The organism is Pedobacter chitinilyticus (assembly GCF_003313385.1).
Classification (GTDB): Bacteria; Bacteroidota; Bacteroidia; order Sphingobacteriales; family Sphingobacteriaceae; genus Pedobacter; species Pedobacter chitinilyticus.
In genome coordinates, this window is record NZ_QMHN01000001.1 from 1,568,616 (window position 1) to 1,626,286 (window position 57,671).

Here is a 57,671-nt window from a genome sequence, read left to right on the forward strand (position 1 = left end):
TGGTACCAATGCTACGGCAACTGGTCTTACAGCAGGAACCTATACCGTCACTGTAACGGACTTCAACGGATGTCAAACCACAAGAGCATTCACCATTAACCAGCCCGCAGCGGCGCTCGGAGCAACTATTTCCAAAACAGATGTTTCCTGCAATGGTGGCGGTAACGGAACAGCAACAGTGGCAGTAACTGGAGGAACGACTTCGTACACTTATTCTTGGGCACCTTCGGGAGGCAACAATGCCACTGCAACGGGCCTCAGTGCTGGAACCTACACGGTGACCGTAACCGATGCCAATGCCTGCCAGATCACCAGAACGGTCACCGTCAACCAGCCTGCAGCGGCGCTCGGAGCAACTATTTCCAAAACCGATGTTTCCTGCAATGGTGGCGGTAACGGAACAGCAACAGTGGCAGTAACTGGAGGAACGACTTCGTACACTTATTCTTGGGCACCTTCGGGAGGCAACAATGCCACTGCAACGGGCCTAAGTGCGGGAACCTACACGGTGACCATAATGGATGCCAATGCCTGCCAAATCACCAGGACAGTCACCGTTAACCAGCCTGCAGCGGCGCTCTCACTAGCCTATGGAGGCAGTAGCTCCATTACCAAGGATGCAGCTTTCAGCTATACCTTTGCCGCTACGGGAGGAACACCTGGATATACTTACAGCACAACAGGAACAAGGCCTAACGGACTAAACCTTTCCAATAGCGGTGTACTCTCGGGTACTCCTACGGCTACGGGAACGTTTATTTTCAACGTGATTGCAACAGATGTCAACTCATGCACAAGGAGCATCCCGGTAAGCATTACCGTGGCGGATCCATTACCTGTAACGCTTACAGGCTTCACGACCAAGCCCGTTTCTGGGGGTGTGGAAGTTTCATGGAACACCGTTTCAGAGACCAATTCCTCACATTTCGAACTGATGCACGCAACGGAGAACGGAAAGTTCAGCCTCATCAGCAGACAGGAGGCCATGGGGAATTCGGGTACTGGCAAACGCTATTCGTTCCTGCACAGACAACCCGCTAATGGCAACAATTATTACCAATTGCTCCAGCTGGATAAAAATGGCGACAGCAAAGACTACGGTGTGAAAACGGTATACTTTACCTCCGTGACCAAGGACGGCGTATCGCTCTATCCCAACCCAGCAGCTCATACGGTAACCGTGACTTTTGCGACCAAGACCTATAGCCAGCTACAGGTAACGGACATGCTCGGCAAGGTGGTCAGAAGCCAAAAGATCGGTTCGGCAGATACCGAACAGCGAATAAGCGTTGAAACACTACCTACGGGAACCTACACCATCATCCTAACGGCTGAGGGAAAAAGGAGCGTGCACAAGCTCATCAAACTGTAACTGTTCAAGCAATACAAAAATCCCCCTTAGCAACAAACTGAGGGGGATTTTTTACTTCTATCTTTTAAGGAATTGAACTGGACCGATAGACTATTAGGACCTCTATTATAATTTAAAAGTATTCTATTCGGCTTTTTGCCATTGTTGTGCATATACTAAGGAATCAACATAGGCGTAAAATTTAGCTAATGCAGGAGATCCCTGATTTCCGTAATCATAAATTTTCTTAGTATTATTTCCATTGTAGCGTATTTCTAAATCAGTTGCGGGCAAATCCGTAACGCGATTGTCTCCATATCTATCTTTTAAATCTGGAAAATCCAAACGATTAAGTTCAGTGGCTAAATTTTGTAGTTGTGCCGAACTTAAACGAGCGGTATATTTACCTTTTAAATCATTTTTAAGAAAGTTTCTAGCATCCAAATAGGCTTTACCCTCTTTTGTTATTTCAAGCTTATACATGGGACAAGTACCAAAACATGGAGACTTATTCACAATCAAATTTTCAATTTCGTATCGAAGTGATGAACTTGTAGTTTTTCGATAGCTTTGACAAGATACAAATAGCAGAAATACCGCTATTATTCCAAGATATTTTTTCATAGTGATATAATTTATAGTTAAACAAATATACATTTATTTCTATTTTACGCTAACGTAAACCATTACCTTCTTCAAATTCCAATAAAGTATCATGTAAACTTTTTTCGTTTCGATAAACATCATCATACATAGCCTGCTTATTCTTGGCTAGTTTCATGAGCTCGTCTTGGGCTCTGTCTCTCTCGGCGCCATTGGTAGTAGAAATCACTTTTTGTTGTGCTATTTCTTTTTTGGCATACATATGCAACGCTTTTAAACTGTCGTAATAGTTAATTGCTTCATTTTGAAGTTCAATCGCTTTTTCTAAATCTGCTGTATCTAAATTTTTAAGGGCATGCAACACAGCGTCAAACTCCCGCTCTTGCTCATTCACCACATTTAAGGCACGATCAAAATCATCCGCAATTAAATAGTTGAGTTTACGAGATTCAGAACCCTTTTTGCCAATGAGCATTTGAGTAACCTTACGTTCCTGAACATCTAAGATGTGTTTAAATTCCATTGCTTTTTTATTCATGCATGAACTTAAAAACAGCACCAAACCTGCAAAAAACACTTTTAGCCTTTTAGATAAAGTCATATCACTAAAACAAAGCCCAACCAAATAGGTTTGTTAGTATTACGTTAAGAAGGAATTAAAAATGACCTATGAGGCATTCCGCTTACATATACCTCTTCAATGCCTCCCAAAGAATTGGGTCGTATTCATAAACGTCCGGTCTGAATTGCACATTGCCTTTCCCATCTGCCCATGCCGTATAATAAGCGATGAATACACCAATACTCTTACGAGGAGAATACCAAGTAGGTTTTAATTGGAAAACATTCAAAGTATCCGCTTTTTTGGCCAGTTTCTTTTTAAAGATTTCGTTTTTGGTGGTATCCACAGGAGGCAAATCCACATCCATACGTAATTTATCGTACTGATATTTGTCTTTTACCATCAGCTCTGCAAATTTCAAAGGCTGTTCAATACGCACACAACCGTGGCTAATGGCACGATTGGCCAATTTAAACCCATACTTATTGTTGGTATCATGCAAGTAGATACTCGAACTATTATCAAACACAAACTTGAACTTGCCCAGCGCATTGCCCTCTCCAGAACCCTGCTTAAATTTAAATGGAAGCTTTTCACGGGGATATTTGTTCCAATCAATGGTATCAGGATCGGCCACTAATTTGTCTTTGTAGTAAACTTTGATGTTATTATTTGAAAGATAGAAAGGGTCTTTTCTTGCCATCCAATAAATTTCACTTTTAGCAATACTCACGGGGATATTCCAAATAGGGTTTACCTGTATGGCATTAAAAACACTAAATAACTGAGGGGTTTCGTGGTTTTTAGGCTTATCATCCAGCTTGCCCGATTTCAAAAAGACTTTCATCTTTTCGGCATAAGTTGCCTCACGCTTACCCCCTACGCAAACATTCATATGTGCCAGGGTGTCGGCTTTCCTAAACCAAGTGAGTGTAAAATCTGGAATGTTTACCACTACCAATTCTTCCGTTTGTAGCGGTAAGCGCCAGCGCATACGCTCCATATTCATCTTAATGGCTTTTATTTGTGGTGTTTCATCGGTGCCTAAGCTATCACGATAATGGGCTAATGCTCGTTTAAGTGCTAAATAAGCATCCGTAGAAGGCTGTGCCTTTTTTAATTTAGACACTAAATCGTCGGTATTCAATACCGAATCCATCTTTAAACTATCAGGCCGTTGTATCTGAATATAAAAGCGATTAAAGAAGTTTCTAGGATTGATACTGCCATACCCCATAAAATTGGTGTATTTATTTAAGGCATAGGCAGCATTTAACTCAAGGTTGGCCACTAATTCGTAAACCTCTTCAATGGTTTTAAATTGATTTCTGTTAAGTACCTGCAATTCTTTTTCGTAAGCGGTATAGTTAAAAATCTCTGGATTAAAACCATCAAGCCTACTATTCGACAAATAGTTTTTTAAACTGTCCAACTGTCCATTCACATAAAAACGGGTAACCAGTTGAGGCAGGTATTCATTCTTCTCGTAAAAAGCAGAAATGACTTTAGGATTCAAAAAAACTTTGCGCTGCTCCTCTAATTTTGCTTTAAAGATGGGCTTATATACAGCCGTATCAAATTTATTGTATAGCTTATTATTAAAATGTTCAGTCAACACTACAGCAATCTCTGGCTTCTCTTTAAACCAGCTACAAGCACTTAAAACACAACAAAAAAGAGATAGAAGTAGCGTTTTTTTCAAACTCAGAAAGGGATTAGTTAACATTAATTATTCTTAGATAGGTAGATAATACAAATAAAATGCCATTATTTTTTGCATTGTATACTAAACTAGTATATATTTGCCGTACATTCCTGCAAAATTAAGGAAAAGAAAGTTAGTATAATGATTCAATTTTTAAACCATCACGTACATTACCACCATCGCCATTGCGGCGATATGTAATGTGATGTTCTGTACTTCAGAGCGGTTTAAAATAGATTTTATATTTCTTATCCTTTAATTTTAGTAAGTGAAAACTCTTAAAATAGCTATCCAAAAATCGGGTAGATTAAACGAAAAATCAGTAGAAATTCTTAAAAATTGTGGTTTATCATTCGAAAACTACAAAAGCTCGTTAATTTCAACAGTAACCAACTTCCCTTTAGAAATCTTATTCCTAAGAGATGATGATATTCCTGAATATGTACAGGATGGCATTGCCGATTTGGGTATTGTGGGCGAAAACGTAATTGTTGAAACAGGAGCCGACGTTTCTTACCTACAAAAACTAGGCTTTGGCAAATGCTCTCTAAAAATTGCCGTTAAAAATGATAGCGATATCAACAGCGTAGCGCAATTAGATGGCAAGGTGATCGCTACATCCTACCCTGTAATTTTAGAAAAATTCTTAAAAGCCAACCAAGTTGAAGCCCAAATCAGAAACATATCAGGTTCAGTGGAAATTGGTCCAGGCTTGGGATTAAGCGATGCCATTTTCGACATCGTATCAACTGGCGGCACTTTAAAAAACAATGGTCTTAGACCTTTCACCAGTGTGATGGATTCGCAAGCGGCATTAGTATGTACACCAGGTTTAGAATTCAATACCGAAGTATTAGAACTGGTTCAAAGAATCCAATCGGTACTTAGGGCTAGGACTACTAAATATGTAGTGCTTAACGTGGAGAAGAAAAACCTTAAGGCAGTAGTTGAATTGTTGCCAGGTGTGAAAAGTCCAACCGTAGTTCCTTTGTTTGAGGAAGATTGGGTAGCCGTTCATTCGGTAATTGACGAGCAAGATTTTTGGGTAAAGATCAATAGCCTAAAAGCCGCAGGCGCACAAGGTATCGTGGTCATGCCAATCGAGAAAATCATTACTTAGAACTAATTATTACTATTAGATTATGTGCAGAACAAGGCGTCATTTCGACCGCAGCGAAGTCCCGAATATTTGCGGGAGAGAAATCTTTGGAAATGCAATTTTCGTTTCAAAGTTTAAAGATTTCTCGGCTACGCTCGAAATGACGGACGACTTAAGAAACTACATATATTCAGACAAAAAACAGCTCAAAATATTTAATTTTTACTATTAACTATTAGTTAATTTAAAATTTTAAAACATTGAAAATCTATAACTTTAAAGATTTAACTCAACAAGAACTAAAGAAATTATGCTCCCGCAGCATTTCTGATGATAATTTAGTTAAATCGAGGACAGAGGAAATCATCAACAACGTAAAAAGCAATGGCGACAATGCCTTGCTCAGTTACGCACAGCAGTTCGACAACATTGAACTTTCTTCTCTCTTTATCGACAAAAATGAACTGGCCAAAATTGCGAAACAGATTCCTTCATCGGTTAAAAGTGCCATCGATACCGCCTACCAAAACATCCACACCTTTCATGCCTCGCAACTTAAACAGGAGGATAAAGTGGAAACCATGCCAGGCGTAACTTGCTGGCGTGAGGCAAGGGCAATTGAACGGGTGGGCTTATACATCCCAGGAGGTACCGCCGTACTACCCAGCACTTTCTTAATGTTGGGTATCCCAGCTAAAATTGCTGGCTGTAAAGAAATCGTGGTTTGCTCTCCACCCCAACAAGATGGAAAAGTGAATTGCTACATTGCTTACGTAGCTACCTTACTCAACATCGAAAAGGTTTACCTTGTTGGCGGAGCACAAGCAGTCGCAGCTATGGCCTACGGCACCGAAAGCATCCCCCAAGTTTACAAGATATTTGGCCCAGGAAACCGTTATGTGACCGAAGCCAAAAAGCAAGTACAAAACAGCGTAGCCATTGACATGCCCGCAGGTCCATCGGAGGTTTTGGTACTCGCGGATGATACTGCCATTCCGTCATACGTAGCCGCAGACCTATTAGCACAAGCAGAACATGGAACTGATAGTCAGTCAATTTTAACAGTTACCTCAAATGATACTGCAAATAAAATTATCCAAGAAGTAGAAACGCAATTGCTAGCCTTACCTAGAAAGGACATCGCCACAGCGGCCATCGCCAATTCCTACGTGATGTTGGTCGATGACCTATCGCAAGGGATGGAATTTAGTAACCTCTACGCTCCCGAACACTTGATATTGGCCACAGAAAAACACGAAGTACTTATCCCGTTAATTAGCAATGCAGGTTCGGTATTCTTAGGCAATTTAACTCCTGAAAGCGCAGGTGATTATGCTTCTGGTACTAACCATACTTTACCAACAAGTGCTTTTGCTAAAGCTTATTCTGGCGTTTCTATTGATACTTTCATTAAGAAAATCACGTTTCAACATCTATCTGTCAATGGATTAAAAAACATTAGCAATACGGTTGAAATACTTGCAGAAGCCGAAGGCCTACAGGCGCACAAGAATGCAGTGAGCATTAGACTAAAAGAATTAAGTTAAAGGTTACAAGTTATGAGATAATTCCCTCACAACACTTAACCCGCAACACGCAACAAAAAATAAAAAAATGGACGTAAGAGACCTACAACGAGAAAATATAAAAAACCTTAGCCCCTACTCTACCGCTAGGGACGAATTTAAGGGGCAAGCAAGTGTTTACTTAGATGCCAACGAGAATAGCTTTGGCTCGCCACTGCCTGCCGACTATAACCGTTACCCAGACCCATTGCAATTGGATTTAAAAGATGCCATTAGCAAAATCAAAGGTGTGCCTATTGAAAACACCTTTTTGGGCAACGGTAGCGACGAGGCGATTGATTTACTTTTCAGAGCTTTTTGTAATCCTGGAAAAGACAACGTAATTATCCTGCCCCCTACCTACGGCATGTACGAAGTCTCTGCAAACATCAACGATGTTGAAGTGAGAAAAGTGAACCTCACTCCCGATTTTCAACTGGACCTGGAGAACATTGCAGAAACGATTGATGCTAACACCAAAATCATTTTCATTTGCTCACCTAACAACCCTACGGGAAATTCTTTAAACAGAGGCGATATAGAGACGATTCTAGCCAACTTCAAGGGATTGGTAGTGATAGATGAGGCTTACATCAATTTCGCCAAACAGAAGACCTTTATTCAAGAATTGACAGAATATGCCAATTTGGTCATCCTGCAAACTTTTTCAAAAGCTTGGGGTTTGGCAGCTTTGCGTTTGGGCATGGCATTTTCTTCCACCCATGTGATCGACATCCTGAACAAAGTAAAACCGCCTTACAACATCAATCAAGCTACACAAGATTTAGCTTTGGCAGCTTTACAGAACATCCAACAGGTGAACGAATGGATTAAGATTACGGTAAACGAACGCGAGAGGCTAGCCAATGCGTTAAGCAGACTAGAAAAAGTGAGAAAAGTTTACCCATCTGACGCTAATTTCATTTTAGTGCAAATTGACCACGCACACTGGACTTACCACCAATTGGTAGACCAAGGCATTATTGTGAGAGACCGCTCCAAAGTAGTGCTTTGCGACGATTGCCTACGCATTACCATTGGCACTACCGAAGAAAACAACCAACTTTTAACCGCACTAGAAAAACTATAATGACCAAAATTTTATTTATCGACCGCGACGGTACGCTCAATATTGAACCTGATGATGAGCAAGTAGACAGTTTTGCAAAACTGAAATTTTACCCAAGAGCTTTATACTACCTATCGAAAATTGCCAAAGAACTGGACTACAAATTAGTGATGGTGACTAATCAGGATGGCTTGGGCACTTCTTCTCATCCAGAAGAAAATTTTTGGCCTATACAAAACTTTATTGTAGATACTTATGCTGCCGAGGGTGTAGTATTTGATGAGATTGTAATTGATAAAACTTTTGCGAAAGAAAATGCGCCAACCCGTAAACCAGGCACTGCCCTACTGACCAAATATTTTGGAGAAGGGTACGATTTGCCCAACTCGTTTGTGATTGGCGATAGGCTTAACGACATTGTATTAGCAAAGAATTTAGGGGCTAAAGGAATTTACATCCGCAACAACGATGGCTTAGGTTCGGCAGAGAATTTGGATAAATACGAAACGTTAAGTGACATCATTGCTTTAGAAACCAAAAATTGGGAAGACATTTATACCTTTCTTCGTGGTGGTGCCAGAACGGTTAAGCACGAACGCAAAACCAACGAAACGGACATCAACATCAAGCTAGATTTAGATGGCACAGGTAAAGCCAAGATTGAAACGGGTTTAAATTTCTTTGACCATATGCTAGACCAAATTGCTCGTCACGGAGGGATGGATTTAGAGATTATTGCCAAAGGCGATTTACATATTGACGAACACCATACTGTAGAGGATACAGGCATTGCCTTAGGTGAAGCTTTTGCAAAAGCCATTGGCAATAAATTAGGCATTGAGCGTTACGGTTTTTGCTTACCCATGGACGATTGCTTAGCACAAGTAGCCATTGATTTTGGTGGCAGAAATTGGATTGTTTGGGATGCCGAATTTAAGCGTGAACGTGTAGGTGATGTTCCTACGGAGATGTTCTTCCACTTCTTTAAATCGTTTAGCGATGCAGCGAAATGCAATTTGAACGTGAAAGCCGAAGGGGAAAACGAACACCATAAAATTGAGGCCATTTTTAAAGCTTTTGCCAAGGCAATTAAAATGGCGGTTAAACGTGATGCAGAAAAAATGGTCTTACCGAGTACGAAGGGAGTCTTATAGGGACTAGGAATTAGTGGTTAGTGATTAGTGACGAGTATCAAGCCCCGTCATTTCGATGAGGCACGAAGAGAAATCTAACTTCCTACAATATCGTTAGATTTCTCACTTCACTCCGTTACGTATCGAAATGACGGAAGTAGTGTCGTCATTGCGAGAAGGTACAGCCTGTCCCGACTTTTCGGGAAAGCAATCTTAAAGTGTAAAGCAGGCTGCAGATGAATAGTAGAACTGAAATAAGTTAATTAAACCCGATAGCAGCGGAAAGTTTGTGATAGTTACTTCCCACTAAATAACATAAATCAAATGAGATTCCTCGTTCCTCGGAATGACAAATAGCATAAAACTTACAGCGGATAGCGGGACTACAGCAACCATGAAATACTGACATTCGTTTTCAAAAACTGAAAAAAATGAACGAAAACACAACCTCAAATAACACCATTGGCATTGTAAATTACGGTGCTGGCAATATTTTTTCGCTAACGGCAGCGTTAGATAGGCAAGGAATTAGTTACGGCATGGTGAATAATGAAGCTGATTTGGAAAAGTATAGCCATATCATTATCCCTGGAGTGGGCCATGCGGGTGCCGCCATGCAAAAACTGCAACAAACGGGATTGGTTGAAGCCATTAAAGCTTTAACAAAACCTGTACTAGGCATTTGCGTGGGTATGCAACTGCTTACCGACCACTCAGAAGAGGGCAATGCGGATTTGATTGGTATAGTCCCTATCAAAACTAAACTGTTCGACAAAGCGCTAGGCATTAAGATACCGCACATGGGTTGGAACAATGTTAATTTTACAAACAATTCGCTGTTTACCAATGTTAAACCTCTTGCACAATTTTACTTTGTTCATTCTTATTTTATTGAATATAACCCTATTTTTGACATCGCTTCGGTAACTTATGGCAACAAGTTTTCGGCAGCTATACAAAAAAACAACTTCTTCGGCGTTCAATTCCATCCAGAGAAATCTGGCGAAGCTGGGGAGCAGTTATTAAAGAACTTTTCAATGATTAGATAATTGGCTAATGTGATAAATTTGATGATTAGCTAATGCTTATAACTTCCAACTTAAAACTTAACTGAAAAAAGATGTATATCATTCCTGCAATTGATATTTTAGATGGCAAGGTAGTCCGCCTACGTGAAGGTGACTATAACCAAAAAACTGAATATAACGTTTCTATCGAAGATATGATTGAGCAGTACCAATCAAACGGTACAGATTTTATTCATATTATAGACCTAAATGGCGCCAAAGGCGATTTTAGCAATCAAAAAGCCTTGTTCGAGATTATTAAAAAAACGGACATGAAGGTGCAATATGGCGGCGGTATTCGTACCATTGAGCAAGTAACCAATTTGCTAGATGCAGGTATCCATCGCGTAATTGTGGGTACACAGGCCATCAGCAACCCTGATTTTCTTCCTCAACTCAGCGAAGCTTTTGCCAAAAAGGATGACTATGCCAACCGTATCGTTATTGCTATTGACGTATTGGACGAAGTAATTAAATACTCGGGATGGATGGAAAGTTCGCCAATTAAACTGATGGACTATGTGGACAAGTGTTTAGCATTAGGCTTTTTCCGCTTTTTATGTACCGACATTAATAAAGATGGCAAGCTTGGTGGTGCGGCAGTAGAGCTCTACAAAAAATTGCTTGACCACTCACCTATGATTAAACTCATTGCTTCGGGTGGTGTAAGTTCTATGGCTGACATCGAAGAGTTAGCGCAATTACCGATTAGAAGTGTGGTAGTTGGTAAAGCAATTTACGAAAACCGCATCTCCATTGAAGAAGTTAAGAATTGGAATTTGCAGCAATTAAGCTCTATATAGATTAAAAGATAATAGTAGTTGGTATTTAGATAGGACACGTGCTTTCTAAATACTAACTACTAAATACTGAAGTCCCCTATGCTTTCAAAACGCATTATCCCCTGCCTGGATGTAAAAGATGGGCGAACTGTAAAAGGTGTAAACTTTGTTGATTTGCGTGATGCGGGTGACCCTGTGGAACTGGCCGCTCAATATGCACAGCAAGGTGCTGACGAACTGGTATTCCTGGACATTACCGCTACTCATGAACGTCGTAAAACGATGATTGAGATGGTAAAATCTGTGGCTAGACAATTGAACATTCCCTTTACCATTGGCGGTGGCATCACCGAAATTGCAGATGCAGAAGCATTACTGAATGCAGGTGCAGATAAAATCAGCATCAATTCTGCAGCGGTGCGAAATCCGAAACTGATTGAGGAATTGGCAAAGGCTTTCGGTGTGCAGTTTGTAGTGGTTGCTGTTGACACTAAACATGTGGATGGCAAAAACTGGGTGCACCTAAATGGCGGACGCTTGATGACCGAACTGCAAACGGAAACATGGATCAAGCAAGCTGAACAACTAGGTGCTGGCGAAATATTGTTGACTTCAATGGACCACGATGGCACCAAAGCAGGCTTTGATTGTAATTTACTGAAAAAAGTAAACGAAAGTATTAACATCCCAATTATTGCTTCAGGTGGTGCAGGGAGCATGGCGCATTTTACAGAGGTTTTCCAAAAAACAAACGTTGATGCAGCATTAGCAGCTTCGGTGTTTCACTATGGAGAGATTTTAATACCAGATTTAAAACAGGAATTAAGCAGACATCAGATACCAGTAAGGATATAACCTTTTCGTCATTTCGACGAAGAATGAGGAGAATTGAAAATCAACGAAGTTAAATCTAGCAATTGTATGTTGTTAGATTTCTCACATACGTTCGAAATGACGGAAAAACAAATACATCTCGTCATTGCGAGGCACGAAGCAATCTTAATGCGTATAGAGATTGCTTCGTGCCTCGCAATGACGACCGAACAAAGAATAAAATGAGCAACATTAACTCCAGTCAAATAGATTTTACCAAAACAGACGGCTTAGTTCCCGTAGTAGTGCAAGACAACCAAACCTTGGAAGTACTGATGCTGGGCTACATGAATGCCGAAGCTTTTGAAAAAACACAACAGGAAGGCAAAGTCACCTTCTTCTCTCGCTCCAAAAGCCGTTTATGGACCAAGGGCGAAGAAAGTGGTAATTTCTTATTCGTTCAATCTATTGCAATAGATTGTGACAACGACACAATATTGATTAAAGCTAATCCTGTTGGTCCAACTTGCCATACAGGCTCTCGTAGTTGTTTTAAAACTGATTTCAATCAAAACTTTATCTTCGAATTAGAAAACATTATTAACGATAGGTACGAAAATCCTGTAGAGGGTTCCTATATCAATAAGATGCGAAGTAAAGGGTTAAATAAAATAGCTCAAAAAGTTGGCGAGGAAGGTGTTGAAACAGTAATTGCTGCCTTGGCCGAAACCAAAGAGGATTTAGTTAACGAAGCTTCGGATTTGGTATTCCACTTAATGTTTTTACTCAAAGAGAAGGGTTTAAGTATTAAGGACATTGCAGAGAATTTGGAGAAGAGACATAAATAGTACTCAAAAGGAAAATCCAGCTTACTGTATCGCTGTCTATTAGATTTCTCGACTTCGTTTCTCTCCGCTCAAAGTGACGAGATAGGGCAAACTTCGTAGGTTTTGAAAACCTACGAGGTTTTTAACTACGCAATTATCGACATTGCGAAAAGCGTCGAAATAACGACTGAGCATACTTAAGAAACTCCTCTACTTGCCTTTAACCTTAACAGAAATCCCTCATAAAGCAGGATATTCAATCCGATAAGGCTCATGCCATAAAAGACATCTTCAAAAGGAATGGTCTTTATGCGTAATCCGATGATTTCATTGCTATTGTACCATACAATGGGTGCCTCTAAACCTGTGCCTGTCAACACACCATTCACAATCAAAAACGGAATAATCATGATGAGGTAGGTGAAATAGAATTGTCCCAGCCAATTGGGTTTCTTTATAAACGCCAAGTACGAGATCAACAGCACAAACACTACAAAATTCATCATGGGGTACATTTTGTGATAGAAGCAAAACAACATTACCACGCCAAAAAGCATTAAAATAAACGAAATTGCTTTAGTAGAATAACTTCTTAGTGCCTGTTCCTTCCAAACACCAAAACAGTGATAGGAGAATAAACAAGCATAAGGAATGCATAGGAAAAAAAGAATTTCCTCGATAGGTAATCCCCAGATGAAAACGCCAAGCACATAGTCTGGATTAAAGCCCCACACCCCTTTTTCGGTAAACCAAACATCCCAAACTAAAAACAAAACCGTAGTGATGATATTGGCGGGCAAAAAAGCCTTCACGTTTTTCCAAAACATCAATTTCGGATGAAAAGAGCATAAAAACGGCACTAAGACCGAAAACAAATTGACCAGCAAGTACGTATAATGCTTCATGATTTTTGTTGCTGCATTTTTTGATACTGATAGGCTTCCCTAAAATATTTAAAAGGCACCCAAAGCATTCCAAAACATTCACCATCGTGTTTGCCCAAATGTTTATGATGCATTTTATGAGCTCTTCTGATGGCTTTTAAATAGATATTATTTGTATTTCTAAACCACTTAAATCGTTGATGGATAAAAATATCATGTACCAAGAAATAGCAAAAACCATAGAGTGTAATGCCACTCGCAATGCCAATGGCGATGATATTTCCATAGATAGAACCCCATAAAAACAATAAGATTCCTGGCGTGGCAAAAATCAAGAAAAAGAAGTCGTTTTTCTCAAAAACCTGGCCATCATCTTTTTTATGGTGGTCTTTATGTAGGCTCCACAACCAGCCGTGCATCAAATATTTGTGTGCCAGCCAAGCCACACATTCCATTGCTACAAAAGCCAATACCACACAAACAACTATCGTTAAAACCATTTTATTTCGATTTAAAGATGGTAAGTATCTGTTCAGTTCTATAATCAAAAATTTGTGCCAACTTTTTACGTACAATTAGCTTATTGGCTAGCTGACCCAACCAACCAAAAGAAATAGCATAGGTAACCTTGTCTTTCATCAACACGGCACCATTCTTTTCTTCGAAAGTATGTTCATGGTGCCAATAAGCATAAGGCCCTTTCTGTTGTTCGTCTACAAACGAAAAAGGTGCATTTACAGCGCTAATTTGACTCAACCACTTTAATGGAATACCTGCCAATGGCCTCACTACATATTCTATCATCAGTCCGTTATGAATATGTTCAGGTAAATCTTTCGTCACTACCTTAAATTCCATTTCAACGGGTGTAATTTTAGCTAGGTTACTCGGGTTACTGAAGAAATCCCATGCTTCTACTACTGAAATTGGCAAAACAGTTTCCCTATATAATTCGTACTTCTTCATTTATTTATTCAACAAACGATCTAATATCCCTTTATTCAACACTTCGGCTAAAATAATTTTAAACCAAGGCGTATATTTTACTGGATGAGCTTCAACATCCTCCCTTAAAGCGTCTACAGTCATATATTTCCACTCACTTACTTCATTTTCATCTGGTTGCGGTATTCCCGAAAATCTACCCAAAAACACATGGTCAAACTCATGCTCAAACAATCCTCCACCTACATCGGCTTTATAAATGAAACTATAAATCCAATTCGTATCGCAAGCAATTCCCATTTCTTCCTTCAATCGCCTACTTACAGCATCTTGCAAGGTTTCTCCTGCCCTTGGGTGACTGCAACAAGTATTCGTCCACATACCACCGCAATGATATTTATCCAATGCACGTTGTTGAAGCAACACTTCATTTTCATCATTCAATAAAAAAACAGAAAAAGCCCGATGTAGTTTTGCTTCTCTATGAGCCTGCATCTTCTCCATCAAACCAATCTCTCTATCTTCAGTATCTACTAATATTACTTCTTCCATTTACTTGGCGATGGTCGTTAATTGCTGTTTTTCTTCAGGGGTTAATTTTTGTTGTTTCATAAACGAAACAATGGTTTTAGCCAATTGTTCATCTATTTCATCGTTCGTCAAGCTCCTTAAAATTAACTTTTTATCGGCTTCAATATGACGATTATAGCCTAATATGGACGGTGCAGACATCTGTGTAGCATACCTCAAAAATACCAACTCCACATTTCCATTATCTTTTGAAATAGCCGTATTGAGCATCTTTTTACCAGCATTAAAGTAACTCAGCTTGGTAAACGGATTAAAAACATGCTTGGCCATCACCATTTTAGTAGCACCTTTATAACCTAATACAAAAGCGCTCTGCTCTTGCTTTTCTAAAATAGAAAGCAGGTTTTGTGCTGTTTGTTTGCTTTCTACAGCCCTAGCATACATTAACCTGATGTTTTGCTTGGAAGATTCTGTAAACAGCAAAAGAAAGGAAGAGATAAATAGAACGATTGGTTTAACCCACATGAGCTGACAATTTCCCAGAAGTTTGCGGCACAAAAAATGTATTTAACATAAGTAATGCCTTTTGGAAATCGGGCACTCTTACTCTTTTCTCCATAATGTGCTTGGCAGGAATCTCCTGTATTTTTCTAAATAATGATTTATAATAAATATAGGCCAAATATACGCCCTTTTTTGCACACGGTGGTAGTTTTGCAATACCTACCAAGGCTTCGTCAAATTCAGCCTTTATCTCTTGTTCTATTAGCGATTTATCCTCTTCCGTAAAGCAATCGAAGTTCATATTTGGGAAATACATCCTACCCAATTCCAAATGGTCTGCTTTGATATCTCTCAAAAAGTTCACTTTCTGAAATGCAGATCCTAATTTCATTGCCGCATGCCTTAGGGAATTATATTCATTAGCATCCCCATTGCAAAACACCTTTAAACACATTAAACCTACCACTTCAGCCGATCCAAAAATATATTTTTCATACAATTGCTTGGTATAAACTTGCTTCTCCAAATCCATTTCCATACTATCTAAAAATGCTTCGATTAATTCAATATCTATCTGATATTGATGTACGGCTTGCTGAAAACTATTAATGATTGGATTTAAACTGATCTTACTGTCCAAGGAAGCGTAAGTTTCGGTTTTTAATTGCGCTAAAAGGCCTTTTCTATCATAACCATGAAAAGAGTCTACTACTTCATCGGCCAATCTCACAAAACCATAAATGGCAAAAATAGCAGGTCTGATGCTAGGCGATAGAAATTTAATGCCAAGTGAAAAAGAGGTACTATACTTTTGCGTGGTAATTTGGCTACATTTTGCCGAAACTTGATCAAACAATGCTTTCATCTACTTATTTTTGGTGTTTTACAATATAATTGGCTACTATTTGTCCAGAAATAATGGCTGGTGGAACACCAGGGCCAGGTACAGTTAGTTGACCTGTATAATATAAGTTACTTATTTTTTTACTTTTGATAGATGGCTTTAATATTGCTGTTTGCTTCAAAGTATTAGCTAATCCGTAAGCATTACCTTTAAAAGCATTGTAATCTTTCACAAAATCGGTGTAAGCATAAGTAGTTTTTGTAATAATGTTTTCACGGAATTTCTCACCGCAGAAATCCTCCAATCGATCAACCAGTTCTTCGAAATACCTCGCCCTAATTTCTTCTGTGTCCTTTAACCCAGGAGCCACGGGAATGAGCATAAACAAATTTTCCATACCTTCTGGTGCCACCGAAGGATCTGTTTTTGAAGGACAGCAAACATAATAAAGTGGATTTTCAGGCCATTCAAGCGTTTCGTAAATAGCTTCAGCATGTTTTTCAAAATCCGTTTCGAAAAAAAGGTTATGATGTTGTAGCTTGGGCAGTTTTTTATTTACACCAACATAATACAACAAACATGAAGGTGCCATTACACGCTTCTCCCAATAACTTTCTGTATAGTTTCTAGAAGATTTTGGCAGCAGCTCCTGCTCAATATGATGATAATCGCCTGCTCCTACAACCATATCAGCTGGCATTTCAGCATTTGAAGTAATCACCTTCTTTACTCGATGATCGGATACTTCAATGGAAGTTACTGTAGTTTCGGTTTTAAATTCCACTCCTTTTTCTAAAGCCAACAAGTACATGGCTTCCGCAAGCTTTCCAAATCCGCCCATGGGGTACCAAGTACCTAACTTAATATCGGCATAGTTCATCATACTATACAAAGCAGGTATATTTTTAGGAACAGCACCAAGAAACAATACAGGAAATTCCAATAGTTGCAATAATTTGGATGATTTAAAATAGCGCCGCACATGTTTTGAAAAAGATTGCAACAAGTCTAGTTTAGATGCCGCTTTCATTACTTTAACATCCATAAATTCGAGAATACTCAAGCCTGGCTTATGCACAAACTCGTTAATTCCCACTTTATATTTATATTCAGCTTCTGCCAAAAATTTATCTAATTGCATACCGCTGCCTGGTTCAATTTCTTCAAAGGCGTGCTTTAACGCTTCGTAGTTAGCAGGTACAGAAAGTACATCATCTTTACCATAAATCACCTGATAAGATGGATCAAGGCGTTTGAGTTCGAAATAATCTGATATAGATTTACCAAACTGATTGAAAAACCCCTCCATCACATCTGGCATCCAATACCAGCTAGGTCCCATATCAAAGGTAAATCCATCTTTTTCAAAAACTCTAGCTCTCCCCCCTACCTCTTTATTCTTTTCTACAATTGTAACCTTATAGCCCTTATCAGCTAAAGTAATAGCGGCACTTAAACCAGCAAAGCCGGCACCGATAACAATTACATGTGGGGGATTTTTAAGCATCATCATTAATTAAACAAACATAGCTTTATTTTGTTTAATTTTTTAATTTAAAAGTTAAACAAAATAAAAATCACAATATTGTTTCACAGATGATGGGTGTTTTTTATAAACAGAAGGATGGTTTGTATAGTTTTAAAACTCCACTAACAACTGTTTTAAGCTTGCAAGAAGTTGGAAATTAGCAGGCAGTTCTGGCGCTTGCTCCGCAATGTTAGCACTGGCAATATACAGTTTTTTGTTGGCTGGAATCACCTCTAATTTAGAGATAAATAATTGAATATCACCAATAGTCATCGGATTGGAAACATTGCAAACAAAGATGTCAGGGTTACTTACCTCCACGATTTTAGGCAGGTCCGACAGTGGAACTGCTTGCCCCAAATAAATTGTTTGATAACCTTTATTTTTGATCAGATAACTAAAAAAGAGCAGGCCAAGTTCGTGAAGCTCATTTTCAGGTAAAAAAAGTAATACTTTTTTCGAAGATGAATGAACCGTAGTGTTAATGCTATCTATAGCTGAAATGAGTTTTTGCCGCACCATATTACTTATAAAATGCTCTTGGGCAGGATTGATGGAATCAATTTGCCACATAATTCCTATACGGCTAAAAAACGGAAAGATAATTCTGTTAATCGTGTCTTCGAAACCAAGCCTGGCTACCGCTTTAAAAAAAGCTTGTTGAAACAATGTTTCATCCAGATCAATCATACTTAGCATTAAACCATCAAAAAGATCATCGTCACCGCTTCTAGTAAAACTTAAATCTTTTACCTTATCCGTGATTTCACGATGACTCATTCTGGCGATGTGAGATATTTTGATGCCATTTCGGTTGAGCACATTGATATTAAGCAATAACTTAAGGTGTTCATTCCCGTAATAACGAATATTGGTATGGGTTCTTAGTGGTGTGATGATTTGATAGCGTTTTTCCCACATTCTCAACGTAGCCGCTCTAATACCCGAGAGTATTTCGAGATCCTTAATTGAATATTTAGCGACGACACCCATAGCAGCACTACACTTTGTTTAACTTAACAGACTACAAATCTAAACAAAAATTGTTTTATCGATCATTCCCAAAAGATTGTCAAAAATCACACCATGATACAGCTTTTGCGCAGATAAGCTTACTTTTGTTTTATGTTGAAACACCTGCGCACTTTTACTGGACATCAAAATCCTATCTACGCCTTAACAAAAGCCGATGAAGAGGGTATTTTTTATACTGCTGGAAATGATAAGGGTGTGGTGGAATGGTCACTCAGCAAAATGGCCTTTCAATCGGTCAAATTACCTGTACAGAGTTCCGTGTATTCCCTTCATATTAATCAAAATCAATTGTTCATTGCGGAAAGAAGCGGTGCTTTTTCTGTCTTCGACCTGCAAAAACAAACGGTCACGGCTAGAATAAATGCTCACGCCAAGCCTATTTTTGGGATGGCAGGCATTGCAAGAAAAAATGAATTATTAACCAGTAGTGAGGATGGTACCGTAGCAATATGGTCTTTAGAGAATTTTGAGGAGCTTTATCGTTTACCTATTTCATACGATACCGTGAGATGCATTGCTGTTTCGCCCAATGAAAAAGAAATTGCATTTGGTTGTAAAGACAGCTCGATTCACATTTATAATGCGGATGATTATAGTTTAAAGGCAATGTTAAAGGAACATACTTTAGGCATTACTTCATTAGCCTACCATCCCACTGGGAAGTATTTGATTTCTGGCAGCAGGGATGCACAGCTTAAAATCTGGGATGGTTCCACCTACCAGCTCAGCAATAGTATTCCAGCGCATATGTTTGGTATTTACGACATTGCATTTCATCCCACCTTAGCTTACTTTGTTACCGCAAGCCAAGACAAGAGCATTAAACTTTGGGACGCGGAAAATTTTAAGCTTTACAAAATCATTAGCATCGAAAAAATGGGCATTGGACATACCCACTCTATCAATAAAGTTGCTTGGAGCCACAATGGCAACAAATTAATTTCCATAGGCGACGATAAGAAGGTAATGGTTTGGGAACTGGAAGCCTAAACTCCGTTAGCCCATTAAGGCGAAATATCATTCTTTATCGACGTATATGATTAAAGATTTCCATTCCTCCACTGATAGGCCCAAAAGGTTTGCCCTTTTTCCAGAAACAAATTCATCAATTCATTAAAGGCTGGCATTCCTGTTTCGGCATTTACAAAACCTACCAAACTCTCCTTGGTTTTAGGGTTTGCAATAAAAAAACACCTAAAGCCAGGGTTGGAACCAGTATGCCACAACCATGTTCCTTTTTCATTGATTTGCTGTCTCATTCCCAAAGCGCAGGGTACATACTGATCTTCGTCGTGCTTAACATTGAATTCCTTTTGTGCTTCATTAGCTTTACTAATCATTAACTGATGGGTTTTAGATTTTAGCCCTTGCCCCTTAACTAATGCTTTTTGAACAAATTTGGTGTAGTCAACAGCATTGGTGTACATCGTATAAGCTCCATTGGTATAATCCCATTTAATCAGCGACCTTGCACTATCTAATTTATAGTGCCCGTAGGCAAAATCTTTGAACGTTAGGTCATTCCATTGCATATCTGACCACGTCATACCAAAAGGTTCAAAAACTTCTTCTTTTACTAGCTGTTTAAGGGGCTTACCCGTCACTTTCTCCATCGCCAATTGAAGGTAATAAAATGCTTCGCCAGAATAGCTATATCGCGTACCAGGAGAATATTGGGTATGCAAGGGAGTATTTCTCCAAGCGTGTGTACCTACTGGTCCTTCCCAATTTAACAAACCACTCCTATGGGTAAGCACCATGCGTGCCGTAATTCGCTTTCCCAACGTATCGTCATTTAACCGGTTGTACTTAAAATAGGCACATAAGGGTTTATCTAAAGCAATCAACCCCTTATCGTACAATTTAAAAAAAGTATAAGCAGTAATGACCTTGGTTAATGAAGCGGCCTGAAAAATAGTATTTTCAGAAATCAAGGCTGCAGAATCAGTATGCTTTCGACCAAAAACATAGCCCATTTGCTTTCCATTTTTAACATGAACTGCCTGCATGGCGGGAAGTTTCAAGCGTTTGGCAATTTCAACAAATTCTTGTTGCTGGCCCCACAATGATCCTACGGTCATTAATAAGCTGGCAGTTAATAGAATCCTCTGTTTCATATTAACCAAGGTATAAAAAATTGGAAAAATAACGAGACTTTTCCACCTACCTATCATCTCTTTATTTGAAAACCTTTTATAGCAAACCAAATCGCTTTCCAAAGCGGTAAGTTAAGCTAAACTCGTAAGTATTATTGTTGAACGTTCTGGTTAAAGGCTTGCTACCGGCGGCAAATTGGTAGCCAAAGCCAATATTCAAATTCTTGATGAACAGGCTAGCCAAAGCAGCTATTTCTCCTTCCGTTCCAATATTTGCACCCAAACCAAAGGTTTTCTTTACATAAACCATTGCTGAAACATCTGCTTGAACGTCCAGATTCTTTGCGTAGCTCACCAAAGTTGCTGGCTTTAAGTCAAAATCTGCCCCCAAAGGCAATACCGCTCCTGCAGTAAAATGATACAAGGTACTGGCATCATAATTTAATGAGCTTGAACCTAAACCTAATTTGGAAAAAGTTAAACGAGGCAGCGAAAAACCTGCGTAAAATTTATCGGGACGATAATACATGACGCTTGCCGAAAGCATGCCTTCTGTTTCGCTTAAATCGTTATTAAACAAAGGATCTGACGACGACAGTTGCGAAAAGTTCCCTTGATAGTAACTTACACCAGCGCCTACCGAAACCGCTAAATAATCTTTTCCAGAAAGTTGGACTTGCTTACCTACAAAAGCCAAGGCTTCGCCCAATTTCTCTACGGATACATTCTCATGTCGGATATTTAAACCCACCCTTAGGTCAGATTTTCCGATGGGCATACTTGCCGCCAAACGATAAGCGGTAGGCGCTCCTTCCAAATCAACCCATTGGTAGCGTCCAATTAAGCTCACTTGCGCCTCTTTATACAGAAAACTGCCAGCCGTATTTACTGGAATTACCGAAGTGCCGTATTGACTATAGTTGGTATTTTGTTGGGCCTTAACGGTTAATTGAACAAAACAAAAGCCCAGTATCGTAAAAATATATCTAATCTTCATTTCCTTAAGTCTTGAAATTGATGGCATTAGTTTTTAATAAATAGATAGCCTTTCTTTTGCACCCATTGGCCATTTTGCTTGAATTCGATGGAATAGTAATAGGTACCATCGGGCAACTTGTCGCCACCATTGCTTTTCCCAGCAAAAACAACCGTATCATTGTTGTAGCCTTTTTGCTCATAAACTTTCGCACCACCCCTGTTCACTATTTTCACTTGGTTTTCGGGATAGGCTTTGATGCCTTCAATTACAAATACGTCGTTAATGCCATCTCCATTGGGCGATAGGGCCTGTGTAACTAATATTTGGGTATTTCCCGCCGTATGAATCACTACTTCTCGCTCAATATTGGTAGCGGGCAAATAAAACTCGTTACCAGCTTGCGAAGCCGTAATTTTGATGGTTCCTAAGCCCTTTACCTGCAATTTGTTATCAGTAGTAATGATACCCACACTAGGTTCATTGGCCGAAAAAACAACAGGAAGTCCAAAAGAACTGGTGGCCGTTAAAGCCACCACACCTGCATAACGGCTAATGGGCGTAGGTTGATTAAAAGTAAGGGTTTGAGGAGCTTTGTCGATGGTAAAACTAACTTCTACAGGTGTAGCAGGGTTGTAATCGGCGTTACCTGTTTGCGTAGCTCTGATGGTAGCCAAGCCTGTATTGGTAATGGTTACGGTTGAGCCACTAATGGTAATATTATTGGTTAAGGCCTGATAAGCTACTGGAAGTCCTGAACTGGCCGTAGCATTTAAAGCGAAAGGGATTTCTCCATAAACTTTATTACCAATGGCTGGAAAAGTAATGGATTGCCTTGGGTCGTTCCATTTGGCATACAAAGTAGTATTTCCCGTGACTACATCTGTCGCAAAATTCCATAGGTTGGTTAGAGCAGCTTCTTTGTACCACCCCCCAAAAATTACGTCAGTTTTGGTAGGCTCGGTTGGTGCGGCAAAGGTACTATTATAATTTACCTGCACTGGGCTTACGGCTGTTCCTCCATTACTCTCGAAAGTTACGGCATAGGTAATTGGGTTCCATTTGGCGTACAACGTCATGGGTGCGGTCACCACATCTGTCGTAAAGTTCCAAGGTGTATTCAATGTCGCGTCTTTATACCAGCCACCAAAAGTGTAACCCGTGCGAGTTGGTTGAGCTGGTTGAGCGATAGTTTGATTTGGATTGGCATAGATTTCAGAAACAGCAGAACCGCCATTGGTATTAAAGGTCACAAACAAGGGCAATATCGATTCATCGTACACATTGATATCATCAAAATAAATTTGAAGAATATTAGTGGTCGTAATGTTCGAATGGAAGCCTAATCTAAATTGGTTCAAAGGAATTGTTGGGCCAAAGGCAGCTTGGTTACTATATACTTTGGTAGTTCCTACCCACAAATCCCATTTATCATTCTCTACACTTACATTGGTACCATCTGGTGCTTGATAAACAATTGGATTATCTGAATTATTAACCACAAAGGTAATTTGTTGTTCGCCAGAGAATAGCTGCGTGGATGATTCGGGTGCTTTTGTTTGTCCATTTAGGGCCGACATGATGTTTACCGAAAATGAATTTCCAGAGATAGAAATACCGAATTTACTATGCGCATTACCTGCTCCAGCCACGTTATCAGGCAAATTGGCGCTGTTTTCAAAACCATTGCCCACAAAGAAGTGTCCTTGGTTAGTGATGGTTGTAGAAGGATTAACAGCATTAGTTACTTCCATCTTAAATTTAATGATGGCAACCTTTGGTGTCGTAGCAAAGTTGACATTCCTTACCGCTTGCGCAGAGCCTGTTCCATTTTTATTAATCTTTAACCTCCCGTTATCAATCACAAAAGGTGAAGAGCCAAAGGCACTGAAGAAGGTAAATTGTCCTGAATTTGGAGTGCTTGCATTCACATAGCTCGATAAAGTAGCGGAACTGCTAAAATTCTGCGAAAAGACCTGTGCAAAGCTGTTGCCGATGCCCACCCATAAAAACAGTAATATTAAGTATGTTATTTTCTTCATCTTTAAATGCTTTTATGGTTCAACATTAATTTCAATTTGCTTAACCACTTCCTTACGTCCATACACGCTGCTATTTGCAATGACAAATGTGGCGAGGTATTTCCCTGGAGTTTTATAAACATATTGGTAAGAAGCCGATTCTGGGTCTGATACGATTTTGATTGGATTTGGTTTATCAAGTCCTAAATTCACCTGCTCCGATTTGTGCAATGGTGCACTAATAGCCCAACCTTCTTTAAAAGTATCATTGGCAAATGTACCCGACCATAAAATACGCGTAGAGTTAACGTTTGGCACAGGAGATACCGTAACGCCATCAAAACCTTCGCCTAACACCAATTTAAAAGCACAGTCTACAAAGTCGTAAACTACGCCCGACAAACTTGGATCTTGTGTAACCACCCCTTGTATTTTAAATTCTGCAACTTGAAATTGGGTACGTTGCGAATTAGCTTGTGTGGTGAAAAACCAACCAAAATACACGGGTTTGCCATCAGCTGGAAACAAATTAGAAATTTCTATATCTCCCGAATTGGAAAAAGTAGCACTTGTACCTACAATAGGTGGAATGGTAAACTGATCGGTAATGTCTACCCAAGTAGCCGCTCTAATAGATGCTCGGTCATACACCCCGTTAAAATCTGTGGAGTATTTAAGGCGGGCACAGTCTGTGTTGTTCCCTGCGTATTTCGCTGACCTAAAGCTTAAAACGTTATTCGATTGATAAATTCTCTCTTTGTTATGGAAAGCATAATCCATTCCTGTTTCACCCGAGTAAAAAGAGATGAAATCGGCATTGCCATCAAAATTAAAGACAACAATGTCCCCAGCCTTGACGGTGTTTTTTGCAACCGTAATTTGCAAAGTTGGTTCTTCAACCTGGTATTCTTTGGTACATCCAAAGGTTAAAAAAGCCAAAAATATTCCTAATTTATACTTAGCAGTCTTCATATCCTTAAACATTTACCAGCCAACATTTTGTGTAAGTTTTCTATTTACGCCCATTTCATAGGTTGGAATTGGCCAAACGGCATCGCGAGGCATGGCATTTCCGTAATACGACCTTGCGCTCACTAAGTAGGAAGAAGTTCCTGCAGGTACTTGCCCCAAAATAAATTTCATGTTGTTATAGAAATCGCCCCAGCGTACCAAATCATTCTTCCTTAAGGCTTCAAAGCATAGCTCTCTTGCCCGCTCCTCTTTAATTTCTGCCTTAAAGTCATCATATAAAAGACCGTTTAAGTCTACTTGCGCATTTGGTGATTTAACAGGCAAACCTGCGCCTCTGCGTCTTACTTGGTTAATGGCTTCGTTTGCTTCGGTGCTTGGTCCATGTGCTGATTCGTTAATGGCTTCAGCATACATCAACAACACATCCGAATAGCGCAAAAGCGGAAAGTTTTGTGGTGTACTAGTGGTACTTTTTGGCAACAGCGTTTCGCTTTCCCTTCTAAATTTGCCACAATAGCGTTGGAATGGGGTTCCGCCAGTATAAAAAGTTTTTACGCGAGGAGTACCAGTGTAGTAATAATTGGCAATAGCCCAGTCTCTTCTTAAATCTGTACTCTCATATATTTCATACAACCAAGCACTTGGTCTAATGGCGCCAATGGAATAACCGATGTTAGTATCATCTGCTGGATAACTGATCCCATTATTACGGCCAACCGAACCTCCAGTATTCACATAAATACCAGTGCCATTTCCCCAGAAATCAACTTCAAAAATGCTTTCTTTGGTATCGAACTTATCGGTAGCCAAATTCACAAAAACCTGTTGATAGGAAGCATTCAAATCATGCTGCCCTGTCTCCATTACCTTTTTTGCCCAAGTAGCAGCTTCCGCATATTTATCCGCTTCGTTTAAGGGTTGTCCAGCCATATACAAGCAAGTTCTGGCCAACATTCCCCAAGCAGCAGATTTAGTAGCGATGGTTCCTGCAGAAACTTGTGTAATGGGTTTTAGTAAATCCGCAGCGGCCTGTAAATCGGTTAATACCACGGTATAAACTTCTTTTAAGGATGAGCGGGGAATTTGTAAATCTTCGGTCTTAGCAGAACGTGTAGCCTTTAATTGTACAGGCACGCCGCCAAACTTACTCGCCAACATTAAATAATAGTAACCTCTTAAAAACAGGGCCTGTCCCTTAATGTGGTTTCTTTCCACCTGCGCAATCTGAATGGTTGGGTCGTCTACGCTTTCTAAAAGCAGGTTAGCTCTGTTGATGCCACGGTACACAGAACGGTAGTAACCTAACACTTTTGAGTCGCTGGCAAAAACGGTATAATCTCCCACGGTAGCCAAATCTGAACTGTAAGATTCGTAACCTTCATCGGTTTCTAATCCTAACCGACCCAATATGTTACCACCGTATAGGGTTCCATCGGCCAGTATGGCATAGGTCCCCCGCAGTGCGGCATTTAGTTGTTCTTCTGTTTTGTAATAATCATCAGCTACGATGATGTATTCCTCTGGTTTTACGTCCAATATCTTATTACAAGATAGGCTAAGCATCAATCCGAAAAGTAGGGACAATCTGTTTATCGCTTTCATGTTTTATCTTGTTAAAAAATTACCTTAAGTCCAAAAGTCGTGATCCTGTTTCGGGCATAGGCCGAATAATCGAAACCAGGTGTAAGGATAGAATTACGGGTAGATACTTCCGGGTCCATGCCCGAATAATCTGTCCAAGTGAATAGGTTCTGACCTGACACATACAGTTGTAAAGCCGTTAGTGATTTAATCATCTTTTTAGGAAAACTATAGCTTAATTGTACCGTTTTCAATCTAAGGAAAGAACCATCTTCAAGGGTACGTGTCGAATAAATGCCCCTTGGTCCAGCACCATCAATACCATAATAGGTGTTGTTCTGATGATCTGGTGTCCAACGGTTGTTATAGCTTGCAAATTGGTTCAAATTTGGTCTGTTTGCAGGGTTACCTTCCAACATTAACCTGTTAGCATTCATAATGTCGTTTCCATAACTCCATTGGAAAAACACACTTAAACTGAAATTTTTGTAGTTGAAATTGTTATTGAAACCGCCAATGTGTTTTGGTAAGCCTCGACCAATAATCACCATATCTTTCTCATTCACCACCCCATCACCATTTTGATCTACATATTTAATATCACCTGGCTTTATGGTGCTACGGTCGTTACCATTGGTGGGTACGGTGGCTTTTAGGGTATAACTGCCGTCAGCTCTTTTATCAAAATCTGAATATTGGTAATTACCCGCCCATACTACCCCGTAAAACGATCCTACAGGCTTACCAACCTGAGCAAAATAAAGGGGCGTTCCATTATAATCTCCTGTAAAAGAAACATTGGTCAGCAAGCTCGATTCTCCATCTGTTAAGGCCAGTACTTTGTTTCTGTTGAAAGAGATATTAAAATCACTTGTCCACGAAAAGTTCTTGGTTTTGATGTTCACGGTGTTCAAGGTAAACTCTAACCCTGTGTTTTGTATCTTCCCAATATTCCTAATCACGGTATTGAAACCAGAACTTAGTGGCGCACTAGCATTCAAGAGCAAATCGCTGGTTACTTTCTTGTAGGCATCAACGGTAAGGTTAATTCTATTTCTGAATAAAGAAAGTTCGTAACCAATATCTAATTGTGACGTCCTCTCCCATTTTAAATCGCGGTTACCTAAACTATTGATGACCATTGCATATTTTGGGGTTTCACCATTGAAAGAATAATAATCACCTACATCCAATGACATATAAGGTGCGAAATCGTTGATGCGGTTGTTACCTGTTACGCCATAGCTGATTCTCAATTTAGAGTCAGACACGAAACGCAGTTTTTTCATAAAGCTTTCTCTTCCCATTTGCCATGCAAAGGCTGCCGAAGGGAAATAGGCCCATCTGTTTTCTCTGGTAAATTTTGAAGACCCATCGGTCCTGATTGAGGCGGTAAACAAGTATTTAGATTTATAGTTATAATTTACACGGCTTAAAAACGAGACTAACGTGTTTACGCCTGCAGACGAAGTTACGGAATTAGGAATACCTAACTGCAAAGCTCTCAAGCCTAATTCTTCATTAGGAATATTGATCGCCACAAAACCATAATTATCCATATTGGTTCCTTGAGCGGTTGCTCCCAATAGCACATCAAATTGATGGTCTTTATTGATACGCTTTTTATAAGTCACCGTGTTTTCACTCATCCAATCGTTTAAGGTAATTTCACCAAAAGAACCATTTACGCCCAAAAGGTTGTTAGGGGTGGCAAATCCACGGTAGGTATTAGAATTGTTAAAACTTTCGTTTCTGGTGATTCGGGTGTTGTAACCACCACGAATGTTCAGTTTCAAGTCCTTCGAAATATCATAGGTAATACCCGCGTTAATGTTCAAAGTGGTTCTTCCTTGCTGACGGATTTCGTTTTTGGTGGATACAATGGGGTTCATCACCAAAACAGTAGCTGAACTTACATCATCATCAAATAAATCTTCGAAAAGATCAGCTCCTCCCGTATTTAAAGGTCTGTAGCCCCAAACCCTGTACATTAAGTAAGTCGCATAAGCATTGGCACTTGAGGCTTGACTGGCTACCGTTTGTCCGTAGTTTTTATCGTAGGCGTAATTAATGTTTAAGGATGCTTTTAGTTTGGTATTGATGTTTTGATCAATTGCTGCACGCATTTGTTTTCTGTTCAATCCAGAACTAATAATTACTCCATTTTGATCTACAAAATTAGCTGAAAAAGAATATTTGGTTTGTGCAGTACCACCACGAAGCGACAAGCTGTGGTTATGAGCCAAAGCATTTCTAAAAAGATGGTCCTGCCAATCAATCTGGTCGGCATTTTTATAGTCTTGTAAGGTGTATCCAGGTTTGGTGAGATACATATCCGTCATGCTTACGGGATCTCTGTCCAATTGATAGCGCACAAAATCATAAGGCGTCATCATCTCCATTCTCTTGGTAGGTTCATGATAGCCAACAAATGCATTGTAAGAAACTTGTGGTTTACCGATTTTTCCTTTTTTGGTTTCAAGGATGATGACTCCATTTGCGCCTCTAGTACCGTAAATAGCCGTCGCTGATGCATCTTTTAAAACACTAATCGATTCGATATCGTCAGGATTAATGGAGCTTGCATTAAAATCTTCAATAGGAAAACCATCAACTACATAAAGTGGTGCATTACTTTGGGTAATGGAGTTTCCTCCACGGATCACGATATTGATGTCATCGCCAGGCTGTCCTGAATTGGATGAAACCTGCACACCTGCAATACGGCCCGCTAATGCTTCTTCAAATGAAGTTACCGGAGCCTTCGTCATTTCTTCAATCTTCACCTGACCTACAGCCCCTGTAATATCTTGCTTGTTCACCTGCCCATAGCCAATAATCACCACTTCTTGTAGTGCTTTTGGGTCTTGCTTTAATTTAACAGGCGCATTGCCAAGGTTTTTAACTGGTATTTCTCGTTGTAGATAACCTACCATCGTCAATACAATAGTTTCGGTATCCCGTGCCCGCAGCGAAAATTTCCCATCTTTATCAGAGGCTACGCCACGCTTGGGATCTTCTTTTACCCTTACGTAAACACCTACCAAAGTTTCGCCTTCTTCGTCGGTAATGGTGCCGCTAAATAGCTTTAAGTCCTGTTGCGCGTAGGCACTGCCAAAACAGCACAACAATAACAACAAAAGCTTCGTAGTTTTAAAAAGGTACTGCATTATCGCTTCTATTTAAAATTCATATCTGTCTATTGTCAATCCATGCTTCGGGACAAAAAAAGATTGCTCCGAAATGAATTAACTTCATTTGGTTATTAAAATTTACTGGAGAGATCGTTGTGTTTTCGCTTGTTTGCTTAGTGCAATCGTTGGATGTTCATACCCATTAATTTGTCTTCGGTTTGTTGGTTGTTTATTTAGTTTGTTTAATGAGATTTCAAGGCCCCATTATGCTTGGTTAAGTATTTGGTTTTTCTACATTATAAAGATAGCAGATAACTTTAAACGAGTAATTGTGATTATTAGCTATTTATTGTAGTATCTTATCATATAATAATTATCCTGCTATAAATGCCAAAAACATAAGTATTTGCTTTTACAACAATAAAACAAAAGTTTGCAAAATACAATAGCCTTAAAAAGTATTTAAGGCTATTTGGTAACATGTTTGATAAAATTAGGGTAATTTATTTCCAGGAAAGATCTTTTCTATCATAGAACATAAAGGTACCATACTCAGTACCCACTACCAGATTTAATGTTTTGCCGTCACCTCCAATATAAGCGGTAGTTGGTGCACACTCATGTGCCCCTAAAAGAATATCATAGCCTTTAAACTTCATCATTTTTGGGAATTCATATAAAGGTTCAGAATCTGTACCTGCATTACGCATGAAAAGTACCGCAGCCCCTTCGCCTTTCTTTTTGCGGAAATAGGGTAAACCATTGATAGGATTTGGAATGGCGGCACTTCTTCCCGTACCAATCAACAGATCTTTTACACCATCACCGTCCCAATCTACAATTTGGGTTTTGGCCCTGCCTACTTGTCCACCCTTACGACGATGTCCGTTGATAAAAGTTCCATCAGTTAATTTGAGTTTACCCCCATCGCTTACATTATAGGCATCTATTTTATAATAAAGATGAAACTGATTATCGGAATCTAAAATCACATAGGCATCTTTTCCTGCCATATTTCCTACACCTGGAATGGAGCGCCAACCTCCATGCACATTCAACCCTTTATAAAAAAGTGGCTTTTCTACGTCTAGCTTTGGTTGGGCTTTAGTACCAATATTGAGATACACCATAAATTTACCACGACTATCACCCGTAAGGATGTCAGGCAAACCATCGCCATTCCAATCGTAAACCACTGGACAAACGTAACCCCATCGGGCTTCATGTGGCCCTTGGATGTCTTCGCGGTAACCTGGTTGCACATGAATAGCTACCCCGCCAGCCTTTAAAGCCACAGGATCTTGATAAGCAGGTTTTTGGTTAGTTCCTGTATTTTTAAAAAACAAGATGTTACCTGCCGAATTTCCCGAAACAATATCGATTAAGCCATCGCCATCCCAATCGGCCAAGCTAGGCACTACCAGCGAGCCACCGTACAACAAAGGATTTTCTTGTTTTACACTAATCGCCTCTTCAAAAATCAGATTGCCTTGTTTGTCCTTTTGTTTTGTATTTGGATAATAAACAATTCCTCCTTCTCCAGAAATAAAAACGCCTTCGGTTTTACCTTCTATTTTAAAATAAGCAGGAAAGGCGTTTACGGTTGGGCTACGACGCAGGATATACTTTTGATCGACCACATATTTATTCGGAAAAAGCTGTTCCCCATCTATTTGATAGGCATGGATATTGCCCATGCGAGTACCACAAAGCACATATTGTTCTTTATCATTAAGCTGGAAACTGGTGTAACCACTAATGCCAAAATAGGCTTGATCCAATTCTGTTAATGGCTTTGCTTCCAATTTGGTAAGATTTTCCAAATCATTAGCTACCGCTCCATAAATGCCCACTTCCGACAAAGGATTAGGCCAATACCCTTCTGGGGTATAATAGGCACTATCCACTTTCATCTTTACATTTTCTGTATTTGGCTTTGGAACAGTAAACAAAAATAAGTACTTGCCCTGCAAGGTTCTCACCACACCAAAGGTTGACATGCCCCAAGGCAAACCATTAATGGTAATATTTCCTACCCCTTCAAAACTATTGTTTTTAGGGTTGAAGTTGGCCTTTTTCAGCAGTTTGCCACCAAAACGCCAGAAACCAAAAATTTCTTGATTAGGATTTTGGAGGATGATTGCCTTATTCTCACCAGTATCTTCAAAAGGCAAAGTCAGCTTAATCCCTTGAGAAAAAATAGGCTCTCCTTTTTCAGTCAATTTTTTAAAATGGTATAGGTAGGTACCTGGTGCCCTGATATCCGATTGTACAAATAAATCTGGATAGTCATCATCGTTCACCTTGGCCGTTCCCATTACTATTCCAGTTAAAGAAGGCGCTGCGAAATTACCGATACCATTGGCAGCACCATTTTTGATGGGCTGCCCGCTTACCAAGAAATCGCTTTGCGCCAATGCACCAAGGCTATTTAAACTTAAAGCTAGAAAGAAGATATGACGTTTTAACATTACTGCTTGATAAACTTATTACTAATGACTGGCTGCCCTTCTACCCATAAACTTGCCAAATATACGCCCTTGTTTAAAAATGCAGGCAAGGTTAAACGTTCTTCGCCACCAGCCAACTTAATCTTTTGACTCAATATTTTCCTGCCCACCATATCATGGATTTCGATGGTTGCATTTCCATTGAGGGACGAGGTAAAAATATTGACCACGTCCTGTTGAGCAGGAGCATTAACTTGGAAATGATGCTCGCTCATTTTAACCGACACTGCTATTGGTGTCGAAAGCTTGCTATCCCCATTAAAATCAACCTGCTTTAACTGGTAATAATTTAAACCCAAAGCGGGGTTATTGTCGGCATAACGGTATTCACTTTTTTGAGTGGTTGTTCCTTTACCTTCCAGTTGGTCCAAAGCCACAAATGGTGCTCCATTTGTACTGCGCAGAATTTCAAAACGGGCATTGTCTTTTTCTGCCGAAGTGGTCCATTGTAGTTGCACTATATTTTTATTGGCTTTACCAGAGAATTTCAAATCATGAACTGGCATTACCTGGTCATCATCAGCAATAGTGCCTGTAAAGGTAAGCACGGTCCTACCTGTAGTACTACTTTCACCTTTACCAAAACCAAAACCTCTTTCCGAATCGGCACTTCCCACATCGGCACCCCAAGCGTAAATCCTAAAATAAACATTCGTGGTACCACTTAGATTTTTAAGAGCAGCAAGGTGCTTCAAACTAATTTCATACTGATCTTCTCCTTGTGTATCAGTCAAACCAATACTATTGTTACCCGTATAAATTTCCGTGTAGGTGATATTATCCAAACTGAAATACCATTTATAGTTTTTTACCGATTTAGCATTGGAAGTTCTCAACCTGGTCTTAATGCTACTTAAACTGATTTGCTTAGTAGTATTTAAGTTAAGTACCGCTTGAAAATAAGCACCCGTACTTTGCGCAGTGGCAAAATTAGCACCCGCAGCAAAGGTTGCTACATAAGATAGCGTGGAGTTATTGACATAAGTAGCACCTGCACCTCTACTCAATGTTGCTTGTTGTACATCTGGATGGATGATATTGGCATTAATGGCCGAGTTTTTCGCAGCCAAATCATAATTCCAATTAGCCAAATCAACACCGTTATAAATCGCACTGCCACCTACAGATAAGCTAGGTGTGGTATCTCCCGTACCATACCTTCCAATGCCAAATCCACCTGCATTGGTTAATGCCCCCCAACCGTAAACTCTAAAAGTCACCGTTTTGGTATCATCTAAGTTCTGAAGTTCTGCAATGGCTGATAAATCGACTGTAGGCTGCAAATCCCCTTCGGTATCGCCAACAAGCACATTGGTACTTTGCGTGATTTCCTTAAAATTTGTTCCATCTAAACTGTAGTACCAACTTGCCATCGTTGGACCGCTACCATTTTTACGCAATTTGACATTTAGCGTAGCCAATGAAACCACTACATCTATTTTTGGCTTTACCGTAAAAGTATAATAGTCATTATTGGCAATAGCAGTAGCTTTTGAGTTGGCCGAAGAGCCTGCTACGCCATAAGCACTTACGGTAGAATAATACCCTCTGGCTAAACTTAAGGCAGTTAGTCCAGCACCTCTGGATAAGGTTGAGGGATGTAAATAACTATTATTGGTAGTAGCATTTAAACTTCCCGCAACTACTCCCGATACGGCACTGAACTGCCAAGCCAATAAACTAGGCGGTACTGGTGGAATAGCTTTCACCTCTCCACCTACTATTAAACTAGGAGTGTTGTCTCCCGTAGGATATCGTCCTATGGCAAAACCGCCGCTTGACGTGGTTGCACCCCAAAAATAGATACGGAAAGTAGCCTTTTGTGGCGCCGCTAAATTTTGCAAGGGAACCAATCCCCCAACATGAATGGTAGATTGTACCACCCCTTCACTATTACTATCGGAAAAAGGAATATTATAATCGCTTATTTCGGTAAAGTTAGTTCCATCGGTACTATAAGCCCATTTATAATAAATTGCACCTGCCGAATTTCTGCGCAATTTAGCATCAATACTATGAATAGAAGCCATATACCCTGATTTGGAAGCTACCTCAAATTGCAAGTATTGGTTATTAGTGATGGCACTGGCCAAAGAACTAGCGGGCGAAGGTGCTGTGGAATTAAAAGAACGCAGCAAACCTGCGGTATTGGCCAAACCAGCCCCGCGACTCAAAGTAGAAACACCTAAATTGGCATGATTAAAAGTTGAGGCACTGGTGGCTTGGCTTCCAGCAGCATCGGGGTTACTGAACTTCCACGACAAAATAGGGGTTGATTGGGTTTGAGGTAACAAATCAGCAGGAGAATCGGTCAACTGCTTTGTTCTGAAGTTGGTAATGCGATGAAAAGTAATGAGGTTGGCATTATGGTAGCGCTCTCCATACCAAGCCGTGCGACTAACCGCCACAATATCATTTCCCTGAAATTGCCAATCCGCATATTGAAAACCAAACACATCCCAAGTTTTTACGGGATAGCCCTCATTCCATTTAATGATGTCGTATTTGTGGTCCCAGGTCACTAAATCAGAAGAAGAATAAAGTGCTAGAACATTTCGTTGATGCGATGGCAGATTATAGGTTTCCCAAGTATCAGTAAATACACTGATTTTGCTTACAATGGTCCAATATTTACCTGAAGTTGCATCATAACGAATGGTGAATTTAGATTCCGACCCTGGGAAATGAGCATACTCTGCAGCAGTATTTCCAAATGAAACCGTACTACCATCAGCACTTACCGAAATCTTGGCTGCCACCTCATAACGTTGTAAACCTGTAGCTCCTCCAGTAGTAATGGACATGCCACCTCCTACCGCTTGCCAAGTTTCCAAACGCATAAAATCTACCACATTACCACTTGGTGTAACTACAATATTTCCCTCAAACCAATTAGGGCGTTTGGCATTCAGCCAACTTTCATCGAACCTAAGGATATTAGACTTTGTCCAATTGGAAGCATCTAACAAATCGGAATTGGCAGGCGCAGAAAGTACGAAAGCATGAAAATCTCTTTCATTATCAGGGTCAGGGCTTTCCTCATAAGCACGCCAAACCCTGCCATTGTGAACCACTACTGGTACGGGACCCGTATGGTATCTACCGCTTAACAACAAACCTGAGGTGTTGTCTATCGCTCTTGTCCAGCTATAACCACCATCCAATGATTTATAAATCACTACATCACCAAATGATTTTGCGGTACCCATTAAATAAAGTGCACTGTTATGTACAAATAAGGTTGCCCAATGGCAATTTGGCACTTGCGTGGTGAAACTCCAAGTTACCCCGTTATCGGTAGACCTGTAAATGGAACTTACTGTTCCTGTATAATCATGAGAAACTACATAACTCCCATCAGGCAATACCACAATACTTGGCGAGGCATAACTGCGTGAAAGCGGATTGGGACTTTGCGCAATAACGGTACCTGGGAAGTTAGTTTGCGCTTCGGCACTGAAGACAATATTTAATAAGGAAACAAAAAGGCAAATGACCATGCATTTGACACTGCTGATCTTCTTCATACGGTTAAGCTTAATTATTTGGATAGTTTATCCAAAAATAAGGCTCATAAACCCGCTTAAAGTACAACTTGTTAGCTAATTAGTATAGGATGTTAGCGTTTGGTGTAAATACACCCTCTTTGTCCTTTGGACATCTATTGATACGTATGTTATTATTTTGACATCAATGAGCTCGCTGCGCTTCGGTTCTCCCTGTGAGGGAGAGAAAAGCATTTACTAAAATTCGGCTAAACGATCAATGTTTGCAACGCAGAATGCTCATAGCACTAGCTGTCCCCTCTCCTTTTCAAGGAGAGGGCTAGGGAGAGGTTCTCTACTAACAAAACCTGCTACTGCATTACGACACCCAATCGAGCTGGCCACGACGAACAATTGGAAAACTATGCAAACTAACCACTAATCACTAACAACTATCTACTAACAACTAGCCACTAGCCACTAACAACTATCTACTAATTCCTAACTCCTAAAGTCCTACCTTTACAGCATGAATCCCGAGCTTTTAAAAGATTTAGTACAAATGCGAATGCCCTTTGGCAAATACCAAGGCAGACTATTATGTGATTTGCCAGAATACTATTTAGTTTGGTATCATCAAAAAGGATTTCCCGCTGGAAAATTGGGAATGCTACTAGCTACGCTATATGAAATTAAGCTGAATGGTTTAGAGTATTTATTACAACCATTAAAGAGATAAGTTTTCCATAAAAAAACCTCGTAGGTTTTAAAAACCTGCGAGGTTTATGAATTCTTCGCTGTACTTAGAATGATAAAGAATTAAAACTTCAAGTTCAAGCTTAACAAGAAATTACGAGTAGCTTGCGGATAAAAGTATTTATAGCGGCCAAAATCTCCATTAGATAAATAAGCACCACTTCCACCATTAGCTTCATACTTCACGTTAAAGATGTTGTTCACCAAAAAGTTTAAACCAACATTCTTAACACCAGGTAAAGCCAAGTTATAAGTCAAACGCACATCATTGATAAAGAAAGCATCCAAAACACGATCACTAGCAGAAGTATTATCTAAGTTCTGCTCACCAACATATTTACTGATCAAAGCTATTCCCGCATTTTTATAAGTGTATGCAAACTCATTTGAAGCCACAATTTTCGGCGAGTAAGCAATATTAGTATTGCTATAGTCAAAAGTCAACAAAGCACCATCTATCGTATCATCATAAACATATTCCGTAAAGTTCTTGATCCTACTTTGGCTCAAAGTAGCCGTTGCCGACCATGAAAAGTTCTTCACGATCTGCCAACGGGCATCTAATTCTAAACCGATACGGTAGCTATCAGGCACATTCTGACGAGTTTGCCCACCCACTTCATTCAACTTACCTGTGTTGATCAATTGATTTTTATACAACATGGCAAAACCATTGGCACCAATATTAAAGTTAGACTGTTGTGTTCTGTAACCAAACTCAATATCTGTTAAACTTTCGTGCTTAGGGCGTGTTCCTGTATTCGAATCTGTAAAATCTCTACGGTTAGGCTCCTTGTTACCTACCGCTACCGAAGCATAAACATTGTTCTTGTCATCCAAGTTGTAGCTTAAACCAAATTTAGGATTGAAAAACTCCAAACGTGCATTCTGTTGCGCAAAGTTCTTCGCATCAACCTTACCATAAAACGAATAGAAAACATTACGATATTGCAAATCAGCATAAATATTAAGCTTGTCTAATTGATAACTTACCCTACCAAAAATATTGAAGTCACTTTTAAAAGCATCGTTATCATTATATCTGTGGCGTATAGAGCCCGAGCCATCATAATTAGCATACTGTGCCCAAATCACTTCATCAAAGTGATTACCTTCATAACGGTTATAAGCACCACCCAAAGTAAAATTCAAGTTGCTTTGCGGGGTGTACGACAATGAATAAGTACCGCCATAAAAGTTATTATCCAACCATAAACGACGTACCAAATCAGATTTTTCAATAGTTCCAATAGGAAGGTTAGAAACAGGATCTTTAATAATCACTGGGTTGATTGAATATTCCTTTAAATCCTGTGCAGTTTTAAACTCCTCATAGTAACCTCTACCATACGTATAGTGCAAAGCCGCATTGGCTACCAATTGTTTGGTGATGTTACGAGTATAAAACAACTGGTAGTGATCTTGTTGGTAATTATCCGTTTGATTATCGTACGTAAAATCATTATGCTTGCGATCAGTTTCTAACATCTCTTCGCTAATACCGTTCCACGCTTGGTAAGTCTTCTCCGTTCCACTAAATACATTTAAACGCAAGATGTCGTTTTTACCATAGTAGGCACCCGTTACAAAAAATGACTTCAAGTTAGAAGACGCCCTATCCACATAACCATCAGATTTAATTCTCGACAAACGAGCATCAAAACTAAACTTATTGTTAATCAAACCTGTCCCCGCACTTACTGTGTTTCTCCAGGTTTGGTAAGAGCCGTAGGTGTTGTTCAATTCTGCATAGGCCGAATCTCTTCTCGTAGTGGTTTGGATATTCAAACTCGCCCCAAAAGCACCCGCCCCATTGGTAGAGGTACCTACGCCACGCTGTATCTGAATATTATCTACCGACGAAGCCAAATCTGGCAAATTGATAAAAAAACTACCCTGACTTTCAGCATCGTTCAAAGGAATACCATTTAAGGTTACATTAATACGGGTAGCATCGCTGCCCCTAATACGTATTCCTGTATAACCTATACCAGCACCCGCATCAGAAGTCACCACTACCGATGGTGTTTGGTTCAGCAAATAAGGCAAATCCTGTCCCTGATTCGTTTTTTCCAAATCAGCTTTGCTTAAGTTCTTATAGGTAAAAGCCGCATTCTTACTTACCCTTGTAGCACTTACCACTACCTCATCGGCCACAAACGAAAGCTGTTGCAGTACAAAGTCCAGTTCCGCATTAGCTGTTAAGTTTACTTTTTTCTCTTGCGTAGCAAAACCTACATAACTAATGGCCACCGTGTAGCTGCCAGCAGGTAAGTTGGCAAACTCGTAAACACCATTGGCATTACTTGCCGCCGTAAATCCCTTGCCTTTTAATTTCACGCTTGCACCAGAAAGTGCTTTTCCATCTCCTTCGGTAACCTTTCCCGAAATCTTGAACTGTGCCATCGCCAAAAACGGACACAGCAATGCAGCCAAAACTGCAAATTTTAAATTTTTCAACTTTTTGTTGTTTTTTAGTTAAACCCATCGGTAAGTAGGGGTTACTCCCGACTTTAGTTAAACTTCATAAACCATCCCTACGCCAGCATTACCTGGATCAGGTGCATTTAAGTTTCAAGTTGAAGGTTTAAAGTTTAAAGTATGGGCTGTCCAAACTTTTTACTTTTTACTTTACACTTTTTACTTAAAATGGGTATGATCTCAGCCTTTATTTGTGTTTTATGCAAAACAAGGCACCCCTTATTGATGCTGCAAAGCTATATCTTTTTTTCGAAAAGCAAAATCCGTAGCACTTATTTACCGAAAGTCCTGCTTTTCGTTGCAATCTTTTTGCCCTACTATAGTGCTGTCATCCCGAGGTACGAGGGATCTCTACTGACCTAGCACGTAACCTACAGATTCTTCACTAACGTTCAGAATGACAGCAACAAAAAGTATTTCCACTACAATCAGGTTTAATGGGCAAATCCATCTTACCAACTTTGCGTCCTTCGCGTAACCCCCTTTATTCCTTTGCGGTACTATCATTAAAAAACGACATCAATAAACCTTATTTTATCACAAAAAGATTAATCAAGTTGCGCAAAGCAATGCTGTGACAAAGCCTAACCTCGTAGGTTTTAAAAACCTACGAGGTTTCCCTCAAAACAAAAAGTATTTCCACTACAATTAGGTTTAACTAGCAAATCCATCTTACCAACTTTGCGTCCTTTGCGATTACTTGATCAATCTTTGCGGTGAAATTTCTAAATCTTTTAATAGATTACCGCAAAGGGATAAAGAGTTACGTAAAGAAGTATGAAACCAATTCAAATTCATCCTATCTTTAAACAACAAAACAAATCTCATGAACGACGATTACCTCGATAGTGCCAAAAAGCAATTTCAGTATTACAAACAACTTGGCGACAAAACATTTGCCCAATTAAACGACGATGCCCTGTTTTGGCAATTCAACCAAGATAGCAACAGCATCGCCATCATTGTAAGCCATCTATCGGGTAATATGCTTTCACGTTGGACTGATTTCCTTTCTACCGATGGCGAAAAGCAATGGCGCAATAGAGATGAGGAATTTGAACAGCAAATCACTTCCAAACAAGAACTTGTTGCCAAATGGGAAAAAGGTTGGGATTGCTTATTCCACGCCATCAACCCTTTAACCGCTGCTGATTTAAACCGAATCATTTACATCCGCAACCAAGGACACACCGTCTTAGAAGCCATCAACCGACAGCTTGCACATTATCCCTATCATGTTGGTCAAATTGTAATGTTGGGTAAAATGTTGGCAAAAGATGGCTGGCAATCGTTGTCTATTCCCAAAGGAAAGTCACAAGCCTATAACCAAAATAAATTTGCCCAACCAAAACAAAACAAGCACTTTACCGATGATTATTTAGATAATTCAACCACACAACAATCGTCATGAAACAAGACACAAAAGACTATAACAACCGGCAAACTGAAGTAGACAAAGCCATTTGTGACTTACTGGCCAATAGCATTAACCAACATCTCCCCGAAGCCGAAAACAAGGTATGGCATGCACATCCCGTTTGGTTTTTAGACGGCAATCCCATTGTAGGTTACAGTAAACTCAAGAACTGCATACGCTTGTTATTCTGGAGCGGTCAATCTTTTGAAGAACCTACCCTAAAAGACGAAGGAACTTTCAAAGCTGCCGAAGCGCGCTATACCGAGGTTGAGCAAGTGAATGTCGATGATTTAAAACGCTGGCTGGAAAAAGCAAGAGCTATCCAATGGGATTATAAAAACTTGATTAAACGCAAGGGTAAATTGGAAAGGCTGAAATAAGAATTAATGATAAAAAAGTATATCCACCTAGCAATGAGCATAGCATTGCTAATGTTTGCGGCCTGTAACAGCAATCCGTCAGCGATTAATATAAAGAAAGTGTTTATTGATTCCACTTTTTTGGTGGAGCTAAAAACTTCTAATCTAAAGGAAATAAAATCTATCAACAATTTCCATATCGATGATAAAGGAGATCAAATCTATGCTTTAATAAAGCGTAGGATGAAATTTTGGGTGTATCGCGAAGAAGCCATCAGCTCAGAGATAAGTATGAAAATCATTTTATCTACAAAACCATATGACATGGGCTTAGATGGCACATTAAATGTCGTGTTTTTAGGACTATATGATAAAGAAAATCAGCTTATTGATTTAATGAGGATTGGCAAATACGCAAGTTTTTCAGATACTGACGAATTAGAGACATCTATTATCAATGACAATCAAATCGTGAAGAAGAAAAAAAGTAATGAAATTTTGGATGATGGGCAAATTTATCAAACCACCATTAATGAACATTATCAAATTACGACCAACGGAAAATTCAAGAAACTTGAATGAAAAGCAAAAGATGATAAACCTCTCCCTAACTCTTTCGATAGATCGGAACAGGTACTCCTAAAAAATAGGAGAACGATGTGGCCATCTAATAGTTTCCATAAAAAATTAAAAAAACTTATTAAAGATAGCTGATGATGGGCGAGTTAAAATGAAGGTAAAATGCAATTCATTGACACAAAACCTCATTATTTTTCGTAAATTAGAAATACAACCTCATCTTTTTTACAATACTCATCTTAAACCCCGTAAAACTCCGTAGAAGTGCGTACAAGTCCGTAAAAGTCCGTACATATTACAGTACTCCTAGAGGTTTTCTATAGTGTAGCTTTACTTTAACTTGTATGCTTATGGCTTATCCCCACTTATCGCAAGTCTTAAAGCATGGGAAAAGCTAAGACCGACTTGGTGCGGGATCATTTCTATGCTGCAAACACCAAAATCACCACTCCCCTTCCCAAGCACTCCTCTATCCCTACAGATAGAACCGAAGCGTAGCGAGCTCATTGATACCAAAACAAAATAAACAACCATCAATAAAAACCGCACAGCGGAAAGAGGGCTTTACCCACAAAACTTCTATCTAACCTCACTAATTAAAAACAAGGCGGAGCTCGTAATACTAGATTATCTCCATAACGCAAACATCAAAATTACCAACCACCATTCCCAAGCACTCCTCTCTCCCTACCAGGGAGAACCGAAGCGTAGCGAGCTCATTGATACCAAAACAAAATAAACAACCATCAATAGAAACCGCACAGCGGAGAGGGTTTTATTAATCGTTAACAAACCTATGTTCCTACGTCATTTAACCTTAACTTTGAGTATCAATTATCAGGCGCTATGGTCAAATTTGGATACACTATTCTTTACGTTAACGACGTTACAAAATCAATTGAGTTTTATGAAAAAGCCTTCGGTTTTACCAGAAAATTCATCACTCCCGACAATGATTATGCAGAACTAGATACTGGAAACACGACGATTTCCTTTGCTTCACATACCTTAGCTGCTTCCAACTTGAAAGACGGCTTTACCCCTAGCGAGCTCAGCGATAAGCCTTTTGCCATCGAATTAGGTTTTGTTACCGATGATGTAAATGAAATATTCGAAGTGGCTGCAGAAAATGGTGCTACAAAAGTAGCAGCGCCCAAACAAAAACCTTGGGGACAAACGGTGGCTTATCTAAGAGACATCGATGGATTTTTGATTGAGATCTGCACCCCAATGGGATAAACCATAAAAACAGAGGTTTTAAGTAAGCATATCATCGATTATTTAGAAAAAAAGCCGATAGTAAACAGTCTACAACGGTTTCACTTTGGTGATAGAGAAGGTGTATTTACCCAAATCGTATCCTTTAAAATCCGCTACTTTAATTACCTTCACATCAGCACGTTTGCCTTGTTTGTAAAGCATTCCTGTGAGGTGATAATTCTTATCTTTATTCAAGTCTTTCAACAAATCATTTGGCACAATGCCATCAATCTGTAATTGGATATAGTTGAGCACTGAACCTGATGGACGAGTATTGTCGTTATAACCAGTAAAAGTCGCAATCTTAAAGCCTTGACCATTAAGCAAGGTATCCCTTAAGCCTTTAAACTGCATAGGCATTTCATTAAGAAACTGTTCCTCATTGCTCCACCTAATCACTTCCCTTTTAAATTTTTCAGTAATTTCTTCATTAGCCGTTTCACCACTGGTCCATTCTGGATGCTGTGCAATAAATTCATTTACCTTTTGCTCCACAAAAACATTAGAAGGTGCAACAGTTTCTTTAGGTTGATTACTAGTACACGATACAGCCACAGCTGCTATTAATATTAGGAATAATCTCTTCATATTTGGCAATTTTAATTATAAAGTTAAAGAAAGTAAGTTTTCGTTAAAAACAGCTAATTTGCTTGTAAAAGGTTTAATACGTTTAGGCTCTCTCTTACTGCTAATGTCTAAAAAGCACATACCCAACACAATTGGCCGTCATACCCAACTCGATTGGGTATCGTAATGCATTAGTAGGCTTTGTTAAATTCTAGCTGCTGAAAAGCAAATACTCAAGTCAATTGACTGGCATTGCCAGCTAGACTGGTCATCATGCCCAGCTCGACTGGCCGTCATACCCAACTCGATTGGGTATCGTAATGCCCATGGCAGGTCTTATGACGCTTTAAGATTCCCGCCTGCGCGGGAATGACGCCACAGTGACATGGTAAGTTTACTACAAAAAAGCCTTCCAGTATCAACTGAAAGGCTTTAATATGATCATGCGTTACAAAACTCGTAACCCGTAACTCAAAACCCGCAACCCAACTACAAAGCCGCTAAACTTTCCTGAATAGTTGCTATTTTCGATTCGGCATCAGCTTTTTTGTTCCGCTCATTTTGAATAATTTCTGGTTTTGCATTCTGTACAAAACGTTCGTTGCTCAACTTCGCATCTACCGATTTAAGGAAACCTTGCAGATACTCCAGTTCTTTGATTAAACGTTCCTTTTCTGCTTCTACATCAATATTTTGGCTTAAAGGAATAAAGAACTCATCCTTACCTACCATAAAACCAGCTGCTCCCGCTACTTTATCGTTGACCACTTCAGCTTTGCTAATGTTAGCCAGCTTGCAAACGATGTTCAGCCAGTTATCGTAAACTACATCAGAATTAATTTTGATATTCAACGCTAAAGCTTCTTTAGGAGAAATCTGACGAGTATTTCTTACATTTCTAATTTCCGAAACCAAACCCTTGATCAACTCAGCTTCTTTCAATAAAGCTTCATTCACCTCTCCTACTGTAGGATAATCGGCTACGATACAGCATTCCATTTCACCACGTTCACCAAACAGTTCATCATGGTAAAGTTCTTCAGTAATGAACGGCATAAACGGATGCAATAACCTTAAAATCTGCTCAAAGAACTTCACTGACGCCGCTCTGGTGGCCGCATCAACAGGCTGTTGATAAGCAGGTTTCACCATCTCAAGGTACCAAGCACAGAAATCGTCCCATACCAGCTTATAAGTTGCCATTAAAGCTTCCGATAAACGATACTGTTTAAAATTATGTTCAATTTCCGTTAAAGCTTCACTAAAACGACTTTCGAACCAAGCAATGGCCTGCTCGTTAGGATTAGCCAAAGAAGCATCAACCTCCCATCCTTTTACCAAACGGAAGGCATTCCAAATCTTATTGGCAAAGTTCCTGCCTTGCTCACAATACGCTTCATCGAACATTAAATCGTTACCTGCTGGCGAAGACATCAACATGCCTACTCGTACTCCATCGGCACCATATTGCTCAATTAAACCAATTGGGTCTGGAGAGTTACCTAGTGATTTAGACATTTTACGGCCCAGCTTATCACGAACGATACCTGTTAAGTACACATTAGTAAATGGCTTCTTGCCCGTAAACTCCTTTCCAGCCATGATCATACGAGCTACCCAGAAGAACAAAATCTCTGGAGCTGTTACCAAATCATTGGTTGGATAATAGTAATTGAAATCTTTATTGTCAGGATTTTTAAAACCATCAAAAACAGAAATTGGCCATAACCATGACGAGAACCAAGTATCCATTACATCTTCATCTTGTGTAATAAATTCTTCGGCTTGTTTCCTAAAACCAGCTTTGCTTTCTTCACTCCAATCCCTGCGTTCAGGCACACGGTTAATCAGCTCCTCTATCGCCTCTTCTTTGGTTTTAGCCACTACAGGTTCTTCGTGTTGGAAATACCAAGCAGGAATGCGTTGTCCCCACCATAATTGACGAGAGATACACCAATCCTTTACGTTTTCCATCCAATGACGGTAGGTATTGATAAATTTCTCAGGAATCAATTTCACTTCGCCATTCAACACCTCTTCCAAGGCAGGTTTAGCCAACTCTTCCATTTTGCTGAACCATTGTAACGAAAGTTTAGGCTCAATTACGGCATCGGTACGTTCCGAGAAACCTACTTGTGATTTATAATCTTCTACCTTTTGTAAATGACCAGCTTCTTCCAGCATTTTGGCAATCTTTTTACGGGCAATAAAGCGGTCTTCACCAATTAAAATCTCTGCTTTATCATTTAAGGTACCATCATCATTTAAAATATCGATTACTGGCAAATGATGTTTTAAACCAAGTTCGTAGTCATTTAAATCGTGGGCAGGAGTTACTTTTAAACATCCTGTTCCAAAATCCATCTCCACATAATCATCTAAAATGATGGGTATTTCGCGATTAATTAAAGGCACAAATACTTTTTTACCATGCAGATGTTTGTAACGCTCGTCGTTAGGATTGATACAAATGGCACTATCGGCCATAATCGTTTCAGGGCGAGTAGTGGCAATGGTTAAGCAAGTGGTTTCATCTAAAATATCTTTGGCAGTACCTGCAATATGGTAATGGATATAGTACAGCTTCTGGTTTACTTCCTTACGGATTACCTCCTCATCAGATACCGCAGTTTTACCTGCTGGATCCCAGTTTACCATACGTACGCCACGGTAAATATTTCCCTTTTTATACAAATGGATAAAACTGTTGATTACCGCATCTGAAAGATCTTCTTCCATGGTAAAACGAGTTCTGTCCCAATCGCAGCTTGCACCAAGTTTCTTTAACTGTTCCAGGATAATGCCGCCGTATTTTTCTTTCCACTCCCAAGCATATTTCAAAAACTCTTCACGAGTGATGTCTTTTTTATTAATGCCTTTTTCTTTAAGCATGGCTACTACCTTAGCTTCCGTAGCAATAGAGGCATGGTCGGTACCAGGAACCCAGCAAGCGTTTTTACCCTGCATACGAGCCTTACGGATCAATACATCCTGAATGGTATTATTAAGCATGTGCCCCATGTGCAAAACTCCCGTAACGTTTGGTGGCGGGATGACGATGGTATAAGGTTCACGCTCATCAGGCTCTGAGTGGAAAAAATGTTTATCCAACCAGTAGCTGTACCATTTTTCTTCTGTTTCTTGCGGATTGTATTTTGTAGATATACTCATTTATATGGTAAAAAAAATTTAATGCAAAAATATGGTTTATTAAGGAGATTTTAAAGGGGGATGATACTTTGTAAGACCTTTGCCCTACCGTCATTGCCAGCTCGACTGGTCGTCATACCCAACTCGATTGGGCATCGTAATGCCTTAGCAGGTATTATCAACGACTTAAGATTCCCGTATGCAGAGAATGATGCTTTAACGATGGGTGCTAAGTAAACTCGAAGGGCTATCAACACCAAGCCAATTGATGATATCTTGAACCAACTTAGCCCTATCGTCATTGCCAACTCGATTGGTCGTCATACCCAACTCGATTGGGTATCGTAATGCCTTAGCAGGTATTTCAACGACTTAAGATTCCCGTATGCACGGGAATGACGGAACAATGAAACACATGGCTATATTCAAGCACCCTAAAAGCAATTACAAATCTTCATTAAATAAATCTATCCAATTAGGGTTTTCAGTAGCAATTAATTTAATCTTCCAATCCCTATTCCATTTCTTTAATCTCTTTTCATTGGCTATGGCTTCAACAATAGTAGAATAAAAACAATAATACACTAGTTTATAGCAATTATATTTTGCAGTAAAAGATTTCGGATAAAGTTTATTTCTATGCTGAGTTACTCTTGAAAATAAATCAGAAGTCACGCCGATATACAACACTGTATTGTATACGTTAGTCATTATGTATACACAACCTCCCCTTTCCATACAATATAATTAGTTAATTATATTCAATATAATCAAACAAACATTCGCAAACAACCTACCCTTAAACCACTGACGTTAAAAAACTTAATCACCATTTGATAAAAAACATTTTTTTATTAAGTTTGAGTATACCTATTGTAAAAATGCATCTAACCAAACATAACCACTGCACAGCAGTGTTTAAGGCAAACAATGTCATTGCCTACTTCAACCTCAAATTCAAAAAAATGCGAATTTGGCATCCGCTCACTTTGTATCAATACTTTCGCGCTCCATAAAGCGCACTTTCCGTCACCGTCATCACCTACCGAAACTTTCAGATAAACCAGCACCGTCCAATAATATAAGCAATATCTTCCCATCAGCACTGGTTTAAATTCTTCTCTTTTTTCTTGCTCCTACCCCGTCATTTGATGATTAATCCCACAAGCATAAGTGGAGACCAGAACCCACTTTAAAAAACGGGGCGTAACCGAAAAGCCTTACGATTAGGAAACTTAAATGAAAAACAATGAAAAAAAACTTAGCTGAATTTTTAGGCACCTTTTGGTTGGTACTGGGAGGTTGTGGCAGTGCGGTATTAGCTGCTGCCTTCCCCAACGTAGGCATTGGGCTAGTTGGCGTATCTATGGCCTTTGGTTTAACAGTACTTACCATCGCTTATGCTTTAGGGCATATTTCGGGTGCACATTTAAACCCAGCAGTAACTGTTGGCTTATGGGCGGGTGGTCGAATTAGCTTTAAAGACGTTTTGCCCTACATCATTTCTCAAGTTTTAGGTGCTATTGCCGCGGCAGCCGTATTGTACGTAATTGCTACTGGCAATGGAAGCAGCATTGGCAATTTTGCTGCAAATGGTTATAGCGAACATTCGCCAGGAGGTTACAGCATGAACTCGGCTATTGTTACTGAAACGGTAATGACTTTTATGTTCCTCATCATTATTTTAGGAGCAACCGATAAAAGAGCACCGAAAGGCTTTGCTGGGATAGCTATTGGATTGGCACTTACATTGATCCACCTGATTAGTATTCCAGTAACTAACACTTCCGTAAATCCTGCTAGAAGCATTAGTCAGGCCGTATTTGTTGGCGATTGGGCATTGTCTCAGCTTTGGCTATTTATTTTATTTCCAATTTTGGGAGCTATCATTGCCGGATTGATTTACAGGTTTTTTGATAGCGATAGCAAAGAACAACACACTGATTAATTTTGCTTCATTATATGATAGACTTACGGAGTATTGAAACTTCGTAAGTCTTGGTGCTAAGCTGTCTAAAGTGGTTCAAAAAAATAACCATTAAGAAATTAAGAAGATACTAAAACTTAATGTCCCTTCATGCCTTAATGTTTAAAAAACTAAAATATTCTTAGGTGTTCATTTTCATTTGAACCACCTAAGACACCTTAGTTCATCTAAGCCTATCAAAAGATTAAAATCTTCTTAAATATCTAAAATGTATCTGAAAATCAACCATTAAAAAATTAAGACGATACTAAAAACTTAATGTCCCTTCATGCCTTAATGTTTAAAAAACTAAAATGTTCTTAGGTGTCTTAGGTGTTTAATTTTTTTGAACCATCTAAGACCTACCCACAGAGTAAAATGTTCAATGTCTAAAGTGGATCAAAATAAAACATCCATAAATCAAATGGTTTCCTTTAATTTGTTTTATCATTACTTCACCATACGCACATAAACCAATCATATGACCATCATTGATTTAAAAGAGAGAACTGATTTAGCCAACGATATGAAATTAGGCAGTATCTATGCCCAGTTTGGGGTAGTGCTTAATGAGCTGAGAAAAAAACAACTGAACGAAGACTTAATTAAATCCATCAATGCGTTTATTGAAACTATTAATGCTTCTTCCGTTACGGGTAACGATTTAAGAAAACTAGTCAAACAAGCGCAAACAGCTATCTTAAAACAAGTAGAGAAGGAACATAAAATAGTGACCAAAAACCATTACAGAAACCTTTGGATGTTACTTGGCTTTACTGCCTTTGGTCTGCCTATCGGTGTGTCTTTTGGTTTAAGTGTTGGCAACATTGGTTTAATGGCTGTAGGTTTGCCTATAGGGATGGCTATTGGCGCAGCCGTTGGCTCATCCATGGATAAAAAAGCATTTGCTGAAGGTAGACAATTGGATATTGAAATAAAATCTTAAACCCATATACGAACTATCATTATTATTGATATTCAAATGAAGTAAACCCCTTTCTGCCTTTAAGGAAGAGAACAGTACTCAGGAAAGGCTTTGGTATTTTTGGTGTTTGCAGTACAAAAATGATTTAGCACTAAAAATACCCTCTCCTTTTTAAGGAGCACCTGTTCCGATACTTCGGAAGGGCTAGGGAGAGGTTTCCTCAATAACCCTTCATTTCTTCAATTAGCCAATATCCAAAGATCTCTCCATTCCGCTGTGCTTCAGTCGAGATGACGCACCATTGAACCAATGAACGGAATGAACTAATGAACCAGTTAACGGAATGAACCAATGAACCAACTATAAAGTAAAACGATAATTAGCACCTAAAGCGAACCAACGTTTTGGCAATGGCACGGCAGCTACTTCGATATAATTTTTATTTAAAAGATTGGTTACTTCGGTATAAACGTTCCAGTTTTGTTTACCGTACAATAAGCGTACATCAGCAATCAGGTACGGATTTTTCAGTTCTCTTTCTATCCATCTCCCCGCTAGCGTTAATTGCCAATTCGTGTATTTATAAATCAATCTACCTAACGCTTGGTGTTTCAAGTTTTCCAACACATACTTAGAGGTTACATTGCTTGCGTAGCTCATTTCACCTGCATGCAGGTAGTTATAACTCAACTGATAACTTAAATTACTTCTACTGTTAAAATTGATGGATTGTCCAATCCCCACGTTAAAGCCTTGAATTTTATTGTTTCCAAAATTTTGTGGCTGATAAGGCACCGCAGAAGAATTCCTTACCCAATCAATAAAATCTGAAATATTACGATAAAAATATCCACCTTGTACATTAAAGTTATCCGATTTGTATTGCAATGAAAGCTCATACTGCCAAGCATTTTCGGAAGTTAAATTAGGATTCCCAATATTCCCTGGACGTTGGTTCAAATACAAATCAGTGAACGAAGGGATACGCTGACTAGAACCCACATTAAATGCCAGCTTCCATTTTGGAGCAAACAAATAAGCAGCATCTAAACCAGGGAAAGCCTGCCAACCATATTGCGTATTGTAATTTACATAAGTACCGATATTTAAAAGCAGATTTTTAAGTGCTTCAGTCTTATATTCTACATAAGCACCATGGTTATACCTTTCCCTATCGCCAATATTGGTACTGTTAATATCTTCAGAACGGCTTTCTACCCCAAAACCAAAATCACCAATGGTAGAACGTAAAGTACTGTTCAACTCTGCCGACCATACACCAGTTTGATGCAACGACCTAGCTCTGGTTAAATCATTACGAAAATAACGATAATCATCCCAGTTGTAACGGGCACTTACTCGCGGACGAATATTAAAGTTTTTGCTCAATTGATGCGATGAGCCAACCGCAAACAAAGCAGTCTCCACAATTTCAAAAGCCTCTTTATCACCAGGAGCGGCATAATATCCGCTAGCACCAAAAGCATTGTTAATGTAGCCACCCATCAAGTTCAACTTGTTGTTTTCATTGAAATCGATATTCCCTTGATAGAAAAATTTATGGTCATAAGTGCTACTATTATAACGTTGTCCATTATAATCGGTAACGCCAAAGCCAACCAAATGCTGACTGTTTTTACCTGCCATATTGATAGCAACTTGAGCCGCTGCACCACCGTAAATGCCCTTACCATCGCCAACGGCTTTATCATCAAAAGAAGAACCTGCTTGAAGGTTCACATCTATAGCAGATTGTTTACTTGCTTTGGTAACAATGTTGATAGCACCTGTTAAAGCATTAATGCCATAAACCCTTGCTGCAGGGCCTTTTAGCACCTCTATACGCTCGATTGCCGATAAAGGCACAGGTATATTCATGGAATGGTGAGCCGTTTGAACATCAGATATTTTTACACCATTCAGCAAAATAAGGGTTTGCTCAAAGCTCCCCCCATCAATACTGATATCTGCCTGCGTACCAAATGGTCCACGTTGACGTACATCAGCGCCAGCAATAAAGCTCAAAACCTCATTGATAGATTTTACAGGCATTTGGGCAATTTGTTCCTTGGTAATCAGTTGAATGTTTCGGGCCTGTTTGGAAAAAGGAGTTTGTAGCCTATTTTCAGAAATGATAATTTCATTCAACTTAGTAGTGTCCTGCTTGTTTTCTTGGGCAAAAGTGAAAGTTGAGGTGAGCGTAAGAATCGACAGTAAAATTCTCTTCATTATTGTTTTTATTTTTAAAGGTTGAAATGTTTCAAAGTGGCAATGCTTAGCTAACCCAGTAGCTTCTTCGTATTCTTTGTGTCTTTGCAGTTAAATGTCTTCCGATACCTAACTTGGCGCAAAACTCGTATCTTTCCGGAACATTAAAGTAGTCCAGTTTTAAGAATATGAGTAGTCCGGCTAAAATCCCTTTTCTAAGTTTTATACAATTAGACAGAAATGCCAAAACACCTATTTTTTTACAGTTGGCACAGCAGCTCATTAATGCCATTCAACGAGGATATTTAATGCCAGGTAGTAAAATGCCAGGTAGTCGTACCCTGAGCGAGCTATTACAATTGCATCGCAAAACGGTTATTGCAGCTTATGAAGACCTACACCACCAAGGCTGGATAGCCATACACCCTAATAAAGGTGCTTATATAATGGACAACAAAACCAACAGCGAGCGTCCATATGATGCCTTGGTTTCGTTAGCGCATTACCCCACCCAAACAGGATACAGCTTCAAACAATCCAGTATTTTAGATGATCCTTTTGAGCAAGCGACTTGCCACTACCAATTTAACGACGGCAGTCCAGATATCCGCTTAACCCAAGTACATTACCTTTCTGGTCTTTATAGCGCCTCAATGAAACGCAAAAACATGCGTCAAAAAATGTCTGCAAGCAGTTCGCAGGATGGCATGTACTTTAAGGAACAGCTCAGCAATTATCTCAATATCTCCCGCGGTCTGCACATCTCTAAAAACAACCTACTCATTACCCGAAGTACCGAAATGAGCCTCTACATTATTGCCCAGCTTTTAATTGAACAAGGTGATACCGTATTTGTAGGGGAGCTGAGCCTTTTTACCGCCAATATGATTTTCCATAAGGCTGGTGCCCATATCAAAACCTTACCTGTAGACGAAAATGGGATTGATGTGGATCATTTGGCCGAAAAACTGAAGACCTCTAAAGTGCGAATGGTGTACATTACCCCACACCACCACTACCCTACCACCGTTACCTTAAGTGCGCAACGACGGGTACAACTACTTCAATTAGCACAGGAATATGGTTTTATTATAGTTGAGGACGATTACGACTACGATTTCCAATACGAGAAAAGTACGGTGATGCCCCTAGCTAGTGCCGATTTAAGTGGAATGGTGATTTACGTAGGTTCTTTTGGCAAATCCCTAGCCCCCTCCTTTAGTACTGGCTTTGTAGTTGCCCCTCAAAACCTTATCCACGAAATGCAGAAATACATGGGCATTTTAGATCGGCAGGGCGATTTGGTCATGGAACAGGTTTTAGGGGAAATGATTGCCGAGGGCGATATTCACCGTCACCTTAAAAAATCATTAAAAGTTTACCTCGAACGACGAAACAATTGTTGCGCACTGTTGGCCAAACATTTCACCACACAGCTTTCATTTAATGTACCTACAGGTGGCCTAGCCATTTGGGCCGAATGGAACACCCCCATCTCCCTGTTAAAACTTGCTAAAGACTGCCGAACCAAAGATTTGTTCATCCCTAAAAACATCCTTTATCAAAATAAAAAAACTACCGCCATGCGCATTGGCTTTGGACATTTAACCACAGAAGAAATGGAAAGAAGCTTGGAAATTATGAGTAGTTGTTTGGTTGGTTAGTTGCTTGTTTAGTGAGCTCTGCTGTCATTCAGATCGTAGCGAAGAATCTTAAATTACCACCTAAGAAACCTTAGTACATCTAAGACCTATCCTAAAAACTAACATATTCTTAAATGTCTAAGGTCGTTCAAAAAATAAACCATTAAGAAATCAAGATAATTGAGACGATACAAAACTTAATGCCCCTTCATGCCTTAATGTTAAAAAAACTAAAATGTTCTCAGGTGGCTAAGGTGGTTCAAAAAATAAACCATTAAGAAATTAAGATAATTAAGACGACACCAAACTTAATGTCTCTTCATGCCTTAATGTTTAAAAACTAAAATGTTCTTAAATTTCTAAAGTGGTTCAAAAAATCAAACATCTAAGCCAGTAAAAAAACATCTAAGCTCCAAACCGTTTTTATCTCCCAAAATAAATGGCATCTTTGCACAAACAAAATTTTTAACATGTCAGACGAAAAAATAATCTTTTCAATGGCTGGGGTAAGCAAGATTTATCCGCCACAAAAACAGGTTTTAAAAAATATATACTTATCCTTCTTTTACGGCGCCAAAATTGGCGTTGTAGGTTTAAACGGATCAGGTAAATCATCCCTATTAAAAATCATTGCAGGCTTAGATAAAGCTATCCAAGGTGAGGTCGTATTTTCTCCAGGTTACTCAGTAGGCTATTTGGCACAGGAACCAGAACTTGATCCAGAAAAAACCGTACGCGAAGTAGTAGAAGAAGGTGTAGCCGAAATTACTGCCATCCTTAAAGAATATGAAGAAATCAACGAAGCATTTGGCTTAGAAGAAAACTATTCTGATGCCGATAAAATGGACAAATTGATGCAACGCCAAGGCGAGCTACAAGACAAAATCGACGCTTCCAACGCCTGGGAGCTTGACAATAAGCTTGAACGTGCCATGGATGCCTTGCGTTGTCCAGACCCAGACACCAAAATCAGTGTACTATCAGGAGGTGAGCGCCGTCGTGTAGCCATGTGCCGTTTACTACTGCAATCGCCAGACGTATTGCTGTTAGATGAGCCTACCAACCACTTGGATGCCGAAAGTATCGACTGGTTAGAACAGTTCCTACAAAACTACGAAGGAACCGTAATTGCAGTAACCCACGATAGGTACTTCCTTGATAACGTTGCTGGATGGATTTTAGAACTTGACCGTGGCGAAGGCATTCCATGGAAAGGTAACTACTCTTCATGGTTAGAGCAAAAGGCCAAACGCCTAGCACAAGAAGAAAAAACCGAAAGCAAGCGTCAAAAAGCATTAGAGCGCGAGTTAGAGTGGGTGCGTATGGCACCAAAAGCACGTCACGCCAAATCAAAAGCCCGTTTATCAAACTACGACAAACTAGCTAGCGAAGACGGAAGAGAACGCGAAGAAAAACTAGAGCTATTCATCCCTGCAGGACCTCGTTTAGGTAACGTAGTCATCGAAGCCAACAACATCTCCAAAGCTTACGATGGCAAATTACTATTCGAAGATTTAAGCTTCTCCCTACCACCAGCAGGTATTGTCGGTATCATTGGTCCAAACGGTGCAGGTAAAACCACCCTATTTCGTTTAATTACAGGACAAGAGCAGCCAGACAGCGGCGATTTTAAAGTAGGCGAAACCGTAAAGTTGGGTTATGTAGATCAAATGCATAACGACCTCAACCCCGAGAAAACCGTTTACGAAAACATTACTGATGGCCTAGACAACATGCTATTAGGCAACAAACAAGTAAACTCAAGAGCTTACGTATCCAAGTTTAACTTTAACGGAGCCGATCAGCAAAAGAAAGTTGGCGTACTATCGGGCGGTGAGCGTAACCGTGTACACTTGGCCATTACCCTAAAAGAAGGCGCCAACGTACTATTACTAGATGAGCCTACCAACGACATCGACGTAAATACCCTACGTGCCCTAGAAGAAGCACTAGAAAACTTTGGTGGTTGTGCCGTGGTTATTTCCCACGATAGGTGGTTCCTAGATCGTATCTGTACACACATCTTAGCTTTCGAAGGCGATTCGCAAGTATATTTCTTCGAAGGCAACTACTCCGATTACGAAGAGAACCGCAAGAAACGTTTAGGCGATGTAACCCCTAAAAGAATTAGATATAAAAAACTGGGATAAACCCATCCTTAAAAAGGCGTCTATAACAGGCGCCTTTTTTCTTTTAAAGCAATATGAAATCATTTTTTTTCGAAGCGCAAAAACACTACAGCTAACTCCCGATAGTCCCGCCATCCATTACAAGTCCTCGGTTTCGTTCCTCAACCTGTGGGCTTTCCATTACTGTCGGGGCTAAAATACAAAGAGCAGTGCCTTTCCTCTTATTCCCAGGGCAACGAGGACCGCGAAGCAGCTACGAAGTAAATCCTCAATCGGCGCAAAAAAGATTCTTCACTATACTCTGAATGACAGAATACAAGGCCAATGCCATAAATCACATTATGTCATTCCAACAATAAGTCTATCAAATACATCGACCCTCTAAAATGAACTAAAATGTCTTAGGTGGTTATATTAAAAACAACTCCCCCTTTCCTAAACCCTATATTTTTCCCTACCTTAAAACCATGAAAGTTCAATTTGGTATCGATGTCCTGCTAGCAAACCCGCAACCCTACCTACAAGCCCGAATTGGTTTAGTTTGTAACCAAGCTTCGGTAGCCCAAAACGGCACCAATACCGGGCTAGCACTACAACAATCAGGATTTAACCTCATTAAAATTTTCGGACCAGAACATGGTTTTGATACCACTGGCGAAGACGGAAAGTTTATCCATCATCAAATAGACCAACTCACTCAACTGCCCATCATCAGTCTTTATAGCGAAAAACTAGCACCTAGCAGAGAAGATCTAGCCGATTTAGATTTGGTCATTGTAGACCTGCCCGATATTGGATCAAGGTTTTACACTTATCTATGGACCATGAGCTATGTAATGGAAAGCTGCGAAAAGTACCATACACCCATCTTGATACTAGACAGACCCAATCCAATTGCCAGCCACCTCGAAATGGCCGAAGGACCACTGCTCACTCCTGCATGTAGTTCTTTCATCGGCCGATTTCCAATACCTATCAATCACCAATGTACCTTTGGCGAGTTGGCACAATACTTTAAGACAATGTACTACCCTCAACTAAATTTAGAAGTGCTCCCCATGAAGCACTGGGATAGAACTACCAATACCAACTACCATTTCCACGCCACTTCTCCAGCCATACAAAACAGAGAAGTAACTTATATTTACCCTGGTTCTTGTCTTTTCGAAGGCCTAAACATTAACGAAGGACGTGGAACCGATCAAGCTTTCCAACAATTTGGAGCCCCATGGATCAACCACCATTTACTGGCTAAAACTGTTGAACAACAATTAACAACAGCAACAATTGAAAAGGTAGCTTACACACCTAGCTTTGGCCTTTATGAAAATGAAGAATGTTATGGACTAAAAATTACACCCGTACAGCCAACTCAATTTAAAGCCGTAGCCTATTTCATCAAGTTAATCCAAATCATCCACCAACTATTTCCAGCTGAATTGCAGGAAAGAAACTACTTGACCAATGTAAATCCCGACGGCAGTAAACATTTAGACAAACTGCTAGGCGTACCCCATGCCTTCCAAAAAATTATTAAGGGACAAATAACCACAGCTGTTCCTCAATGGGCAGTTGAAATGGAACCTTACCTTTTGTATAAAAATTAGTTTAAGCATTAATAAGTTTTTGAAACTTTGCAAGACTGCATAGCAACAACATAAACCCATTTTGCAATACATTACCAACCAGCACTGCCAATCCCCTCGCCTTTTCAAGGAGAGGGTTAGGGAGAGGTTTAAATAAAGAACCCTCTCTGCCTCGTAGGCATCTCTCCCTAAAAGAGAGAGAACAGCATTTAACAAAGCACAAACCAGCACCACCAGTCCTCTCTCTTTTCCAAGGAGAGGGCTAGGGTGAGGTTCATATTTAATTACCCAAGTATTTTGATTATTTTTAAATATCAACCAAATACCTATGGATGCCAAATCATTTCGTAAAGAATTAAGGAAGAACCAAACTTCCGCTGAAACTGCTTTTTGGAATCTAGTTAGAGCAGGCCATTTTCATCAATTAAAATTTAGGAGACAACATACAATAGGTAGATACACTGTAGATTTCTATTGTCCAAAATTGAAACTAATCATAGAATTAGACGGAAGCGTTCATGATAACCTAGGGCAAGTACTATACGACGAACATAGAGAACAAGTTTTAAAAACACAAGGCTATAAAGTCATTAGACTTGAAAACGACGTTGTATTAAATTATCCAGAAACAGTACTCAATTATTTAGAAGAACTATTGTTTAAATAGTATATTTTGTAACCCTCTCTGCCTTCGGCATCTCTCCCTCAAAGGGAGAGAAAAGTGCTTAGCAAAGCAAGTATCAAACCTATTAGCAACACAATACCAACCAGCACCATCAGTCCTCTCTCCTTCCCAAGGAGAACCTGTTCCGATACTTCGGAAGAGTTAGAGAGAGGTTTAGTATCAAAACCCTCTCTGTCCTGCAGACATCTATTGATAGGTACGTTATTTATTTTGGTATCAATGAGCTCACTGTGCTTCGGTTCTCCCCCAAAGGGAGAGAAAAGCACTTGGCAAAGCAAGAATCAAACCTATTAGCAACACAATACCAACTAGCACCATCAGTCCTCTCTCCTTCTCAA

The 57,671-nt window shown here is 39.6% G+C and carries 46 protein-coding genes; 21 read left to right on the forward strand and 25 right to left on the reverse strand.

The features are described 5' to 3' along the window. Positions 1–1,372 (forward strand): T9SS type A sorting domain-containing protein (locus DUT70_RS06540; RefSeq protein ID WP_205529744.1); only part of this gene is annotated, 1,372 nt, incomplete at its 5' end. Positions 1,373–1,495: 123 nt separating this feature from the next. Here the strand turns inward: DUT70_RS06540 and DUT70_RS06545 are convergent. From DUT70_RS06545 to DUT70_RS06555, 3 genes are all read right to left on the reverse strand, one after another. Next, the gene (locus tag DUT70_RS06545; RefSeq protein WP_128353320.1) at positions 1,496–1,975 is read right to left on the reverse strand and encodes a DUF6438 domain-containing protein; all 480 of its coding nucleotides are present in this window, start codon (positions 1,973–1,975) and stop codon (positions 1,496–1,498) included. A gap of 49 nt (positions 1,976–2,024) precedes the next feature. Further along, positions 2,025–2,555: a hypothetical protein gene (locus DUT70_RS06550; protein WP_113646444.1), complete on the reverse strand. Its 531-nt coding sequence runs from the start codon at positions 2,553–2,555 to the stop codon at positions 2,025–2,027. Positions 2,556–2,637: 82 nt separating this feature from the next. Next, a complete protein-coding gene (locus tag DUT70_RS06555) occupies positions 2,638–4,218 on the reverse strand; it encodes a L,D-transpeptidase family protein (RefSeq protein WP_240432041.1) in 1,581 nt (526 codons plus the stop codon). Positions 4,219–4,489: 271 nt separating this feature from the next. On the opposite strand from DUT70_RS06555, the gene hisG reads away from it, so the two are divergent. The 8 genes from hisG (at position 4,490) to hisIE (ending at position 12,597) form a co-directional block, all read left to right on the forward strand. Continuing rightward, positions 4,490–5,341: an ATP phosphoribosyltransferase gene (gene hisG, locus DUT70_RS06560; protein WP_113646446.1), complete on the forward strand. Its 852-nt coding sequence runs from the start codon at positions 4,490–4,492 to the stop codon at positions 5,339–5,341. Between the two features lie 239 nt (positions 5,342–5,580). Continuing rightward, the gene (gene hisD / locus DUT70_RS06565; RefSeq protein WP_113646447.1) at positions 5,581–6,867 is read left to right on the forward strand and encodes a histidinol dehydrogenase; all 1,287 of its coding nucleotides are present in this window, start codon (positions 5,581–5,583) and stop codon (positions 6,865–6,867) included. A 67-nt stretch (positions 6,868–6,934) separates the two neighbouring features. Beyond that, entirely contained in the window at positions 6,935–7,975 is a 1,041-nt protein-coding gene (gene hisC / locus DUT70_RS06570; protein WP_113646448.1) for a histidinol-phosphate transaminase, read from the forward strand. Then, positions 7,975–9,108 carry a bifunctional histidinol-phosphatase/imidazoleglycerol-phosphate dehydratase HisB gene (gene hisB / locus DUT70_RS06575; RefSeq protein ID WP_113646449.1) on the forward strand — a complete coding sequence of 378 codons (1,134 nt, stop codon included), beginning with the start codon at positions 7,975–7,977 and terminating at the stop codon, positions 9,106–9,108. Before hisC ends, hisB begins: the two co-directional genes overlap by 1 nt. Positions 9,109–9,518: 410 nt before the next feature. After that, positions 9,519–10,136 (forward strand): imidazole glycerol phosphate synthase subunit HisH, encoded by a 618-nt coding sequence (gene hisH / locus DUT70_RS06580; RefSeq protein WP_113646450.1) that lies wholly within the window; start codon positions 9,519–9,521, stop codon positions 10,134–10,136. Positions 10,137–10,207: 71 nt separating this feature from the next. Continuing rightward, on the forward strand, positions 10,208–10,957 hold the full coding sequence (hisA, locus tag DUT70_RS06585; protein WP_113646451.1) for a 1-(5-phosphoribosyl)-5-[(5-phosphoribosylamino)methylideneamino]imidazole-4-carboxamide isomerase: 750 nt from the start codon (positions 10,208–10,210) through the stop codon (positions 10,955–10,957). 78 nt (positions 10,958–11,035) lie between these two features. After that, entirely contained in the window at positions 11,036–11,791 is a 756-nt protein-coding gene (gene hisF / locus DUT70_RS06590) for an imidazole glycerol phosphate synthase subunit HisF (protein ID WP_113646452.1), read from the forward strand. 200 nt (positions 11,792–11,991) lie between these two features. Further along, a complete protein-coding gene (hisIE, locus tag DUT70_RS06595) occupies positions 11,992–12,597 on the forward strand; it encodes a bifunctional phosphoribosyl-AMP cyclohydrolase/phosphoribosyl-ATP diphosphatase HisIE (RefSeq protein ID WP_113646453.1) in 606 nt (201 codons plus the stop codon). A 176-nt stretch (positions 12,598–12,773) separates the two neighbouring features. On the opposite strand, the gene DUT70_RS06600 is transcribed toward hisIE, so the two are convergent. The 8 genes from DUT70_RS06600 to DUT70_RS06635 all read right to left on the reverse strand — a co-directional run bounded on the left by DUT70_RS06600 (position 12,774) and on the right by DUT70_RS06635 (position 18,805). Beyond that, the gene (locus tag DUT70_RS06600) at positions 12,774–13,481 is read right to left on the reverse strand and encodes a lycopene cyclase domain-containing protein (protein ID WP_113646454.1); all 708 of its coding nucleotides are present in this window, start codon (positions 13,479–13,481) and stop codon (positions 12,774–12,776) included. Further along, on the reverse strand, positions 13,478–13,960 hold the full coding sequence (locus DUT70_RS06605) for a sterol desaturase family protein (protein ID WP_113646455.1): 483 nt from the start codon (positions 13,958–13,960) through the stop codon (positions 13,478–13,480). The genes DUT70_RS06600 and DUT70_RS06605 overlap by 4 nt, the downstream gene beginning before the upstream one ends. 1 nt (position 13,961) lies before the next feature. Then, positions 13,962–14,426, reverse strand: a complete 465-nt coding sequence (locus DUT70_RS06610) for an SRPBCC family protein (protein WP_113646456.1) — start codon at positions 14,424–14,426, stop codon at positions 13,962–13,964. After that, positions 14,427–14,957 carry an isopentenyl-diphosphate Delta-isomerase gene (gene idi, locus DUT70_RS06615; RefSeq protein WP_113646457.1) on the reverse strand — a complete coding sequence of 177 codons (531 nt, stop codon included), beginning with the start codon at positions 14,955–14,957 and terminating at the stop codon, positions 14,427–14,429. It lies immediately after the preceding gene. Next, complete coding sequence (locus DUT70_RS06620; protein ID WP_113646458.1) at positions 14,958–15,461, reverse strand: hypothetical protein; 504 nt, start codon at positions 15,459–15,461, stop codon at positions 14,958–14,960. Further along, positions 15,451–16,305 (reverse strand): phytoene/squalene synthase family protein, encoded by an 855-nt coding sequence (locus DUT70_RS06625; protein WP_113646459.1) that lies wholly within the window; start codon positions 16,303–16,305, stop codon positions 15,451–15,453. Before DUT70_RS06625 ends, DUT70_RS06620 begins: the two co-directional genes overlap by 11 nt. A gap of 4 nt (positions 16,306–16,309) precedes the next feature. Further along, positions 16,310–17,797, reverse strand: a complete 1,488-nt coding sequence (locus DUT70_RS06630; RefSeq protein ID WP_240432042.1) for a phytoene desaturase family protein — start codon at positions 17,795–17,797, stop codon at positions 16,310–16,312. A gap of 126 nt (positions 17,798–17,923) precedes the next feature. Next, the gene (locus tag DUT70_RS06635) at positions 17,924–18,805 is read right to left on the reverse strand and encodes a MerR family transcriptional regulator (protein WP_113646460.1); all 882 of its coding nucleotides are present in this window, start codon (positions 18,803–18,805) and stop codon (positions 17,924–17,926) included. Positions 18,806–18,937: 132 nt separating this feature from the next. On the opposite strand from DUT70_RS06635, the gene DUT70_RS06640 reads away from it, so the two are divergent. Next, positions 18,938–19,837: a WD40 repeat domain-containing protein gene (locus tag DUT70_RS06640; protein ID WP_113646461.1), complete on the forward strand. Its 900-nt coding sequence runs from the start codon at positions 18,938–18,940 to the stop codon at positions 19,835–19,837. Positions 19,838–19,887: 50 nt separating this feature from the next. On the opposite strand, the gene DUT70_RS06645 is transcribed toward DUT70_RS06640, so the two are convergent. The 8 genes from DUT70_RS06645 to DUT70_RS06680 form a co-directional block, all read right to left on the reverse strand. Further along, positions 19,888–20,964: a serine hydrolase domain-containing protein gene (locus DUT70_RS06645; protein ID WP_162926578.1), complete on the reverse strand. Its 1,077-nt coding sequence runs from the start codon at positions 20,962–20,964 to the stop codon at positions 19,888–19,890. A gap of 76 nt (positions 20,965–21,040) precedes the next feature. Further along, the gene (locus DUT70_RS06650) at positions 21,041–21,940 is read right to left on the reverse strand and encodes a PorP/SprF family type IX secretion system membrane protein (RefSeq protein ID WP_162926579.1); all 900 of its coding nucleotides are present in this window, start codon (positions 21,938–21,940) and stop codon (positions 21,041–21,043) included. Positions 21,941–21,966: 26 nt separating this feature from the next. Then, entirely contained in the window at positions 21,967–23,961 is a 1,995-nt protein-coding gene (locus tag DUT70_RS06655) for an InlB B-repeat-containing protein (RefSeq protein ID WP_113646464.1), read from the reverse strand. A gap of 12 nt (positions 23,962–23,973) precedes the next feature. Next, positions 23,974–24,912: a DUF5017 domain-containing protein gene (locus DUT70_RS06660; protein WP_162926580.1), complete on the reverse strand. Its 939-nt coding sequence runs from the start codon at positions 24,910–24,912 to the stop codon at positions 23,974–23,976. A 12-nt stretch (positions 24,913–24,924) separates the two neighbouring features. Beyond that, positions 24,925–26,514 (reverse strand): RagB/SusD family nutrient uptake outer membrane protein, encoded by a 1,590-nt coding sequence (locus tag DUT70_RS06665; RefSeq protein ID WP_113646466.1) that lies wholly within the window; start codon positions 26,512–26,514, stop codon positions 24,925–24,927. Positions 26,515–26,525: 11 nt separating this feature from the next. Then, entirely contained in the window at positions 26,526–29,663 is a 3,138-nt protein-coding gene (locus DUT70_RS06670) for a SusC/RagA family TonB-linked outer membrane protein (protein ID WP_113646467.1), read from the reverse strand. A 467-nt stretch (positions 29,664–30,130) separates the two neighbouring features. Then, the gene (locus tag DUT70_RS06675; RefSeq protein ID WP_205529745.1) at positions 30,131–32,098 is read right to left on the reverse strand and encodes an FG-GAP repeat domain-containing protein; all 1,968 of its coding nucleotides are present in this window, start codon (positions 32,096–32,098) and stop codon (positions 30,131–30,133) included. Then, complete coding sequence (locus DUT70_RS06680; RefSeq protein ID WP_113646468.1) at positions 32,098–35,664, reverse strand: T9SS type A sorting domain-containing protein; 3,567 nt, start codon at positions 35,662–35,664, stop codon at positions 32,098–32,100. The genes DUT70_RS06675 and DUT70_RS06680 overlap by 1 nt, the downstream gene beginning before the upstream one ends. Positions 35,665–36,151: 487 nt before the next feature. Here DUT70_RS06680 and DUT70_RS06685 point away from each other — a divergent pair, with 487 nt between their 5' ends. Then, the gene (locus DUT70_RS06685; RefSeq protein ID WP_113646469.1) at positions 36,152–36,361 is read left to right on the forward strand and encodes a DUF3820 family protein; all 210 of its coding nucleotides are present in this window, start codon (positions 36,152–36,154) and stop codon (positions 36,359–36,361) included. 80 nt (positions 36,362–36,441) lie between these two features. On the opposite strand, the gene DUT70_RS06690 is transcribed toward DUT70_RS06685, so the two are convergent. Beyond that, positions 36,442–38,838 (reverse strand): TonB-dependent receptor, encoded by a 2,397-nt coding sequence (locus DUT70_RS06690; protein ID WP_113646470.1) that lies wholly within the window; start codon positions 38,836–38,838, stop codon positions 36,442–36,444. A gap of 847 nt (positions 38,839–39,685) precedes the next feature. Between DUT70_RS06690 and DUT70_RS06695 the strand changes: the two genes are divergently transcribed. The 4 genes from DUT70_RS06695 (at position 39,686) to DUT70_RS06710 (ending at position 42,453) form a co-directional block, all read left to right on the forward strand. Continuing rightward, positions 39,686–40,270 (forward strand): DUF1572 domain-containing protein, encoded by a 585-nt coding sequence (locus DUT70_RS06695; RefSeq protein ID WP_113646471.1) that lies wholly within the window; start codon positions 39,686–39,688, stop codon positions 40,268–40,270. Beyond that, a complete protein-coding gene (locus tag DUT70_RS06700; RefSeq protein WP_113646472.1) occupies positions 40,267–40,656 on the forward strand; it encodes a DUF1801 domain-containing protein in 390 nt (129 codons plus the stop codon). The genes DUT70_RS06695 and DUT70_RS06700 overlap by 4 nt, the downstream gene beginning before the upstream one ends. Before the next feature lie 33 nt (positions 40,657–40,689). Beyond that, entirely contained in the window at positions 40,690–41,217 is a 528-nt protein-coding gene (locus tag DUT70_RS06705; protein WP_128353321.1) for a hypothetical protein, read from the forward strand. An 843-nt stretch (positions 41,218–42,060) separates the two neighbouring features. Beyond that, complete coding sequence (locus tag DUT70_RS06710) at positions 42,061–42,453, forward strand: VOC family protein (RefSeq protein WP_113646474.1); 393 nt, start codon at positions 42,061–42,063, stop codon at positions 42,451–42,453. Positions 42,454–42,522: 69 nt separating this feature from the next. On the opposite strand, the gene DUT70_RS06715 is transcribed toward DUT70_RS06710, so the two are convergent. From DUT70_RS06715 to DUT70_RS06730, 4 genes are all read right to left on the reverse strand, one after another. Next, positions 42,523–43,062: a hypothetical protein gene (locus DUT70_RS06715; RefSeq protein WP_113646475.1), complete on the reverse strand. Its 540-nt coding sequence runs from the start codon at positions 43,060–43,062 to the stop codon at positions 42,523–42,525. A gap of 468 nt (positions 43,063–43,530) precedes the next feature. Then, positions 43,531–46,212 carry a valine--tRNA ligase gene (locus tag DUT70_RS06720; protein ID WP_113646476.1) on the reverse strand — a complete coding sequence of 894 codons (2,682 nt, stop codon included), beginning with the start codon at positions 46,210–46,212 and terminating at the stop codon, positions 43,531–43,533. A 423-nt stretch (positions 46,213–46,635) separates the two neighbouring features. Then, complete coding sequence (locus DUT70_RS06725; protein ID WP_113646477.1) at positions 46,636–46,929, reverse strand: GIY-YIG nuclease family protein; 294 nt, start codon at positions 46,927–46,929, stop codon at positions 46,636–46,638. 149 nt (positions 46,930–47,078) lie between these two features. Beyond that, on the reverse strand, positions 47,079–47,291 hold the full coding sequence (locus tag DUT70_RS06730; protein ID WP_113646478.1) for a hypothetical protein: 213 nt from the start codon (positions 47,289–47,291) through the stop codon (positions 47,079–47,081). Positions 47,292–47,440: 149 nt separating this feature from the next. Between DUT70_RS06730 and aqpZ the strand changes: the two genes are divergently transcribed. Further along, positions 47,441–48,139, forward strand: a complete 699-nt coding sequence (aqpZ, locus tag DUT70_RS06735) for an aquaporin Z (protein WP_113646479.1) — start codon at positions 47,441–47,443, stop codon at positions 48,137–48,139. 499 nt (positions 48,140–48,638) lie between these two features. Further along, entirely contained in the window at positions 48,639–49,103 is a 465-nt protein-coding gene (locus tag DUT70_RS06740) for a hypothetical protein (protein WP_113646480.1), read from the forward strand. 339 nt (positions 49,104–49,442) lie between these two features. Here the strand turns inward: DUT70_RS06740 and DUT70_RS06745 are convergent, their stop codons facing one another. Then, complete coding sequence (locus DUT70_RS06745) at positions 49,443–51,311, reverse strand: TonB-dependent receptor plug domain-containing protein (RefSeq protein ID WP_113646481.1); 1,869 nt, start codon at positions 51,309–51,311, stop codon at positions 49,443–49,445. Between the two features lie 167 nt (positions 51,312–51,478). On the opposite strand from DUT70_RS06745, the gene DUT70_RS06750 reads away from it, so the two are divergent. From DUT70_RS06750 to DUT70_RS06765, 4 genes are all read left to right on the forward strand, one after another. Next, positions 51,479–52,954, forward strand: coding sequence for an aminotransferase-like domain-containing protein (locus DUT70_RS06750; protein WP_113646482.1), 1,476 nt, complete (start codon positions 51,479–51,481; stop codon positions 52,952–52,954). A 449-nt stretch (positions 52,955–53,403) separates the two neighbouring features. Continuing rightward, the gene (gene ettA, locus DUT70_RS06755) at positions 53,404–55,083 is read left to right on the forward strand and encodes an energy-dependent translational throttle protein EttA (protein WP_113646483.1); all 1,680 of its coding nucleotides are present in this window, start codon (positions 53,404–53,406) and stop codon (positions 55,081–55,083) included. Between the two features lie 446 nt (positions 55,084–55,529). Continuing rightward, positions 55,530–56,669: an exo-beta-N-acetylmuramidase NamZ family protein gene (locus DUT70_RS06760; protein WP_113646484.1), complete on the forward strand. Its 1,140-nt coding sequence runs from the start codon at positions 55,530–55,532 to the stop codon at positions 56,667–56,669. Between the two features lie 307 nt (positions 56,670–56,976). Further along, on the forward strand, positions 56,977–57,315 hold the full coding sequence (locus DUT70_RS06765) for an endonuclease domain-containing protein (protein WP_113646485.1): 339 nt from the start codon (positions 56,977–56,979) through the stop codon (positions 57,313–57,315). Positions 57,316–57,671: the final 356 nt, after the last annotated feature.

Coding starts and splice junctions, on each gene's coding strand:
- DUT70_RS06545 (WP_128353320.1), bottom strand. CDS start 1,975: ATGAAAAAATATCTTGGAATAATAGCGGTATTTCTGCTATTTGTATCT.
- DUT70_RS06550 (WP_113646444.1), bottom strand. CDS start 2,555: ATGACTTTATCTAAAAGGCTAAAAGTGTTTTTTGCAGGTTTGGTGCTG.
- hisC (WP_113646448.1), top strand. CDS start 6,935: ATGGACGTAAGAGACCTACAACGAGAAAATATAAAAAACCTTAGCCCC.
- hisB (WP_113646449.1), top strand. CDS start 7,975: ATGACCAAAATTTTATTTATCGACCGCGACGGTACGCTCAATATTGAA.
- hisH (WP_113646450.1), top strand. CDS start 9,519: ATGAACGAAAACACAACCTCAAATAACACCATTGGCATTGTAAATTAC.
- hisA (WP_113646451.1), top strand. CDS start 10,208: ATGTATATCATTCCTGCAATTGATATTTTAGATGGCAAGGTAGTCCGC.
- hisF (WP_113646452.1), top strand. CDS start 11,036: ATGCTTTCAAAACGCATTATCCCCTGCCTGGATGTAAAAGATGGGCGA.
- hisIE (WP_113646453.1), top strand. CDS start 11,992: ATGAGCAACATTAACTCCAGTCAAATAGATTTTACCAAAACAGACGGC.
- DUT70_RS06600 (WP_113646454.1), bottom strand. CDS start 13,481: ATGAAGCATTATACGTACTTGCTGGTCAATTTGTTTTCGGTCTTAGTG.
- DUT70_RS06605 (WP_113646455.1), bottom strand. CDS start 13,960: ATGGTTTTAACGATAGTTGTTTGTGTGGTATTGGCTTTTGTAGCAATG.
- DUT70_RS06610 (WP_113646456.1), bottom strand. CDS start 14,426: ATGAAGAAGTACGAATTATATAGGGAAACTGTTTTGCCAATTTCAGTA.
- idi (WP_113646457.1), bottom strand. CDS start 14,957: ATGGAAGAAGTAATATTAGTAGATACTGAAGATAGAGAGATTGGTTTG.
- DUT70_RS06620 (WP_113646458.1), bottom strand. CDS start 15,461: ATGTGGGTTAAACCAATCGTTCTATTTATCTCTTCCTTTCTTTTGCTG.
- DUT70_RS06625 (WP_113646459.1), bottom strand. CDS start 16,305: ATGAAAGCATTGTTTGATCAAGTTTCGGCAAAATGTAGCCAAATTACC.
- DUT70_RS06630 (WP_240432042.1), bottom strand. CDS start 17,797: ATGATGATGCTTAAAAATCCCCCACATGTAATTGTTATCGGTGCCGGC.
- DUT70_RS06635 (WP_113646460.1), bottom strand. CDS start 18,805: ATGGGTGTCGTCGCTAAATATTCAATTAAGGATCTCGAAATACTCTCG.
- DUT70_RS06640 (WP_113646461.1), top strand. CDS start 18,938: ATGTTGAAACACCTGCGCACTTTTACTGGACATCAAAATCCTATCTAC.
- DUT70_RS06645 (WP_162926578.1), bottom strand. CDS start 20,964: ATGAAACAGAGGATTCTATTAACTGCCAGCTTATTAATGACCGTAGGA.
- DUT70_RS06650 (WP_162926579.1), bottom strand. CDS start 21,940: ATGAAGATTAGATATATTTTTACGATACTGGGCTTTTGTTTTGTTCAA.
- DUT70_RS06655 (WP_113646464.1), bottom strand. CDS start 23,961: ATGAAGAAAATAACATACTTAATATTACTGTTTTTATGGGTGGGCATC.
- DUT70_RS06660 (WP_162926580.1), bottom strand. CDS start 24,912: ATGAAGACTGCTAAGTATAAATTAGGAATATTTTTGGCTTTTTTAACC.
- DUT70_RS06665 (WP_113646466.1), bottom strand. CDS start 26,514: ATGAAAGCGATAAACAGATTGTCCCTACTTTTCGGATTGATGCTTAGC.
- DUT70_RS06670 (WP_113646467.1), bottom strand. CDS start 29,663: ATGCAGTACCTTTTTAAAACTACGAAGCTTTTGTTGTTATTGTTGTGC.
- DUT70_RS06675 (WP_205529745.1), bottom strand. CDS start 32,098: ATGTTAAAACGTCATATCTTCTTTCTAGCTTTAAGTTTAAATAGCCTT.
- DUT70_RS06680 (WP_113646468.1), bottom strand. CDS start 35,664: ATGAAGAAGATCAGCAGTGTCAAATGCATGGTCATTTGCCTTTTTGTT.
- DUT70_RS06685 (WP_113646469.1), top strand. CDS start 36,152: ATGAATCCCGAGCTTTTAAAAGATTTAGTACAAATGCGAATGCCCTTT.
- DUT70_RS06695 (WP_113646471.1), top strand. CDS start 39,686: ATGAACGACGATTACCTCGATAGTGCCAAAAAGCAATTTCAGTATTAC.
- DUT70_RS06700 (WP_113646472.1), top strand. CDS start 40,267: ATGAAACAAGACACAAAAGACTATAACAACCGGCAAACTGAAGTAGAC.
- DUT70_RS06705 (WP_128353321.1), top strand. CDS start 40,690: ATGAGCATAGCATTGCTAATGTTTGCGGCCTGTAACAGCAATCCGTCA.
- DUT70_RS06710 (WP_113646474.1), top strand. CDS start 42,061: ATGGTCAAATTTGGATACACTATTCTTTACGTTAACGACGTTACAAAA.
- DUT70_RS06715 (WP_113646475.1), bottom strand. CDS start 43,062: ATGAAGAGATTATTCCTAATATTAATAGCAGCTGTGGCTGTATCGTGT.
- DUT70_RS06720 (WP_113646476.1), bottom strand. CDS start 46,212: ATGAGTATATCTACAAAATACAATCCGCAAGAAACAGAAGAAAAATGG.
- DUT70_RS06725 (WP_113646477.1), bottom strand. CDS start 46,929: ATGGAAAGGGGAGGTTGTGTATACATAATGACTAACGTATACAATACA.
- DUT70_RS06730 (WP_113646478.1), bottom strand. CDS start 47,291: ATGGGAAGATATTGCTTATATTATTGGACGGTGCTGGTTTATCTGAAA.
- aqpZ (WP_113646479.1), top strand. CDS start 47,441: ATGAAAAAAAACTTAGCTGAATTTTTAGGCACCTTTTGGTTGGTACTG.
- DUT70_RS06740 (WP_113646480.1), top strand. CDS start 48,639: ATGACCATCATTGATTTAAAAGAGAGAACTGATTTAGCCAACGATATG.
- DUT70_RS06745 (WP_113646481.1), bottom strand. CDS start 51,311: ATGAAGAGAATTTTACTGTCGATTCTTACGCTCACCTCAACTTTCACT.
- DUT70_RS06750 (WP_113646482.1), top strand. CDS start 51,479: ATGAGTAGTCCGGCTAAAATCCCTTTTCTAAGTTTTATACAATTAGAC.
- ettA (WP_113646483.1), top strand. CDS start 53,404: ATGTCAGACGAAAAAATAATCTTTTCAATGGCTGGGGTAAGCAAGATT.
- DUT70_RS06760 (WP_113646484.1), top strand. CDS start 55,530: ATGAAAGTTCAATTTGGTATCGATGTCCTGCTAGCAAACCCGCAACCC.
- DUT70_RS06765 (WP_113646485.1), top strand. CDS start 56,977: ATGGATGCCAAATCATTTCGTAAAGAATTAAGGAAGAACCAAACTTCC.